The following is a 54,901-nucleotide window of genomic DNA, read 5'->3' as shown; positions in this document are numbered from 1 at the left end:
CCATCGTGAACGCTGCCAGCAGCATGGGAACAAGGCCGCGCATCACTCTGATTCCTTGTCGTCGTCGTCGTCGAGCAGCACGCGCATGGCGGCGCCGTCCAGATCCTCGAACTGGCCGGAACGCACCGACCAGAAGAACGCGGCGAGTCCGGCAAGCCCGAGCCCGAGAGCGACCGGAATGAGGACGACGAGGCCGTTCATTCCGCTGCGTTCCGAAGCCTGAGCGCATTGGCGATGACGATGACCGACGAACCCGACATGGCGAGCGCGGCGATCAGCGGCGTGACGTGGCCCGTCACAGCCAGTGGCACCGCGATGACATTGTAACCGATCGCGAGCGCGAAATTCTGCCGAACGACCGCCATCGTCCGCCGCGCGGCCCGGATCGCGGCGGCGACGGGTGCGAGGCTGTCTCCCATGAACACGGCATCGGCAGCGTTCTGGCCAACATCGCTTGCCGAGCCGGGCGCCATGGAGACGTGACCGGCGGCGAGCGCAGGGCCGTCGTTAAGGCCGTCGCCGACCATCAGGACCTTGTCGCCTTCCGCCGCCATGGCTCGGATGAGGCCGAGCTTGCCTGCGGGTGTCAGCGCCGCCACGGCACCGATCCCGATCGCCGCTGCCGTATCCGCAACAGCCTCGGTCCGGTCGCCCGAAAGGATCGAGGAATCGATGCCGAGCGTTGCGAGTTCATGGATCGTGGAGCGTGCATCGGGCCGCAATGCATCCTCGAAGCGCAGCAGCACGTTCGTGCCGGCCCCCATGGCGAAACGGCTCGCCATACCGGTGTCGCTGGACGCCGAAGGGCGAACCAGCCGGACGTCATGCCCGCGATAGCGGCCGGTGACGCCTTCGCCGGGTGTTTCGGTGACATCGGTGAGAACGGCCGGCACGAGGCCGGTTCCCTCGAAGTGTCTGCGGACGGCGTCGGCGAGCGGATGACGACTGGCCGAAGCGAGCGCCAGCAGAACGGGCGCGTCGGTTTCGCGCACGACCTCCGGGTTGACCAGAACCGGGCGGCCGAGCGTAAGCGTGCCGGTCTTGTCGAAGGCGGCGGTTGTGACTTCGGACAGGCGCTCGAGCGCGCTGCCGTCCTTCACCAGCACGCCGCGGCGCATCAGCGCGCCGGATGCCACGATCTGCGCGGCGGGCACGGCAAGGCCGAGCGCGCAGGGGCAGGTGATGATGAGCACGGCAACCGCGATGACGAGCGAATGGTGCCAGCCTGCGCCCGCGAGCATCCAGCCCGCGAACGACAGCGCGGCGAGCGTGTGGACGGCGGGGGCGTACCAGCGGGCGGCCCGGTCTGCGACGCGAACGTAGCGCGACCGGGTCTGGCCCGCGCTTTCCATCAGCCGTGCGATATCTGCGATGGCGGTGTCGGCGCCCACGGCGCTCGCGCGGACCACGACGGGTGCGCCGAGATTGAGCGTGCCCGCGAGTACAGCGTCGCCTGCTCCGCGCGCCTGCGGAGCGCTTTCGCCCGTCAGCAGCGAAAGATCGAATGCGCTGGTGCCATCTTCGATGATGCCGTCCGCGGCGAGGCGTTCGCCGGCGGCGACGTGCATCCGCATTCCAGGCGCGAGCGACCGCGCTTCGCACCAGCGATGGCGGCCATCCTCGCCGATCACGTAAGCACCGCGCGCCGTCTGCCGGAGAAGCTGCGTAACACCGCCCCGCGCGCGGTCGCGCATGACGCTGTCGAGCCAGCGGCCGGTGAGCAGGAAGAACAGCAGCATCACCGCGCCGTCGAAATAGGCGTGGGGGCCGCTGATCGCGGTTTCGAACAGGCTGAGCCCCGTGGCGAGCAGAACGCCGATCGAGATCGGCACATCCATATTGGTGCGCCCGCGCCGGAGCGCGCCGAACGCGGAGCGGAAGAAGGGGCGTCCCGAATAGGCGATCGTGGGAATCGCGATCAGCGCCGACAGCCAGTGGAACATGTCGCGGGTCGGCCCCTCGGCGCCCGACCATACCGAAACCGACAGCAGCATGATGTTCATCGCCGCGAACCCGGCGACGGCCATCGCCCGCAGCAACATGCGGCTTTCGCCATCACCGATTTCAACGAGATCGTTGGGCAGCGGCTCGGCATCGAAACCGATCTTGCCGATCACGGCCTTCAGGGCCGGTTCGTCGAACGCCGGATCATGCGTGAGCGTGACGCGCTTGGCACCGAAATTGACGCGTGCGGCAGCGATGCCCTCGACGCCCGACAGGCCTTTTTCCAGCTTCGAGATGCAACCCGCGCAGCGCATGCCCGGTACCGCAAAGACCGAGGTCTTCGTCTGCATCGCCGTTCCGGCGGCGGCAACGGGCGTTTCGTGCTTCATGAAAGGTCGGCGATCCGGCGCAGGACAGCCCCATCACGCGCGGCTTCGATGTGGATGTTCCAGCGCCCGGCGGGCAGAGGCTGCACGGCGCGAAACGTGCCGGGTGCAATTTCCGCGAAGCTCAGTGCGATATCGGGGGCGCGGCCCACGGGGTGTTTCGCGGTTGCGGTGACGACGGCGCCGGAAAGGGGGGTCTCGCCTGCGGCGGCCACGATCACCGGATGACGATCACCGCCCAGCGTCAGCCCAAGCGACCAGCCAAGCGCATCCTGATCGCGCGCTTCCTTGAGCCAGCCGTTGAACTTTTGGCTGGCGACATAGGAGTTATCGACAACAGTGCCGCCGAAGGTGCGCGTCGCGAACATCGCCATCGTGATGTTGACTGCAATCACGGTGCCGAAGAACGCGACCATCACGATCAGCATGTGTCGGCCGGTGAAGCGGCGGGTCATGGACGAGCCTCCCGATCGAAGAAGACGTTGTCACGGTCCGCGCCGCCTGTTTTGTCGAGACCGCGCACGAGGAAGAAGATTTCCTGGCGCGGTTCGCCTTCTGCGGGCGCGGCGACGAAGATGCGGGTCTTGGCGACGGCATCGGCCGGAGTCTGAATCCTCACCGTGCGGCCGCCGGTGTTGCGCGCGCCTTCGGCGGTCCACATGATCGCGTCCGGCAGGCCCTCGATGCCGATCTCCACTTCGCGCGGACGGTTTTCCATGTTGCGGACCTTCACCGTGTAGCTGTTGCGGATGTGCCCGTCGGAAAGGCGCACGAACAGCGGGTTGCGATCCTGCAGCGCGCTGATATCGATGCGCGTGCGCTGGCCGAGCACGAACAGCATTGCAAGGCCGATGCTGCCCCACAGCATGAAATAGGCGATGGTGCGCGGGCGAAGCAGCGTACGGATCACGGGCTTCGGCGGCTGGCCGGCTTTCTCCAGATCGGCGCTTTCCTCGGTGACATAATCGATGAGGCCGCGCGGACGTCCGATCTGGGTCATCACCTTGTCGCACGCATCGATGCAGAGCGCGCAGGTGATGCAGCCGATCTGCGGCCCTTCGCGAATGTCGATGCCGGTGGGGCACACGGAAACGCACTGATCGCAATCGATGCAGTCGCCCACCTTGTCGAAATCGGCGATCTCGGCGTGCGCCTTCTTTATGCCGTGCGTACGCGGCTCGCCGCGCCAGTCCTTGTAGGTGACGGTGAGCGATTTCTCGTCCATCAGCGCGGTCTGGATGCGCGGCCACGGGCACATGTAGATGCACACCTGCTCGCGCATGAAGCCGCCGAAGATGAAGGTGGTGGCGGTAAGCACGCCGACGGTTGCATAGGCGACGAACGGCGCTTCGCCGGTGAAGAGTTCACGCAGCAGCGTCGGGGCGTCAGCGAAATAGAAGATCCACGCGCCGCCGGTCGCCATCGCGATCGCCAGCCAGATCGCGTATTTCGCGGTACGCTTGCCGAGCTTGGTTGCGCCCATCGGCGCCTTCTTCAGGCGGATCTGCGCGTTGCGATCACCGTCGATGAAGCGCTCGACGTGGAGGAAAAGATCGGTCCACACGGTCTGCGGGCAGGCATAGCCGCACCATGCGCGGCCGACCGTGGAGGTGACGAGGAACAGGCCGATGCCGGCCATGATGAGCAGGCCCGCGACGTAGTAGAATTCGTGCGGCCAGATCTCGATCGAGAACATGTAGAAGCGGCGGTGCGCGAGATCGACGAGGACCGCCTGATCGGGTGCAAACGGGCCCCGGTCCCAGCGGATCCACGGCGTCACGTAGTAGATCGTGAGCGTGATCGCCATGATCGCCCATTTGAGGCGCCGGAAGGTGCCGTCCACCGCTTTCGGGTAGACGCCCTTCCGGGCCTCGTAGAGCGAGGGCTTGAGGCTCTTCAGGTCTTCAGGGTGCGACATTTTCCGCTCCGCCCGCGACCGGCGCAGGTTCCGCTGCTGCGACCACGGTCGCTTCGCCGCCGCCGAGCGAGTGCACGTAGGTGGCAAGCATCTTCACGGTTGCCGGGTCGAGACGGTTGCCCCAGCGCGGCATGACGCCCTGGCGGCTGTTGGTGACGGTCGCGATCAGCGTGTCGCGGTCGCCGCCGTAGAGCCAGATCGCGTCGGTGAGATTCGGCGCGCCCTGCGCCCGATCGCCCTTGCCCTCGGTGCCGTGGCAGCTCACGCAGTTCTCGGCAAAAATCTGTGCGCCGCTTGCGGTCGCCTTCGATGCCTTGCCTTGCCCGGAGATGAGCTGGACGTAGCTGACGACATTGCTGATCTGCGCGGGCGTGAGGATGCCATCACGGCCGAATGCGGGCATCATCGACAGGCGCGTCGCGTCGTGGTCCGGATTCCGGATGCCATGCTCGATCGTGTAGTGGATGGCGTTGATGTCGCCGCCCCAAAGCCAATCGTCGTCGTTGAGGTTCGGATAGCCCTTGCCGCCCGCCGCGCCGGAGCCGTGGCACTGCACGCAGTAGACCTTGAAGGTCGATTGCCCGCCGGCGACGGCCGCTTGCAACAGCTTGGGGTCGTTCGGGATGTTTTCGACCGGCATACGGCCGATGGCTTCGCGGATCGGCAGCAGCTTCGCGTCCGCGGCGGCGAGCTCTTTGTTAAGCTCGCCGTGGCTCGACCAGCCGAGCACGCCCGCCGTGGCGCGTTCCACCATCGGCCAGGCCGGGAACAGGATCGTGTAGATCAGCGCCCACACGATCGTGATGTAGAAGGTCCACAGCCACCAACGGGGAAGCGGTGTATCGAGCTCCTCGATGCCGTCCCATTCATGGCCGACGGTTTCGGTGCCGGTCGGCTCGTCGATGCGCTTTTTTTCAGCCATTGTGGTCGTCCTGATCGAAAATCATGTTGGCGGCGCGCTTGTGATCGTCCCGCGCCTTGGGGCGGAAGGTCCAGCCGACGAGGGCCAGGAACGTCACGCCCATGAAGACGAGGCCCCAGCTGTCGGCCAGATGACGCAGCGTGTCGTAGCTCATCGCGGCTGCTCCTGCGGCGCGGCGGCCTGGAAGTCGACGAGCGTGCCGAGCATCTGGAGATAGGCAACGAGCGCATCCATCTCGGTGATCTGCTTGGGATTGCCGTCGAAATCGCGGACCTGCGCCTTGGGGTAGCGCTTGTTGAAGGCTTCGAGATCGCCGAACTCGTCCGTCTGGAGCTTGAGGTCGTCGTTCGCGACCTTGATCGCCTCTTCGCTGTAGGGAACGCCGACACGGCTGAGCGCGGTGAGGTGCTTCGTCATGTCGCCGGCCTTCAGCGGACGCTCCTTCAGGAACGCGTAGGGCGGCATGATCGATTCCGGCACCACCGAGCGCGGGTCAGTGAGGTGCTGGACGTGCCACTCGTCCGAATAGCGGCCGCCGACGCGCGCGAGATCGGGCCCCGTGCGCTTGGAGCCCCACTGGAACGGGTGGTCGTACATGCTTTCCGCCGCCAGGCTGTAGTGGCCGTAGCGCTCCACCTCGTCGCGGAACGGGCGCACCATCTGGCTGTGGCAGTTGTAGCAGCCCTCGCGCATGTAGATGTTGCGGCCCGCAAGCTCGAGCGGCGTGTAGGGACGCACGCCCTCCACCTTCTCGATCGTGGAGTCGATCCAGAAGAGCGGTGCGATCTCCACGATGCCGCCGATGGCTACGACGACGAGCGCGGCTGCGCCGAGCAGGGTGACGTTCTTTTCGAGACGTTTGTGATCGAAGAAACGGGATGCCATTGCGCGCGTCCTTACTCTGCGGGCTGCGGCGCGAGCGGACGGTCCGCCGCGGCGTCATACGGGGTTTCGGTCATCGGCTTCTCCTCGCGGAGCTTGCCGGCGATGGTCAGCCAGACGTTCCAGACCATCACAAGGGCACCGGCGAGGTAGAGGACGCCGCCGGCGGCGCGGATCAGGTACATCGGCAGCATCGCCGCGGTGACCTCGGAGAAGGCGTACACGAGGTAGCCGTCGTCTCCGTATTCGCGCCACATCAGGCCCTGCATGATGCCGGCGACCCACATGGACGAGGCGTAGAGCACGATGCCCACCGTCGCGAGCCAGAAGTGCCAGTTCACCATGCGCAGCGAGTAGAGCCGCTGACGGTTCCACAGGCGCGGCGTCAGGTAGTAGATCGCCGCGAAGGTGATCATGCCGTTCCAGCCCAAGGCGCCCGAGTGAACGTGTCCGATGGTCCAGTCGGTGTAGTGGGACAGGCTGTTCACGGCCTTGATGGAGAGCATCGGCCCTTCGAAGGTGCTCATGCCGTAGAAGGCGAGCGCCATCACCATCATGCGGATGATCGGGTCGGTGCGGATCTTGTCCCAGGCGCCGTTCAGCGTCATCAGGCCGTTGATCATGCCGCCCCAGCTCGGCATCCACAGCATGATCGAGAAGACCATGCCCAGCGTCTGCGCCCAGTCGGGCAGCGCCGTGTAGTGCAGGTGGTGCGGACCCGCCCAGATGTAGAGGAAGATCAGCGACCAGAAGTGGATGATCGACAACCGGTAGCTGTAGACCGGACGTTCGGCCTGCTTCGGCACGAAGTAGTACATCATCGCGAGGAAGCCCGCGGTGAGGAAGAAGCCCACGGCGTTGTGGCCGTACCACCATTGGGTCAGCGCATCCTGCACGCCGGCGAAGGCGCTGTAGCTCTTGGAACCGAGCAGGCTGACCGGCATCGACAGGTTGTTGACGATGTGCAGCATCGCGATCGTCAGGATGAACGACAGATAGAACCAGTTCGCCACGTAGATATGCGGTTCGCGGCGCTTCAGGATCGTTCCGACGAAGACCGCGAGATAGGCGACCCAGACGATGGTCAGCCACAGGTCGACGTACCATTCGGGCTCGGCATATTCACGCGCCTCGGTGATGCCCAGCACGTAGCCGGTGGCGGCGAGCACGATGAAGAGCTGATAGCCCCAGAAGACGAAGCGGGCGAGGCCCGGAAGCGCAAGGCGGGCGCGGCAGGTGCGCTGTACGACGTAGAAGCTCGTCGCAATGAGCGCGTTGCCGCCGAATGCGAAGATCACCGCCGATGTGTGCAGCGGCCGCAGCCGGCCGAACGTGGTGTATTCAAAGCCCAGGTTGAGAACCGGAAAGGCCAGCTGGAGCGCGATATAGAGGCCGGCGAGGAAGCCGACCACGCCCCAGAACACCGTCGCGATCACGCCCCAGCGGACGGGATCGTCGTCATATCGGCCGGTATCGACCGGCGCCTTCAGAATGCCGCGCGCAACGGACGCATAGTCCGCGCCCGAAAGCGTCGCCGCGAGCGCAAGCAGTGCTGCCGCCGCGACGATCGCCATGTGGATCGCAAATCCCTGATCGGCTGAAAGCGCGATTGCGATAATCGCGATGAGCGCTGCGCCCAGCCAGCCGAAGGCCTTGATTGTAAGTGATTCCATAACCGGTCCCCGCCGTTTTGTCGGCATGAATGCCACAGTTCTGAGGCTGAGATGGCCTTGTTGGAGCGGCAAGACCTTGACCTGCGTCAAATAACCGGAGACGCCCCCAAAATGACGAACGCCGCAAAGCGCCTGGGCAAGAATCGATCGGCTTTCGCCGTGCTCGGCTTCCTCGCGGGCGGGCCGCGCTCGGGCTATGACATCAAGAAGGCGATCGGGCGCAGCACCAGCTATTTCTGGAACGAGAGCTTCGGCCAGATCTACCCGATCCTGCAGAAGCTGGAGGCCGAGGGGCTCGTGGTCTGTGTGGCTGCGGAGGGGCGCGGGCGCCGGCAGAGCCGCAAGTATGCGATCACCGACACCGGCCAGGAAGCCTTGAGGGATTGGCTCGCCGCGCCTGTTTCAAGCGCGGGCATACGCAACGAATATCTGCTGAAGCTGTTCTTCGGCCGTCATGTGGCGCCCGAGGTGAGTATCGCCCACCTTTCCGACTACCGGCGTCAGCTCGCGCATGAATTGGCGACGTTCGAAGCATTTCGCGCGGGCTATGACGATGCGATCCGCGCCGGGCGGACGAGCAAGACACTGATCTACCTGCTCGCACCGCTCGATTTCGGCATTCGCGGCGCCCGCACGCAGATCGAATGGTGCGACGAGACTATTCGCGCGCTTGAGACTCTGCTGGAAAGCTGAGCGCGCTCAGCGCACCATGCGGCGCAGCGTCTCGATACGGTCGGCCTCGGCTGCGGGCTTGTCTGTCCGGATGCGGTTGATGCGCGGGAAGCGCATCGCGAGGCCGGATTTGTGCCGCTTCGAGGCATGGATGGAATCGAACGCAACCTCCAGAACCAGCGTCTTTTCCACCTCGCGCACGGGCCCAAACCGGGCCACCGTGTTGTTTCGCACGAAGCGGTCGAGCATCATCAGTTCCTCGTCGGTAAAGCCGGAATAGGCCTTGCCGACCGGAAGCAGCTCTCCGTTCTCTGTCCAGCACCCGAACGTATAGTCGGAATAATAGCTCGATCGCTTTCCGTGCCCGCGCTGGGCGTACATCATCACGCAGTCCGCGACGAGCGGATCACGCTTCCATTTGTACCAGAGCCCCACACGACGGCCGGAGATATAGGGGCTGTCGCGCCGCTTCAGCATCAGGCCCTCGATCGCGGCATCGCGCGCGCCGAGGCGCAGTTCCTCAAGCGCAGAAAAATCGGGGACGTCCACCAGCGGGGAGAGGTCGAAACGGTCGCGATCCAGCCGCGACATGAAGGTTTCCAGCCGTATTCGCCGTTCCGTCCATGGCTGCGGGCGCAGGTCTTCGGGGCCGTCGAAGAGGATGTCGTAGAGCCGGACGAAGGCGGGGAAGTCGCTGAGCATCGCGGATGAGACGGTCTTGCGTCCCAGTCTTTGCTGCAGCGCGTTGAAGCTCGCTGCCTCACCGCCCTGGACGTCTCCGCGCACGAGCAGTTCGCCGTCGACCACGCCCGGCGTCTGATAGCTCTCCGCCACATCGGGGAAGCTGCGCGTGATATCGTCGCCCGCCCGGCTGTAGAGCCGCGTTTCACCGCCGACGTGCACGAGCTGTACGCGGATGCCGTCCCACTTCCATTCGGCGGCATAGTCCGTGAGGTCGACGTCCCGGTCTTCGAGCGGGTGGGCAAGCATGAACGGGCGGAACACCGGCGCGTCTTCGGGCGAAGGGCGCGGGCCGGTGCCTTCCGCCCAGGCGAACAGCGCCGTGTAGGGCGGGGCAACGGCGTGCCACACCTCTTCCACATCGTCGGCATCGAGTGCGAAGGCTTCGGCAAACGCGGTTTTGGCAAGCCGAGCCGAGACGCCCACACGCATCCCGCCGGTCGCGAGCTTTAGGAGAGCGAAGCGTGCGTTCGCATCGAGACGATCGAGCAGCCGCGTCATCACTACGGGCGCCTGTGCGCGTGTCAGAAGCTGCAGTTCGTTCACCACCTCCGAAAGCCGCGGCGGTGCAGCGTCCGGCATGTCAGCGCCCGGCCAGATGAGCGCCGCGGTTTCGGCAAGATCACCGACGTAATCGTAGCTGAGCCCGAAGAGCACCGGATCGACGCGCTGGGAAACCAGCGCACGAATGATGCTTGGCTGCACGGCGGGAAGCGAAAGATCGCCCGTGAGCGCGGCGAGCGCCCAGCCGCGATCCGGGTCCGGTGCCGCCTTGAGGTAGGCGCCGATCAGATCGAGCTTGGCGTTGCGCGACCGCGTGTAGATCAGGCTGTCGAGGAGCTGCGAGAACGCCTGCATCAGTCGTCTTCATCCTCGCGGCCGACGAGCGTGAGTTCGCGCGCCGCGATTTGGTGTTGGTGGCACCAGTGGACCAGCGCATCTTCGCGGCCGTGGGTCACCCAAACCTCCCCGGGCGCGATTTCGCGGATCGTCGCGGTCAGTTCGTCCCAGTCGGCATGGTCGGAAATCACGAGCGGCATTTCGACCCCGCGCTGCCGTGCGCGCTGGCGCACGCGCATCCAGCCGCTCGCCATGGCCGTGATGGGATCGGGCAGCCGACGCGACCAGCGGTCGTTCAGCGCAGAGGGTGGCGCAAGAACGATCTCGCCGGCAAGCGCTGCGGGCTTCAGGTCGGAAATGGGAAGAAGCTCGCCGAGCGCGACCCCGAGCTCACGGTAGAGATCGCACAGGCGCTGGAGAGCGCCGTGGATGAAAAGCGGGCGCTCGTAGCCGTGGCGCCGCAGCTCGGCGATCACGCGCTGAGCCTTGCCCAGCGCATAGGCGCCGATCAGGATCGCCCGGTCCGGTTGCGCTTGCCGCGCCGCGAGCAGCCTGCCGATTTCGTCGCCGATCGGCGGATGCCGGAAGACGGGCAAGGCGAAGGTCGCCTCGGTAACGAACACATCGCAAGGCACCGGCTCGAACGGCGCGCACGTGGGGTCGGGGCGACGCTTGTAGTCGCCGGAGACCACCACGCGTTCCCCGCGGCATTCCAGCACCGCCTGCGCGGATCCGAGCACGTGTCCGGCAGGCACGAGCCGCAGGTCGACGTCGCCGATGCGAACGGCTTCACCATAGGCAAGCGCCTGGCCCGTTTGCGGGCCATAGCGGCATTCCATGATGGCGAGCGTTTCGCGTGTCGCGAGCACGGCGCGGTGGCCGCCGCGCGCATGATCCGAATGGCCGTGGGTTATGATCGCCCGATCGACCGGGGCGGCAGGATCGATCCAGGCATCCGCCGACGGCAGATAAATGCCCGTTGGGTGGGCTTCGATCCATGAAGAGCGGAATGCCATTCCCGCTATATGGGTGAAGGCGGCGGAAAGTTCCTTCGCGCCTCAGAGTTCGTGGATGCCGCCGGGTTCCTCGCCGTGCAGGCTCATCAGCGAATCCATGAGGTCGCCTTCTGCCGCCGAACAGACACCGATGGTCAGCGCTTCCTCGCAGCCTTCGCCGACGACGTACGCATGGCCCATGCTGGAATCGAGGTAGATGGACTCGCCCGCCTCGATCACGATCGGGTCGTAATATTCGGTGTGGACGACCATGCGGCCTTCGATGACGTAGACGAATTCTTCGCCCGGATGCCGCACCAGCTCGCCGAACTCCTTCACGGATTTGGCGCGGATGCGCGTTACCAGCGGGATCATCCGCTTCCGCCGGAGCTCGGTGCACAGGTAGAAATAGTCGTAGTTGTTCGTCTTCACGCGGATCGCGCGGTCCTGGCTGCCGATGCTGCGCCGACCGGTGACGGCGGCCGCCTCCTGCGGGTCCTCTTCGGCAAACAGCTCCGACATGCGGATGTTGAGGCGCTGGCTCAGCTGCAAAAGCTTGTCGTAGGTCAGCGTCAGGCGGTCGTGCTCGACCTTGGAGAGTGTGGAGACGGGGATGCCGCTCCGCTCGCTCATCTCTTTCAGCGTCCAGTCGTTGCGAGTGCGAAGCCCGCGCAGCAGTGTACCAAGGGTTGGTTTATCCGATTTCACGCCTGTCCCCCGGGGCTCTGCGGTTGTTCCTTTTGCATCATGCTGTTTGACAATTCTCTAAATAGGATCATTATTGTCTGCATGGGACAAAACAATGTGTTCACGCGCACGGTATCTCGTCCGCGTTGAACACGCAATCCAACATGCCGCTCTGCGGCAAGATGAGTTTTGGAGGGGGAATATGCGAGGTTCACTGAAATCTCTATTTGCGGGCGCGGTCGCCCTGATCGCCCAACCGGCGCTTGCGCAGCCCGCGCCTGCACCCGTACCTGTCAATCCTGCCCCGGTAACGACCGCTGCGTCCGCCGTTCCGATCCCAGTGCCGGCAGCACCGGCACTGACCAAGGCCGATGTCGACGCTTGGCTCGACGGCTACTTGCCCTATGCCCTGGCGCGCGGCGCCGTGGCGGGGGCCGTTGTCGTGGTCGTGAAGGACGGCCAGGTGCTCACGCAGCGCGGCTATGGCTATTCGGACGTCGAGAAGCGCACGCCGGTCGATCCTGAGAAAACGATGTTCCGGCCTGGCTCAGTGTCGAAGCTGTTCACGTGGACGGCGGTGATGCAGCTTGTTCAGGAGGGCAAGCTGGACCTCGACGCCGACGTCAACACCTATATCGATTTCAAGATTCCGCCGCGCGACGGCAAGCCGGTGACGCTGCGCAACATCATGACGCACACTGCGGGTTTCGAGGAGTCGATCCGCGGGCTAATCTCTTCGAAGGAAAGCGGCGCGCCCTTGGGCGAAACCCTGAAGCGCTGGGTGCCGCACCGCATTTTCGCGCCGGGCACCACGCCCGCCTACTCCAACTACGCGACGGCGCTCGCCGGCTACATCGTGGAGCGGACGTCCGGCATGTCGTTCGATGACTACATCGACCGGAACATCTTCGCCCGTCTCGGCATGGAGCATTCCAGCTTCCGTCAGCCGCTTCCCGAAAAGCTGAAGCCGCTGATGTCGAAAGGCTATGCGACCGCCGCGGGCGATCCGAAGCCTTACGAAGTTATCGATGCCGCGCCCGCCGGAAGCCTTGCTTCGACCGGCGCGGACATGGGCAAGTTCATGATTGCGCATCTTGCGAACGGCGGGCCGCTGCTCTCGCCCGAAACCACGAACATGATGCACACGACGACGCTCTCCATCCTGCCGCCGCTCAACCGCATGGCCCTCGGTTTCTATGAACAGCGGATCAACGGCCAAACGGCGATCGGTCATGGCGGCGATACGCAGTGGTTCCATTCCGATCTGATGCTGTTCCCCAAGGAGAACGTCGGCATCTACATTTCGATGAACAGCTCGGGCAAGGAAGGCGTGACGGGCGCAATCCGCAGTACGCTGGTCGAAAGTTTCGCCGATCGGTATTTCCCGATGGAGCGCATCATCAAGGCTGGCGTCGACGAAAAGACCACGGCCGAGCACGCCAGGATGCTGGCAGGGACCTACATCAGCTCGCGGCGGCCGGAATCGAGCTTCATGAAAGCGCTCGACCTCGCGGGTGGCATGAAGATCGCGGTCGACGACAAGGGGAATCTCGTCCTGCCGTTCAAGAACACCGGCGGCGAAGATTCCAAGTGGGTGGAAACTGCACCCTTCGTCTGGGAAGAGGTCGGTGGCCACGGTCGCCTCGCCGCCAAACTCAAGGACGGCAAGGTCGACTGGGTCAGCATCGATGCCATCTCGCCGATCATGATGCTTCAGCGTCCGGTGTGGTACGCCTCGCCCGGCTGGCTGACGCCCGGCGTCATCGCCGGCCTTGTGATCCTCGGCCTTACCGCGCTGTCTTGGCCGATCGGTGCCATTGCTCGCCGCCGCTACGGCGCGCAGCTTCCCTTCGCGGGCAAAGAGCTGAAGGCGTTCCGTCTCGTTCGCGGCTTCGCGGCGGTGGTGACGCTGGTGCTCATCGGCTGGGTCGCGACGCTCGCCTCGATGATGTCGGACTTCCACCTGCTCGGCGGCGCTATGGACTGGGCCGTCTATCTGCTGCAGATCGTCGGCACGATCGCCTTCATCGGCATGGTGGCCGTCGCGGCATGGAACCTGCTCCTCGTCTGGACGGGTCGTCGCGGCTGGTTCTCCAAGTTGTGGAGCATCCTCGTTCTTGTCGCGGCGGTCGTGATCCTGTGGGCCGCGTTCGCCTTCCATCTCATCAGCTTTGGAGTTCAGTTCTAATGTCGGTTGCCGGAAAGCTCTCTCTTGAAGTTGCTGTAGAATCCTTGCCCCTGGCGAAGCCGTTCAGGATTTCGGGGCACGTCTTCACCCACTCCGATCTGGTCGTCGTCACGCTTTCCGATGGCGTCCATTCGGGGCGGGGAGAGGCTTCCGGCGTCTACTATCTGGGTGACAATGTGCCTGAGATGCTGCAGGCCATCGAAGCCGTCCGTCCGGAGATCGAGCGCGGCATCGACCGCGCCGGTCTCCAGGCGCTCATGCCCGCAGGCGGCGCGCGCAATGCGCTCGATTGCGCGTTCTGGGAACTCGAAGCCAAGCAGACCGGGCGCAGCGTGTGGGACATCGCGGGCTTCGAAACCTCGCGTCCGCTGCTCACCACCATGACGCTGGGCGCGGATACGCCCGAAGTGATGGCGGAGGGTGCCAAGGTCGGATACGCGCAGGCACGCGCCCTGAAACTGAAGCTCACCGGCGATCTGGAAGACGATATCGCCCGTGTCCGCGCCGTGCGTGCGGCGCGGCCCGATTGCTGGATCGGCGTGGATGCCAATCAGGGCTACGGCATTGCCGATCTTCCGGCGCTCGTCGAGGTGCTCGTCGAAGCCGATGTGAAGCTGCTCGAACAGCCGCTCCGCCGCGGCGCCGAAGCCGATCTCGACGGCTTCTCGTGCCCGATCCCGATCGCCGCGGATGAAAGCGTGCTGACGCTCGCCGACGTTCCCGGGCTCGTTGGGCGCTTCAACGTCGTCAACATCAAGCTCGACAAGTGCGGCGGGCTTACCGAGGGGCTGGCGATGGCGCGCAAGGCCCGCGAACTCGGGCTCGGCGTCATGGTCGGCAACATGGTGAGCACCAGCCTCGCCATGGCGCCCGCCTACGTCGTCGGCCAGCTTTGCGATGTCGTCGATCTGGACGGGCCGATCTTCCTTGCGAAGGATCGCGAACCCAGCATCGTTTACGAGGATGGATATGTGCGCTGCCCGGACAATGTCTGGGGCCGGGACGCCTGAACGAAGCCGATTTGAGGGGGAAGATCATGAAGTCTGTTCTTTGCGGGCTGCTGCTTGCAGCCGCGACGGCGCCGGCGTTGGCCGCGGCCGATAGCCCAGCCACCTACATTCAGGCCGGGCGTCTGCTTGCCGATCCCGGCAACGGGCGGGTCGAGACGGCGAAAACCATTGTCGTCAAGGATGGCCGCATCGCCGAAATCCGCGACGGCTATGTGGGCGAGGGCAAGGTCGTAGACCTGCGCGACGCCTTCGTGATGCCGGGCTTCATCGACAGCCACGTCCACATCACGGGCGAATCCAACCCCAATGAACGCAGCGAGGCGCTTAGCAAATCGGCGACGGATTCGGCGTTCGACGGCGTCGTCTTCGCCGGGCGCACGCTGCGCGCGGGCTTCACAACCGTGATCGATCTCGGTGGCGAGCCGCAAGCGATATACGGCCTCCGCGACGCCATCGCGGCGGGCAAGGTCGAAGGGCCGCGCATCATCGCGGCGGGCGGCGTCGCGGCGCACGGCGGCCACGGCGACATCCACGGTTATCGCCAGGAAATCCTCGATCTCTACCGCTCGCCGACGTTGTGCTCGGGTGCGGATGATTGCGCGCGCGCTGTGCGTCAGGCCGTGCAGAGCGGCGCCGATATCATCAAGACGGCCTCCACGGGCGGCGTGATGTCCAACACCGCTGCAGGCCTCGGCCAGCAGATGAGCGATGCGGAACTCACCTCGATCGTGGAAACCGCGCACAGGCTCGGGCGCAAGGTGGCGTCGCACGCGCACGGCACGGATGGTGTCAACGCCGCGCTGCGTGCCGGTGTGGATTCGGTCGAGCACGGCACCTACCTCGATGCCGAATCGATCAAGCTCTTCAAGGCGAAAGGCAGCTATCTCGTACCGACGCTGCTTGCCGGCGATACGGTGAAGAAACGCGCCGAAACAGCGGATTGGATGCCGGCCCCGGTGCGTGCGAAGGCGCGTCAGGTCGGACCGCTGATGATCGATGCGCTGCGCCGTGCGCACAAGGCGGGCGTGAAGATCGCGTTCGGCACCGATTCCGGTGTTTCCGCCCACGGCGACAACGCGCAGGAGTTCGCGCTGATGGTGGAAGCGGGCCTCACCCCGCTCGAAGCGATCCGCTCGGCGACGGTTTCGGCTGCGGATCATGCGGGTCTCACCAGCGAGATCGGCACGCTCGCCCCCGGCAAAGCGGCGGATATCGTCGCCGTGAAAGGCGACCCGCTCACCAACATCCGGGCGCTGGAAACCACGGCGTTCGTGATGAAGGGCGGGGCCGTCGCCAAGCCCGTTCAGTGAAGGCCGTCTGATCCCTGATTGACAATTTTCCGATCAGGACTAGTAATCCTGATCAGGATGATCATCAGGTAGGGGAGAGAGGCGATGGCTACGTTGCCCGGGGTTTCACGGCGTCAGCTGATCGGCGGCGCGGTTGCAGCAGCCGCTGTGACCGGTTTTCCGATGATCAACACGGGCATGTTCCGTGCTCACGCCGCCGCGACGAAGGCCTATTCGAAGCGCGCTGTCGACCTCGTCAAGCAATCGCTCGTCATCGATATGCTTGCTCCGCTCAAGATCGATTTTCGGTCTGAATATTACGCCAATCCGCTCAGCGAGAAGGATGCTGCCGATTTCCGCGCCAGCGGCATCACCGGCTTCCACAATTCCGTCGGCATAGGCGGTCCGGATGCCTATGCCGATACGCTGGGCTGGTTCGCCGCGTGGCAGGGCTTTGCCGGCCGCAACGCGCATGTGTTCTCGCTCGTCGGCAAGGCCGAGGATCTCGATCGCGCCAAGCGCGATGGCAAGTGCGCCGTCATCATGGGCGTCCAGAACTCCGAGCACTTCCGCAAGGTGGAAGACGTGAAGGCGTTCTACGAGATCGGCCAGCGCTGCTCGCAGCTCACCTACAACAGCCAGAACCTCCTCGGCTCGGGCAGCACCGAGCGCGTCGACGGCGGCGTCACGGATTTCGGCGCTGCGATCATCGAAGCGATGAACAAGGTCGGGATGCTCGTCGACGTGTCGCACTGCGGCGACCGCACGACGCTCGACGCCATCGCCATTTCGCCAAAGCCGATCGCGATCACGCACAGCAATTGCCGCGCGCTCGTCAACCACCCGCGCGTCAAGACCGATGAAGCGATCAAGGCGCTCGGCGCGAAGGGCGGCGTGATGGGTATCACCGGCGTGCGCATGTTCGTCAGCGAGAAGGAACCGACGACAATCGCAAACATCGTCGATCACATCGATCATGCCGTGAAGCTGATCGGCGTCGATCACGTCGGCATCGGTTCGGATGCCGATCTCAACGGCTATGATGATATGCCTGCCGATCAGTACAAGATGCTGAAGGCCGGCTACAAATCGAGCTACGCATTCCGAGACAAGATCGATACGGATGGTTTCGATCATCCGATGAAGACTTACGACCTCGTTGAGGAACTTATTCGCCGCAAATATTCGAACGAGAACATCACGGCCATCCTGGGAGGGAATTTCAGGCGGCTGTTGGGTGCGACCTGGGCATAAAGCTCAGGCGATAAAACGGGGGGCAGGTTCGAAATGGTGGCAACTCATATTCACGGCGTACCGCAGGCGGTCGCACGCAATCTTTCATTCTAGCTAAGAGAACAGACTGGTCCCCATGCATATGTCGTCTTTCCCCGGTAATGCCCAGCTTCGGCTTCCGACCCCGTATTTGCTGTTTCTGGGGGACATTGTAGAAAGCGGTTACGCGAAAACGGCGTTTGGTCTTCGCGACTGGGCGGGCGACAAGTGCGTGGGGGAGTACCGGCTTGCGGCGGGAACGGTGACGGCGGGTTTGGCTGAGCTGACGCCTGCGGAAGGTTATGCGCGGGGTGCGCGATCGATGGTGATCGGCGTTGCACCTGGCGGCGGCGTGATTGCGCCGTCGTGGGTGCCTGCGCTCGTGGAAGCGCTTGAGGCCGGCCTTGATCTCATCAGCGGTATGCACGTTCGTCTCGGGGATGTGCCCGAGCTTGCCGAAGCGGCTGCGAAGCATGACCGGCGGCTTATTGACGTGCGCGTCCCGCCGACGGGTCTGCCCGTGGGGACCGGCCGCAAGCGGACCGGCAAGCGCCTGCTGACGGTGGGAACGGACTGCGCGCTCGGCAAGAAATACACGGCGCTTTCGCTGGCAAACGCCTTTGCAGAGCGCGGTGTCGACGCCGATTTCCGCGCCACGGGGCAGACCGGTATCATGATCGCGGGCGGCGGTATCCCGATGGATGCCGTAGTATCCGATTTCGAGGCCGGCGCCGCCGAGGTGCTGAGCCCCGATGCGGCACCCGACCATTGGGATGTGATCGAGGGGCAGGGTTCGCTGTTCCACCCGGCCTACGCAGCCGTATCTCTGGGCCTTCTGCACGGCAGTCAGCCCGATGTGATCGTGGTGTGCCATCAGCCCGGACGCACGGAGATCATCGGTGCGCCGGGGTATGCGATTCCGAGCCTTGAAGAGACGATCGAACTCAACCTTCTGCTCGGCCGCCGCACCAATCCGGCGATCCGCTGCGCGGGTGTCGCCTTCAACACCAGCGGCATGGATGCCGCCGAAGCGGACGCGCTCATGGAAGCCGAAAGCAAACGTCTTGGCCTCCCGGTTGCGGATCCGATCCGCGGCGGTGCGGCTTTCCAGAAACTCGTCGACAACTGCCTGGGATAATATTGATGACAGCCACGACAACCACACGATCGTCGTGGTTCCAGCGCTTCCTGTTACCGGGTCTCATCTTCAAGGGCGTCGTGATCGGCGGCGGCTATGCAACGGGCCGCGAGCTTGCCGAATTCTTTCTCGGCAGCGGGCCGTTCGGCGGGCTCATGGGCATCCTGCTCGCCATGCTCGTCTGGAGCGCGGTGTGCGCGGTGACATTCCTGTTTTCGTATCGATTTTCGCTCTACAACTACCGCGACTTCTTCAAGGGCTTGCTCGGGCCGGGCTGGGTGGTGTTCGAAATCGCCTACCTGGCATTGCTGGTGCTCATTCTGGCGGTCGTTGCGGCGGCCGCGGGCACGATCGGCGCGGAGGTGTTCGGCCTGCCGCAGATTGTCGGCACGCTCTTCCTCGTATTCGCGATCGCCGCGACGGCAAGTTTCGGCAATGCGGGCGTGGAGCACGTCTTCAAATATGCCTCGAGCTTCATCTATCTGACCTATGCGGTGTTCCTCGTGCTCGCGCTGTCGACGTTCGGAGACAGGATCGCGCCGTCTCTGGCGCTCGATGTTCCCACGACAGGCTGGGTCATGGGCGGCCTGACGTACGCCAGCTACAACGTGGTCGGCGCGATTGCCGTGCTTTCGTTCGTGACGAACTTCACACGGCCGCGCGATGCGGTGATCGCGGGGGTCGTCGCCGGTCCGCTCGCGATGATTCCGGCGATCGCCTTCTTCCTCTGCATGGTCGCGTTCTATCCGGAAATCGCGAATGTCGCGTTGCCGTCCGATTTCCTGCTGCGCCGGATGGAAGCGCCATGGCTTCAGATCGTTTTTCAGCTGATGATCTTCTGCGCGCTGCTTGAAACGGGCGTGGGCATCATCACCTCGCTCAACGAGCGCATTGCCGGTGTCGTGGAAACGCGCGGCAAGCGCTTTACGCCGCCTGCCCGTCTTGGGGTTTCGGCGGCGGTTCTGCTCGTCTGCGGCTTCGTCGCCGCACGGGTCGGCCTTATCGATCTCATCGCATCGGGCTACGGCGCATTCGGTTACATCATGCTCGCGGTGTTCGTCGTGCCGCTGCTCACGCTCGGCGTTGCAAAGGTTCTGAGGAGTCGAGCGGACGCCGCATAAATGCCATACTCAATCGCGATCGCCGAGAGCGATACCCGTCGCTGTCCCAGGGCCTCGGGGTTCGAAGTTCGGTGAGCGTGCGCCGGTCGATCCGGGACGATGTTCTCGGATCGACCGGCAAGCCGTTCGCGGTGACGAAAAAGGGAGATTTGAAATGAAGCGTGTTCTTGCCTCCGTCCTCCTTGCCGCCGCCTTTCCGGCTTCCGCAGAAACGCTGCACCAGCGCACGCTGACACTCGATACGCACCTCGATACGCCGATGCATTTCGCGCGTCAGGGCTGGAGCTTCGGCGACAAGCACAGCTACGACACCGATCTCGTTCAGGTCGACATGGGCCGCATGGACGAAGGCGATCTCGATGGCGGCTTCTTCGTGATTTACACGGAGCAGGGGCCGGTGACGCCCGAGGGCTTTGCGAAGGCGAAGGCGTTTGCGCTCGGTCGCGCCGATCTCATCCGCACGACGCTGGCGAAGTTCCCGGACCGCATCGCGCTCATCTCGACCGCGGCGGATGCAAAGCGCATGGACGCAGAGGGGAAGCGCTTCGGATGGCTCAGCATCGAAAATTCCTACCCGCTCGGTGAAGACCTTTCGCTCTTGAAGACCTTCTACGATCTCGGCGTGCGGCTGGCGGGGCCGGTGCACGGCAAGAACAACCAGTTCGCCGATTCCGCGACCGACACGCCGAAGTGGAACGGCCTCAGCCCGCTCGGGCGGCAGTGGGTCGCCGAGATGAACCGGCTTGGCATGGTGATCGACGGCAGCCACTCTTCTGACGCGGCGTTCGATCAGATGCTGGCGCTCTCGAAGACACCGCTGATCCTCTCGCACTCGGGTTCGAAGACGATCTCGGATCAGCCCCGGAATCTCGATGACGCGCGCATCCGCAAACTTGCCGAAGCAGGCGGCGTGATCTGCGTTACCACCGTGTTCCTCGCCCCGATGAACTTCACACCCGAACGCAACGCACTCTTCGCGCAGCTCGAAAACATCGGCACGATGACGCCCGAGGAACAGGCGAAGTTGACGCGTGAAACGCGCGCGCTCGATGCTGTTCTGCCGATCCAGAACACCGATTTCGAAGCCTTCATGAAAAGCCTGCTGCACATCATCAAGGTGGCGGGCGTTGATCATGTCGGCATCGGCGCGGACTGGGACGGTGGCGGCGGCGTCAAGGGCCTCGAGGATATCGGGGGCCTCCCCAAGGTCACGGAGCGCCTGCACGCCGAGGGCTTTTCGGACGCAGACATCGAGAAGATCTGGAGCGGCAACGTGCTTCGCGTCCTGCGCCTCGCCGAGGAAAACGCCGCGCAGCATTGATCCGCTTTTCTGTTATCAGTGAGCGATGTCGAACACGTCGCCACGCCGCTTTGCCCCTGCAACCGCCCGTAATCGGGATCCGATCCTGGGCGTTTTGGGGCCATTGCTCCCCGAATCGGGGGTCGTGCTCGAAATCGCGAGCGGAACCGGCGAGCATGTCGTGCACTTCGCGCGTGCGCGGCCTGACATCGTCTGGCAGCCGAGCGACCCGTCCTCCGACGCGCGCGAATCAATCGCGGCGTGGGTGGCGACCGAGGGCTTGTCGAATGTGCGGCCGCCGCTTGCGCTCGACGCGGCAGCGGAAGACTGGCCGGTGGCCCATGTCGATGCCGCGGTCTGCATCAACATGCTGCATATCAGTCCGTGGGCTGCCACGGAGGGCCTGATGAAGGGGGTCGGTCAGCGCCTTGCCCCCGGCGGCCTCCTCTACATCTACGGGCCGTTCCGACGCGCCGATACGCCAACGGCGCCAAGCAACGATGCGTTCGATGCCGATCTCAAAAGCCGCGACGCCCGCTGGGGGCTCAGGATGCTGGAGGACGTAAGCGCCGAAGCGGAGGTGAACGGCCTCGGCTTCGAAGGTTTCGTGGAAATGCCCGCGAACAACCTGTCGCTCATCTTCCGGAAGCGCTAACCCCCAAAATGGAAACGGCGCAGGTTGCCCCGCGCCGTTCCTTTTCATCACGAAACCTGATGTCAGGCGTTCGCTTCGCCTTCGGCCTCTTCGGCCTCGGCCTCAGCGGCGAATTCGCCCGGCTCAAGGTTGGGGTCGCGTTCTTCGGTGAAGCCGCTCACGTCCTTTTCGAACATGTCGGCCAGAACGTCGACGCCCTGTGCCTGCAGATCGGCTTCGTCAGCCGAGCGGGCGACGTTCGCCTCGATCTCGATGCTGACTTCCGGGTGGAGCGCCACACGAACCTTGTGCAGGCCCAGCGCCTTGATCGGCGTGTTCAGCACCACCTGGTTCTTGTGGACGGCGATGCCGTTCGCCTCGGTCAGCGCCTCGGCGATGTCGCGCGCGGCGACCGAGCCGTAGAGGTGGCCGGCATCCGAAGCAGCACGGATCAGCACGATCTTCGCGCCATTCAGCTTCTTGGAGTCGACTTCAGCACCGGAGCGCTTCTCGGCGTTTTCCTTCTCGATGCGCTCGCGATTCGCTTCGAACTTCGCCTTGTTGGCTTCGTTCGCGCGAAGCGCCTTGCCGCGCGGCAGCAGGAAGTTGCGGGCGTAGCCCGGCTTCACCGAAACCACGTCGCCGATGCCGCCGAGGTTCTCGACGCGCTCAAGCAGGATGATGTCCATAGCCATGGGTCTTATCCTTCCTTAGCGAACGAGGAACGGCAGCAGGCCGAGGTGGCGGGCGCGCTTGATCGCCTTGGCCAGCTCACGCTGCTTCTTGGCCGACACCGCGGTGATGCGGCTCGGCACGATCTTGCCGCGCTCGGAGACGAAGCCCTGCAGAAGGCGCACGTCCTTGTAATCGATCTTCGGCGCATCGGCCCGGCTGAACGGGCAGGTCTTGCGGCGGCGGAAAAACGGGCGTGCCATCGTTATTCTCCTTCACGCTCGCGGCGCGGGCCGCGGTCACGATCGCCACCGCGATCTCCGCGGTCGCCGCGCGGTCCGCGCGAATCGCGGTCGCCGCGATCGCTCTTGCGCATCATCGCCGAGGGCTCTTTTTCAAGCTCGTCGACGCGAATGGTCTGGTAGCGGATCACATCTTCGTTGATCGCAATGTTGCGCTCCAGCTCGTGCACTGCTGGGGCCGGAGCCTCGATGTTGAGCAGCACGTAGTGCGCCTTGCGATTCTTCTTGATGCGGTAGGCGAGGCTCTTCAGGCCCCAATATTCGGTCTTTGCAACCTTGCCTGCGCCGTCCTCGATGATCTTCGTGAACGTTTCGGCAAGGCTATCCACCTGCGCGGTGGACAGATCCTGGCGCGCCAGGAAAACATGCTCGTAAGAGGGCATGGTCCTATCTTCTCCTCAAATACCGATCGCTGACGACGGGCAATCCGCCGCCCCTCCGGCTGGCTACGGGATACAAAAACAAGCGGCGGGAAGGCTGGCTCCCCGCCGCTGGTGACGGCCCTATGGCGCAAAAGCGCCGGAAAGGCAAGCGCGGTTAGGCTGCGCTGGTCGAGGTGTAGAGCGCCCAGAGACCGGCGACGCCACTGTAGCCGCTTTTCTCCGGAATGCTCTTGAACGTGGTCGATGCGGCCGAGCGGTTGCCCGCGCGAAGCTGGCTGATACCCGCCAGGATCTTGGCCTGATCCGCCGAGGCGCCGCCCGCCTTGGCGGCTGCGCCGTAAAGCGCGGCAGCCTTGGCATAGTCGCCCGCGCCGAAGGCCACGTGACCGGCCTGCAGTTGGCCCGCACCGTCCTTCGGAAGCTTCGAAACGCCGGCGGAAGCCGCTGAAGCGCGCTTCGTGGCGGCTTCGAGAAGGCGGGCGTTCATCGCATCGCTCGCCGGAATGGTGCCGGCCTTCATGCCGCTTTCCAGCGTCCGCTTTGCGATCGCAGGCTGGTTCGCGACGATCGCGAGCTTGGCATATTCCTGATAGTCCTCGGGCTTCGTGATGTTGCCCGTCTGCTCCATCAGCTCGAAGAGCGCGAGCTTCGCTTCACGCGGCATCTGCCCGTTCTTCATGTCGATGAGCAGAGCACGCCAGCGCGCAGGCGACGGGTCGATCTTGATGAGCCGCTCGGTCGTGGCGAGGTAGCCCTTCTTGTCGTCCATCTTGAACTGGGCGTTGGCAAGGCTCTGCAGCCAGCCCTCGCGCGCGCCATGCTGCTTGATAAGGCTCTGGTAAACGTCTGCGGCGCCCTTGAAGTTGCCCTGACGGAAATAGGACTGCGCGACGATCGTCTGGCCCTGCACGCCGCCCGTCTTCTTGCCGAGCGTGATCGCCTTGTCGAGCTGACCGGCGCGGTAATAGAGCGGTGCGAGCTGCGAGGCGGGCGCCCCGATGCCCTCGAGCTCCTGCGCGGCAGCGGCCCAGCGGCCACCCTTGGTGTGCACGAAGGCAGCCATTTCGGCGACCTTGCGGCGTTCAGTTGCGGTGCTCGCTGCGCTGCGGGCGGCGTTTACACGCGCCGTTGCGGCGGCAAGGTTGCCGGCTTTCGCGAGGCTCGAGGCTTCCTGCAGCGGTTTACCGACGCTCGGCGAGAGCGCCTGTGCCACGGCGGGCGTCGAAAGGGCTGCGGGAACCGCGAGCGCCAACGCGGCAGCCATCGTCAAGCGGGAAACAAACGTCATCGTAATCCTTCCACTCCCAGTTTTGGGTCCAGTGTGCCGAACTCCCGGCACATAAACGCTCGAAGAGGCCCTCCGCTCCAAGCCTTTGACCATGCTTTATTACACGGCAATGATGGCCCGCAACTGAACGAGCCGTTCATCACGGCGAATGAAAACCGCGCGAACCTTAACGATTCGGAGCCGAATCGCAACATTCCTCTGTCGCTTGCGCGTGCGCACGGACATCACTAATCGCCTGCCGCAGGCATCATAATCAACGAAGAAGGGGCCGCCCTTATGGCACGCGCATTCATTTTCCCGGGGCAGGGCAGCCAGTCGGTCGGCATGGGGCAGGCCCTGAGCCAGGCGAGCGCAGCCGCGCGCGAGGTGTTTCAGGAGGTCGACGAGGCGCTCGGGCAGAACCTTTCGAAGCTGATGTTCGAAGGGCCGGAGGCCGATCTCACGCTCACGGAGAACGCTCAGCCCGCGATCATGGCGAACGCCATCGCGGCGCTCCGCGTGCTTGAAAAGGAAGGCGGATTGCTGCTCGCCGACAAGGCCGCCTACGTGGCGGGCCATAGCCTCGGTGAATACACGGCGCTGTGCGCGGCCGGCAGCCTTGGCCTTGCCGAGACGGCGCGGCTCCTGAAGCTGCGTGGGCAGGCGATGCAGGCGGCGGTGCCGGTGGGCGAAGGCGCGATGGCCGCGCTGCTCGGCCTTGATTTCGAAGCCGCCGTGAAGGCCGCGGCGGAAGGCGCGCAGGGTGAAGTCTGCCAGGCCGCCAACGACAACGCGCCGGGGCAGGTCGTCATTTCGGGCCACAAAGCCGCCGTCGAGCGCGCCATCGAGATCGCCAAGGGGCTCGGCGCGAAGCGCGGCATGTTGCTGCCGGTGTCCGCGCCCTTCCACTGTTCGCTGATGGCACCTGCCGCCGAAAAAATGGCCGAAGCGCTCGCGGGCGCAAATATTGCCGCGCCGTTCGTGCCGGTGGTCGCCAATGTCACCGCCGCGCCTGTCGCCGATCCGGTTGAAATCCGCCGGCTTCTCGTCGAACAGGTCACCGGCACCGTGCGCTGGCGCGAAAGCGTCCTTGCAATGGCCGGTCTCGGGGTCGACAGCTTCGTCGAGTTCGGCGGCAAGGTGCTCGGACCCATGATCAAGCGCATCGCGCCCGATGCGACAACGCTCAGCCTTGTTTCGATGGACGACATCGAAGCGGCGGCGAAGACACTTTAAGGGAGGGGCAAGGCATGTTCGATCTCACCGGGATGAAGGCGCTCGTCACGGGCGCCAGCGGCGGCATCGGTTCGGCGATCGCGAAAGCGCTTGCGGCGCAGGGCGCGACCGTTGCGCTGTCCGGCACCCGCGAGGACGCCCTGAAGGCTGTGGCGGCCGAAATCGGCGGCACCACGCACATCCTCCCCTGCAACCTTTCGGACAGCGCGGCGGTCGACGCGCTCGTCGGGCAGGCGGTCGAGGCGATGGGTGGCATAGACATCCTCGTCAACAATGCGGGCGTCACGCGCGACAACCTCGCGATGCGCATGAAGGATGATGAGTGGTCGGATGTGATCCGCATCAACCTCGAAGCTGCCTTCCGCCTGTCGCGCGCGGCGCTGAAGCCCATGATGAAGGCGCGTTTCGGGCGTATCATTTCGGTCACGTCGGTCGTCGGCGCCACCGGCAACCCCGGTCAGATGAACTACGCGGCCTCGAAAGCCGGCCTCGTCGGCATGTCGAAGGCGCTGGCGCAGGAAGTCGCCAGCCGCAACATCACCGTGAACTGCGTGGCGCCCGGCTTCATCGTCTCGGCGATGACGGATGCGCTGCCCGAAGCGCAAAAAGAGGCGCTTACGGGGCGGATTCCGGCCGGTCGCCTCGGTGAAGGGGGCGATGTGGCGGGGGCCGTCGTCTATCTCGCCAGCCGCGAGGCCGCATACGTCACCGGGCAGACTCTGCACGTAAATGGCGGAATGGCGATGATCTGAGCTACACGAGGACTTGCAAGGCTTCGGCCACACGGCTACTGCCAAATCAAACGTAATCCTGTTCTTCTGAGGGGACCATTATATGAGCGATGTCGCAGAACGTGTGAAGAAGATCGTCGTCGAACACCTCGGCGTCGAGCCGGACAAGGTGACCGAGGACGCGAGCTTCATCGACGATCTCGGCGCGGACAGCCTCGACACCGTCGAGCTGGTGATGGCGTTCGAGGAAGAGTTCGGGGTCGAAATCCCTGATGATGCTGCCGAGAAGATCCTCACCGTCAAGGACGCGATCGGCTACATCGAGGAAAACAGCGCCGCCTGACACGGGGACGCTTGCCGGATTTAACGGCACGGAATCGCGAGCGGCTCCCCGGAAAAGCCGGAGGGCCGCTCGCTTGTTATCAGGACACGGGAGAACCGAATGCGCCGCGTCGTCGTCACCGGACTGGGTCTTGTCACACCGCTTGGCGGAGACGTTGAATCCAGCTGGCGCAATATCCTTGCCTCGAAGTCGGGCGCTGCGCGCATCACCCGGTTCGATCCTTCGGATCAGGCGTGCACGATCGCGTGCGAAGTGAAGATGGATGGCCGCGCGGACGGCTGGGACGTCTCGAAGCGCGTCGATCACAAGGTTCAGCGCCAGGTCGATCTTTTCATTCAGTTCGGCATCGATGCTGCCGGTCAGGCGATCGAGGACGCGGGCCTCGCGAACCTCACCGACGAGCAGAAGCTGCGCGCGGGCTGCTCGATCGGCTCGGGTATCGGCGGCCTGCCGGGCATCGAATCCGAATCGATCGTGCTCCACGAAAAGGGCCCGCGCCGCGTCAGCCCGCACTTCGTGCACGGCCGCCTCATCAACCTCGTGTCGGGTCAGGTCTCGATCAAGTACGGCCTGATGGGCCCGAACCACGCCGTCGTCACCGCCTGCTCCACGGGCGCGCACTCGATCGGCGATGCGGCTCGCATGATCGCGCTCGATGATGCGGACATCATGCTCGCGGGCGGTGCGGAAAGCGCGATCTGCCCGCTCGGCATTGCCGGTTTCGCGCAGGCACGCGCGCTTTCCACCGCGTTCAACGACCAGCCGGAACGCGCCAGCCGCCCCTACGACAAGGACCGCGACGGTTTCGTCATGGGCGAAGGCGCGGGTGTCGTCGTGCTCGAAGAGTATGAGCACGCGAAGAAGCGCGGCGCAAAGATTTACGGCGAAGTCGTCGGCTACGGCCTCACGGGCGATGCCTACCACGTCACGGCGCCGCATCCGGAGGGCTTCGGCGGTTTCCGCTCGATGCAGATGGCGCTGAAGAAGGCGGGCCTCAATCCGGCCGACATCGATTACATCAACGCACACGGCACCTCGACGCCGCTTGGCGACGAGATCGAGCTCGGTGCGGTCCGCCGCCTGTTCGGCAGCGCGATGGAAACGGTGTCGATGTCGTCGACGAAGAGCGCGATCGGGCACCTTCTTGGCGGCGCGGGCGCGGTGGAGACGATCTTCTGCCTGCTCGCCATCCGCGATCAGATCGCCCCGCCGACGATCAACCTCGAAAACCCGAGCGACGGCTGCGCCGGTGTCGACCTCGTTCCGCTCGTCGCGCGCGAGCGGAAGATCAAGGCTGCACTCAACAACAGCTTCGGCTTCGGCGGCACCAACGCCTCGCTGATCGTCAAGGCGCTCTGACTCTATGAAAAAGCTGCTGGTCGCCATCGTCATCGCGGCGCTGGCGGCTGCTGCCGTGCTTGGCTTCCAGTGGACCGCCACCGGTCCGCTCACGAAGGACGCCGACATCATCGTGCCGCGCGGCGCGTCGCTCGCCGCCACCGCTGTTCAGCTTGAAGACGCGGGCGCGATCCGCTCGTCGGACGCGTTCCGATTGATGGCGCGGGTGCTCGGCACCGGCGCGCCGATCAAGGCCGGCGAGTTCCGCATCCCGGCGGGGAGCAGCGCGGCGGCAATCCTGCGCATCCTCCAGTACGGCGAGCCGCTCCAGCGGCTCATCGTCGTACCCGAGGGGCTGCCCTCGATTCTCGTCCATGAAAAGCTGATGGCCGAGGACCTGCTGACCGGCGAGGTCGATGTGCCCGCGGAAGGCTCGGTGCTGCCTGGAGGCTACAGCTTCGAACGCGGCGAGCCGCGAGCCGCCGTGCTCACGCGGATGCAGGAGGCGATGACGAAGACGCTCGCCGAACTCTGGGCCGCACGCAAACCCTCTTCGGTCGTCAAGACGCCCGAGGAGGCGGTGAACCTCGCCGCCATCGTCGAAAAGGAAACCGCGAAGGCGGAGGAACGACGGACGATCGCGGGCGTCTATTCGAACCGTCTGCGCATCGGCATGATGCTGCAGGCCGATCCCACGGTCATCTACCCGATCACCAAGGGCAAGCCGCTCGGCCGCCGCATCCGGCAGTCGGAGCTTCGTGCCGATAACGGCTACAACACCTATGCGAAGGCGGGACTTCCGACCGGTCCGATCGCCAATCCGGGGCGTGCTTCTATCGAAGCCGTTCTCGATCCGGAAACCACCGATGCGCTGTATTTCGTCGCGGACGGCACCGGCGGCCACGTGTTCGCGCGCACGCTCGACGAGCACAACGCCAATGTCGTGAAGTGGCGGGCGATCCGCCGCGAACGCGGCGAGCTATAGGCGGCGAACTGCCGTCACAGGCGCATCGTACTGCGGCAGCAGGCGGCCCACCACGTCGTCGAGCGGCTCGATCACCGTCGACATGAAGAAGGCGTTGGCGTGGAGCAGCCGCGTCTCGTCGAACATGAAGCCGACATGGCCGGGGAAGAACACGAGGTCGCCGCGCCGGTAGCGCCGGTCTTCAACCTCCTGCCCAAGCGCGGCCTGCATGTCGCTGTCGCGAGGACAATCGACGCCGCAGGCACCGAGCGCGATCTGCACGAGCCCCGAGCAGTCGAGCCCGCCGCGCGTGCGGCCACCCCACTTGTAGGGCGTGCCAAGGAACATCTCGGCGATCACGACCGGATCGGCGGCGTATTCATCGATCGCGGCGATGTGGCGCCTGTGAACATAGCCCCCGGCGGCCGCCACGAATTTCTCGTCATGTGCCGCAGCGGTGGTCAGCGCCCCCATGGGCAGCGCGCCGATAACGGTGGATTTGATGTCCGCCTTCGCGAAAACGAGCGCGGTGGGCGCGGAAATGCGGTGTGTCTGCGTGTCCACCGTCTCCGCCAGCAGCGCGGCATCGACATAGCCGACATAACGGTCGTGAACGCTGTAGCCCCAGGCAACGCCGCCTGACACGTCGAGCACATCGAAGGCTTCGCCCGAAAGCAGCTCGCTAACGGCGACAGCGTCCGCCTCCGGCGCCTTGCGGATAGGGGCCTGCGGCGCGCTCAGCCGATAGCGGACGGGACGTGCGAAGCGCGATGCGTCCACAACCCCTTCAAGCGCGGTATCGGCAAGGTCGTCCCGCCACGCGTTTATGCGCGGGTCGGGGCGTTCGGGGCTAGAGGTAAGCCCGATCTTCGCGGTTTTGGTTGCGGTCGGCATGGCCCTGCGTTGTCTCGATCATTCCTGCGAAGGTTTCGAGGAATTCGTGGCCCTGCGCCGTCCGCTCGACGAAGATGTTGCGCAGGTCACTCTCGTCCTTCTGGCGGCGGATATAGCCGAAGGCGCCGAGCGTGTTGAGTGCCCGCGTGATGACCGGTTTCGAAACCCTGAGCTTGGCAGCGAGGCCCCGCACCGTGTGCGGCCCTTGTGTCAGGTACACGACGAGCAGCAGCGCCATCTGCCGGTTGGTAAGATCCGGGCGGTTCGATTGCACATAGGCAATGACCGTCTGCATCCAGGGGCTGAGGAGCGCATCGATCCGGTCGTCTAGGCCTGAAAGGGACATGGCTGTTTTCACCCGTTATCTCATTTCGGGTCACCATATTTTAACGGGAGTTAATGATGTGTTGATATTTTAGGTTAACCCGTTGAACCGTTCATTCGGCACGATGGTTGCCGTAACGCTTCTCGATATACGCCCAAAAGGCCCTGAGACCTAGCGCTTCGCCGCCTTTCGGGCGCCCGGGTTTCGCTGTCGGCGTCCACGCGAACGTATCAAGATGAGCCCAAGGTGTTTTCGGATCGACAAATTTTTCGAGATAGAGCGCTGCCGTGATTGCTCCGGCAAATCCACCCGAAGCGTTGTTGTTGATGTCCGCCACGTCGGACTTCAGCATCTCCGCATAGGGCTTCCACAGCGGCATTCGCCACACCGGGTCGGCGGTCGTCTCGGCACCTTCCAGGAGCCCCTCGGCAAGCGAATCGTCGTTGGCGAAGAGCGCGGGGAGATCGGGGCCGAGCGCCACGCGCGCCGCGCCGGTCAATGTGGCGAAGTCGAGGATCATTTCGGGGCTGTCTTCGCCCGCGAGCGCAAGCGCATCGCACAGCACGAGCCGCCCTTCCGCGTCGGTGTTGCCGATTTCGACGGAAAGCCCCTTGCGTGTCCTGATGATGTCGCCGGGGCGGAATGCGCCCCCGTCGATCGCGTTCTCGACCGCCGGGATGAGGACGCGCAGCCGCACGCGCAGCTTCGCGCCCATCACGAGACCCGCGAGCGCAAGCGCGTGCGCCGCGCCGCCCATGTCCTTCTTCATCAGCAGCATGTTGCCCGCGGTCTTGATGTCGAGCCCGCCCGAATCGAAGCACACGCCCTTGCCGATCAGCGTCAGTTTCGGATCGCCCTTGCGGCCCCAGCCCATGTCGATCAGCCGGGGTTCGCGGCCGGGGCCGGCGGCGCGGCCCACGGCGTGGATCGTCGGGAAATTTTCTGCAAGCAGATCGTCGCCGACGGTGACCTTCACCTCGGCGCCGTGGTGGCGTGCAACGTCGCGCACGGCCGCCTCCAGTGCTTCCGGCCCCATGTCTTCGGCGGGCGTGTTCACGAGATCGCGCACCAGCACCTGCGCGTCCGCAAGCCGGCGGAGCGCCGCGATATCGACCGATTTCGGCACCAGCAGCGCGCGCGGTTCAACAGGCTTGGGGTCGGAGAGGTAACGGTTGAACGTGTAATGCGCCAGGATCCAGCCGAGCGCTGCCGCGCCCGGTTCACGGCCCGCGATCCTGTATCGCCCGGCTGGCAGGGCTTTCACGGCACCGGCAAGATCCCAGGGGCCGAGCGCGGCAGGCGCGCCGAACGCGGCGCTCCAGCTTTCGGCCTCGCTCCCCGGAAGGATCACCCGCGTGCCCGCCGCGCCCTTGAACTGCGCGGCTTCCACAGCGGCCCGCGCCCGCGCGGGCAGCGCGTCGCGCCACGCTTCGAAGCCGGCGGGATCGACAAGTGCGATCTCGCGGGCGTCCTGTCCGGTGTCGTGTTCGATAAGGCTGCCAGATTCCATCGTGTTCGCGCTTTTCCGTTCCTGCTCTTCGCTTGCCGCGAAGCGGCAGACCGCCTAAACGATCGGCCAATTTTCAACTCCGCACCTGCGCCTGAAGGAACACAATGGCCACCAATCCGCAAGCCGCCCAGTTGCCGCCGCTTTACAACGCGCTCGCACCGCTCTCCTCGTCTGTGCATCAGACGCTCGGCCTGAAGTCGCGTACTGGCGCGCCGTTCGCGCGCGGCCTGCACGCGATCCCGATCACCGTCGACGAGTTCCACCTTGTGCAGCGCCACTACCCGATCGTCTTTGCGGCGGGCCAGACGCCGGTGCCGCTCGCGCTCACCTCGCTCAGCGAAGGTCAGAACCTGTTCGTGGACGAAGATGGGAACTGGCGTGCCGGCACGTATGTGCCTGCCTATGTGCGCCGCTACCCATTCCTCCTCGCGCGCATCAACCCGCAGTCCGAGGAGCTGACGCTCTGCTTCGACGAGACCTCCGAGGATCTCGGCGCGGACGAAGGCGAACCGCTCTTCAAGGAAGGCGAAGCGACCGACGTCGTGAAGAACGTTCTCGAGTTCTGTGAGCAGTTCGAAAACTCGATGCGCAAGACGCAGGCGTTCGTGCAGGAGCTCGAAAAGGGCGAGTTCCTGATGGACGGCGAGGTTTCCATCCAGATGGACGGCATGGAGCAGCCCGCGATCTACCGCGGTTTCAAGATGATCTCGCAGGACAAGATCCGCGACCTGCGCGGTGATCAGGCGCGCAAGCTCATCCAGAACGGCATGTTGCCGCTGATGTACGCGCACCTCTTCTCGCTGTCCTACGTCACCGACCTGTTCTCGCAGGGCGCGGCGAAGGCCACGGCAGAAAAAGCAGACGCCTGACACCCCGTCCCGGCTCGTCTTGCCTTGCGGGGGATTCCGCATAGACTTCGCGACCTTGCGGAGCATGGGCAGGAGGGGCTCTTATGGCGGTGGGACGCAGCAGCTATTCGAAAACGGCGATCACGCTTCACTGGCTGATCGCCGTTCTCGTTCTCGGCAATATCGTGGGCGCGGTCTATGCCGAGGGGCTCCCGGATGCCGAGCGCGGGGCCATCATGGGCATCCACAAGTCGGTCGGCATCACTGTGCTTGCCCTCACGCTATGGCGTCTCGTGCTGCGTCTGAAAGCAGGCTTCCTCGTGCTGCCTACGCATATGAAAGGGTGGGAGATCGTGCTCGCCCGCGCCACCCACATCGGCTTTTATGTGCTGCTGCTGGCGATACCGCTGAGCGGTTGGGCGTTCGCCGCCAGCCCCGAGCGGCCGCTGATCTGGTTCGATCTCGTCCCGCTTCCCGATTCGCCGCTTGGGAAGGCAGGTCGCGGTTTCTTCCATGCGGTGCATGGTCCTGCGGCGTTCTTGGCGCTTGTACTTGTAATTCTGCACATTTTGGGCGCTTTGAAGCATCATTTTCTCGATCGCGACGATGTTCTGGCGAGAATGTTGCCTTTTTTGCGAAAAAATCGGGCAGACGCTTGAAAACTTAACAATTCCGGCCCATCTTGATTTCAGGCGGCGCTGCGTTCCCCCCCTTTTGCGCGGCACGCCCGCGTAGCATCATCTGACGAGGATGATGCCACGTCCTCCCTGAACCCTGGTCACTTCGACATTGTCGAAGTGACCTTTTTTCTTTCAGGCTGCTTTATTCGGCCGCGATGGCCTGCGGTTTTCCGAAGGTTTGCGGAAGCCAGCCCAGAAGCTCGGCCACCAGGTTTTTCAGTATTTCCGCGACATCATGGAAGCCGGCGTGCCGTTCCAGCGTATCCGGGTTCATGTAGAGCGTGCGGTCGATCTCGATCTGGATCGCGAATCGTCCGCGCGCGGGCGCGGCGTGGAAGCGCGTCGTATACCCGCCCGCGTAGGGCGTGTTGCGCGCGACGCGTAGGCCTGCCCGGCGGAAGTGGGCCTCCACATAACGCACGACTGATTCGGGGGCCGAGATGCCGCCCGCATCGCCGATCACGATCTCCGGCCGCTGCCGCGCGGGCAGCGAAAGCGGCGGCATCGAATGGCCATCGATCAGCAGCGCATAGCCGTGACACGCGGCGGCGTCTTCGATCAGCGAGGCGAGCCGCTGATGATAGGGGGCGTGCACCGCCGCGATTCGCTGCAGCACCGCCGCGCTGGTGATCCGATCGCGATAGATGTGAAGCCCCGGCCCGGTGAGCCGCGGCAGCACGCCGAGCCCGGACCGGACGCGTTCGGTGGTTTTCACCGGTCCCAGCGCCGCTGGATCGCTCAACATCGAAAGGTCGATCTCCAGCGGATCGCGGTTGAGATCGACGTAGGCACGCGCCCAGCGCGCGGTAATCAGCGGCGCTCCCGATTCGGCAGCGGGCGCCAACAGCTCATCGACATAGGCATCCTCGGCGCGGCGCAACCCATCCATGTCGAGCGCGGCGGCGGAGAGGAATCCCGGCGGCAGAGCGCGGCCGCTGTGCGGCGAGGCGATCACCAGCGGCGCGGGGGTGCCGCGCGGGCCGGAAACGAAGTGCCCGGGTGTCAGTGCGGAGACGGAGGGCTCGGCGCTCAACGGCGGGGATTATCCGAGTGTGGCATGGGACTAGCCTAGCGCGGGCGGAACGAAAGCAAAAGAGCGCCCTGTCCGGTTTCGGGCTGGCAAGCCCACGACAGGAAATGTTAAGTCCTCCGCCGTAAGAAGCGGCGGACAAGACCATGACGACACAACCCGAAGGCCGCATCACCGGCCGCATCCTGCTCGCCGAAGACGACGACTCGATGCGTCTTTTCCTGGAACGCGCGATTACGCGCGCGGGCTACGAAGTCGTCGCTGTCGATCGGGGCACGGCGGCGCTGCCGCACATCGCCACGGGAAGCTTCGGGCTGCTGCTCACCGATATCGTCATGCCGGAAATGGACGGCATCGAGCTTGCCCAGCGCGCCGCGCAGCTTGCGCCCACGATGCGCGTCATGTTCATCACCGGCTTCGCCGCGGTGGCGCTCAGCCGCGGCTCGGGCGCGCCGAGCGACGCGAAGGTACTCTCCAAGCCGTTCCACCTGCGCGATCTCGTCGCCGAAATCGACCGGATCTTCGAAGGCGAATAAGCCGCTTGCGCCGCGCCCGGCGCTCGCCTAGAAGGCACGCCGCGTGGGCGCGTAGCTCAGTGGTAGAGCACTGTGTTGACATCGCAGGGGTCGCAAGTTCAATCCTTGCCGCGCCCACCATCAAACCCCTCGATATCCCCTACTTCTCCTGCGTCTTCAGCAGAAACGCGCCGAGCTCAGGCTGCGTGAGGTAGCGGCCATAGCCGAATTTGCGGCCCTGCTTGTCGGTGTATTCGTCGATCTGATTGGCTTCGGCCTTCAGCTGTTCCGCGCCCTTGCCGCGCGCGAAGAAGGGGACGAGCTGGTTGGAGTGCGAGTTCGACGCCCATGAATAGCCCGGCAGCTTGCCCGCGCCGTTGTTGGTTACGCGCTGAAACGGCACGTCGAGATTCGGGCCATAGAGCAGATGGTCGTGGTCGGCGGTGACGATGAGCAGCGTATCGTCCCAGCTTGCGGCGCTTTCCGGGCTGTCGACCCACGCGACCACCGCGCGCACGGCATCGTCGAAGGCCATGTATTCTTCGATCATGCGCGGGAAATCGTTGGCGTGCATCGCCCAGTCGACCGCGCCGCCCTCGATCATCATGAAGAAACCGTCGGGGTCGGTGCCGACATGCTTCAGCGCAGCGATCGCCATTTCGTCGAGCTTCGCCATGCCGGGCGTGAGCGGCACCACGCCCGGGTCCGCGGTGCCGCGCGCGACGTTTGCCGGATAGCTACGCTGCGCCTGCAAGGTCGGGTTCACCGCCACGATCATCGCGAGGGGTTTCGCAGACGTTGTCTTGCCCTCGGCGAGATCGCGAATATCGCCGGCCGTCTCGACAAGGTTCCAGCGTGAATTCCCGCCTTTCAGTTTGGCCCAGAGTTCGGGCGGCATCCACTTGAAGCGGATTTCGGCGTGCTCGTCGGTGATCGGCTTGCCGTCCTGGTCGTAATCCGGGTTGCCGCCGCCGCCGATCACGTCGAGCGGGCCGGAAAGCAGCTCACGCGCGATGCCGGGATAGTCGTCGCGGTCCGGGTTGTGCGCGCCGCCGCCCGCTGCGGGGGTGGCGTGATTGAACGGCACGCTCGTGATGCTGCCGGTCATCTTGCCCGCGGCCTTCGCGGCCTCGGCGACAGACTGCACGGGCTTCTCCGCGCCGTCCACGTCGATGGCGCCGTCGAAGGTACGCACGCCCGTCATCATCGCGGACATGGTGTTGGCGCTGTCAGGCGCGACCCGGCGGTGCCACTGGTAGCCGGCGAACAGCGCGGGATACTTGCTGCCTTTTTCCGCCATGCCCTTCACGGGCCGCGTGTCCCAAGCCTTCGCGGGATCATAGACGGCGTCTGCGTCCTGCGCGTAGGGATCGCCGCCTTCCGGCACCTTGCGCTCCAGCCGCAGGCCGTAGGTCGCCATGGAGGCGCGCACCCACGGGCCCGTGTCCATGGTGAGCGGCCGCCCGGTCCAGAAACGCGTTGCCGCGAGTGTATTGTGGCCGGAGCCGTCGGCGATCATCACGATCACGTTTTTCGGCATGTCCGCAGCGATCGCGGGCGTGGCGGTGGCAAGCAACAAAGCGGTAATGAACGCGCGCATGGTATCCCCTCAAGATGTCGCGGGAACCATTGTCCCGCATATGTGACAGGGGAAAGTCAAGCAGCGCGATACGTCAGAACTGGCGGCGGGCGCGAACCATCCAGACGCGCGGCGTATTCAGCCACGAGAGGTTGCCGAGTGACGCATCCACGGTCGTTTCATTCAGGCAATTCTCGCACTCGAGGCTCACCCGCCAGAAATTGTCGTCGGTGCGCAGCGCGATCCCCGCATTCACGAGAAGCTGCGATTTGGATCGCGATCCGCTGAGGAAGCCGCCACCATAAAGGTTGGCGGGGTAGACCGTGGTGCTGAGGCCCGTCACGCTGCCGGTGTAAAGCGAGGCATTCGCGCCGCCCGTCTCCATCGCCGAACGGTAGGTCACGTCCACCGACGGCGTAACGATCGAACCCGAAACCGGCGGCAACCAGATGTCCCACGCCGCGCCCGCCGAGAAGGTCCATTTAGGCGCGCGGACCGGGTCGGCGATGTCTCCGGCGGCGGTGACGATGCCGGTGCCGCACGAAGGCGCGTTGTCCGCACCCGATGCGCCGGCGATCAACCCTGCCGTAAGTTCCGCACCGCAAGCCGCTTGCTGCGCACGAACCGCGCTGCCCGCCCTGTATTTCGCGTCCTGCCAGCCGGCGGCGGCGCGAACCGTGACATTGGTGAGCGGCACGGCCGCGATTTCCAGCTCGACGCCCTTGTTGCGGAAGCCTGCGGTGCCGACATAATCGAAACCGCCATCCACGATCTGCGCGTCGCTGCCGTCCGCGTAAAAGCCGGTGAGGTCGATGGCGAGGCGGCGCTCGAACCACGTGGATTTCAGGCCTGCCTCATAGCTCCAGATCGTTTCCGCAGCGTAGGGACGGACCGTGGCGGCGGTCGTCGCGCGATCGTTCCAGCCTGCCGAACGGTAGCCGCGCGTCGCGGACACGAAGAGCGTGGCGTTTTCGTTCGGCTTGAAGCTGGCGGCGAAGCGCGGCGACCAGAAGCTGTCGCTCGTCTTCGCTGGCACACCCGCCGTGACGAGCGCGTCGTCCAGACAGCCGCCAGGAAGCGCGGCACAACCGGCGCGATTGTCGGTCAGGCCGAATCGCAGATCCTCGTCGCTGTAGCGCAGCCCGCCGGTCAGCGTCAGCGCGTCGGTGACGTTCACGTCCACCTGCGCGTAGGCGGATTTCGATTTGGTTTCGGTCGTCACGCGCCGGTCGGCGAGCAGGCTTGCGATGCCGGTCGCCGGCGTCAGAATATCGGCAAGGTCGCTGTCGCCGTCTTCTTCCGCATAGGAAACGCCCGCGACGTAGTTCACGAAGCCGCCCGCGAGCGTGCCGCCGAGGCGCAGTTCCTGCGAGAATTGCTTGAAGTGCGTGTCGCCAAGCGTCGTGTAACCCCCGTACACATCGCCGCGCGCGGCAGGCACGGGGGCTGCGATCGTCGGCGCATCACGTCCGTCGCGCAGGTCGATGCCGTACTGCCGCTTGGTGTCGACATAGCCGGTGATCGCTTCAAAGGTGACGGCCTCGCTCGGCGCCCACGCGATGCGTGAGGTTGCGAGATAGGTTTTTGCGGAATTGCTGAAGCCGAAGCTCGCCTTGCGTCCGTTCACGCCAAGCGCGCCGAAATGGTTCGGGCCGACGGTTTCGGCATAGCCGGTCGAAGCGAAGCGGCCCTTGCAGTCGGCGAGTGCCGCGGGATCACATTCGAAATCGGGTGCGTAAAGCGCGTTGCTTTCCATGCGCGCGATGGAACCCGTCCACGTCAGCGTGTCGGAAAGCTTCGCGTGCGCGGCGGCGCGCAGGCCCCAGCCGTCGTCTTCGTTCAGCCGGTCGCCGGTGGTCGTGTTTCGCACATAGCCGTTCGATTTGCGCCAATAGCCGGAGAGGCCGAGCGAGAAACGCTCGCCGATCGGCACGTCGAGCCCGGCACGGAACTGGTAGGTGCCGAACCGCCCGTAGGCGCCGTCGAGATAGCCGCTCGTCCGGTCGCCCGGCGTGCGGTTCACGATGTGGAGCACGCCGCCGCTGGTGTCGCGACCGTAAAGCGGCCCCTGCGGTCCGCGCAGCAGCTCGATGCGATCGATATCGAAGAAGCCGTAGTTGGTCGCCGCGCCGCGCCCCACGTAAACGCCGTCGATCACCGTGGCGACGCCGCTGCGTCCACGGATTACATAGTCGTTGTCGCTGCCGAAGCCGGGCACGTGCGCCGCGATCGTATTCGGGATGCCGCGAAGGGCATCGAGCGGCTCGTCGATGCCGCGCGCCTCGATCTCGCCGGAAAGCAGCGCGGTAAGCGCGACGGGCACCGTTTCGATGGGCTGCGGGCGAAGCTGCGCGCTGACGATGATCTCTGGAAGCGCAGGGTTTACCGCCTCATCCTGGGCCATCGCAGGCAGGGCCGCCACGGCGATTGCGGCAACGGCACAGCTTCCGTGCAACAGCGAACGTGCGGACATACGCGACCTTTCCTGAAAACAAGCGCTTGCCTCTTGCCTTCCCGCGCGGCGGTTCGCAAGCGATGTGCGATGGGGTTTCGACGCTAGTCGATGATATCGACCGCCCGCAGGACTGTCTTGGCGGTGCCGACAAGGTCGATGCCCTTGGTGCAGCCGGTGAAGCCGCCCGGCCCCACGGTCGAGCAGCTCATGATGCCGCCGGCATCGACAGCGCGCCCGCGCAGCTTTTCCCGCTCGGCCGGAACGTTCGCGGCGCGTTCGGCGCGGCTGCCGGGTTCGGGCGCGCGAAACGGCAGGCGATAGACACTGCCGCGCCGCGCGCACACGATGATTTCGCCGCGCGCGGCGGCTTCGCGGCAGGGGCGGTCCACGCGTGTCGCGTCACGGTAAGCCGCCATCGCATCCGGCGTCTCCGCGGCGGCGGCGAGGAAGATGAGGGCCGCCAGCATCAGCGTTCGGGCCGATCGTCGGTAAGCAGTTCGGCTGTGCGCTTCTGGAAGACACCGGCGATCTTCTGACCGAACATGCCGAGCAGACCGGGGAGCGCGAGTTCGATGCTCACCTTGTCTTCGGCCACGTCGAGGTTCGCGGTCGTCACCTGTCCGAGCGCCGTCACTTCGATCACCAGCCGGTCGCCCTGCCAAGTCTTGCCGATGCGCGAGGCGAACGGCATCGCGCGGTCGAGATCGCCGAGGCCCTTGTCCATGCGGCGGCGGGCCTCGTCCCGGCCAAGGCGGTGCGGAATGTCGAAGCGAACGGGCTGTGCCATGGCGGAAGTCTAACGCACTGTCTTGATCGCGCAAGACAGTCAGGTGGTGCGGCGAATTCGGTAGACGCTTGCGGGCGGCAGATTACGCCACACGCGGCCCGCCGGTTCGGCGACAAGGCCGAGCGCGGCGAGGCTGCCACGGCCCAGCGGTGCCCGGGGACCGTAAGTGAACTGGTAAAGCGCGCCGTCCTCCACCAGCCGGGCGAAGATCGCTTCGAGAATGCGCCGCCTCAGCGCGGGTGGGAAATTCAGGAGCGGCAGGCCGCTCACGGCATCGGCATAGCGCCGCTCGGCAAGCAGACCGCCGTCGCCAAGCACATCCTCCGCGCGCCCCTCCACGATCTCGACCTCGGGAAACCGCGCCCGCAGCAATGCGGCGAATACCGGATCGGCCTCGACCGCGGTGAGCGCTTCAGGGGCCACCCCGCGCGCCAGCAGCGCAGCGGTGAAGACCCCGGTTCCCGCGCCGACCTCCAGCACCGCGCCGCGTGCCGGGTCGATGCCCGAAACGATGCGCCGCGCGAGCGCGGGTCCGCTCGGCGCGACTGCGCCCACCATGCGGGCATTGCGCAGGCGGCCGAGGAAACGCAGCGCGTCTTCCGAATCGTTCTGTATCCGGCGCCGGGACCGGCGGATGCGTTCGACGACCGAAGGTTCGGACTCCATCAGACGCCGCCGCCGACTTCGATCAGTTCGATCAGTTCGCCCGCAGCGCCGCGCGTGCAGGCGGTGCGGCGCCCGGCATAGAGCGGTCCGTGCAGCGTCTCCGGGGGCGCGATCAGCGGCGCGCGGATCGCGGCGAGCGAACGCACGGCGAAGCTCACCATGGCGTTTCCGGGCGGCAGATAGCCGAGCAGTTGTTTGCGCTCGGTCGTTCCCGGCGGGAACTGGTCGATCTCGCACACGGGCATCCGGCCAACGCTGATCACGGTCGCCTCGCTCTCCGTCTCGGGTGGAAGCCCGAAAGCGGTGTTGATGATCGGATAGGGTAGCCGGAACGTGCCGCTTTCCGAAAACCCCAATGCGTCGACATGAAAGCGTACCGCGGCGGCGCGGTCGGCGGCAGCGAGCATGGCGACCATGATGCGGTCGACATCGGCGACCGCACGCGGGAATTCAAGGTCGCGCAGCGTGTCGGTCACGGCGTTGAAGAACAACACCTCGCCCGCGCGTCCGGTCGCCTCGATCGGCGTCCAACCCGTGCCGTCCGGCGTGCGTTCGGGCGCCGTCAGGATGCGGATGTTGCTGCCGCGCAGCCGGTCGTGGAGCGAAGGCACGTCGCGCACGGTAAGTTCATAGCCTACCCAGCCGTAGGTCCGCATCGGAAGGTAGGCGAGCACGGCAGGCTGCTCGATCAGCCGGACGAATCCGGTGTCGCCGCCGCCGGGCGGGGCCAGCAGCGCTGTACGCGCGCCAAGCGTCTTGATTGCGCCCCAGCCGTTCGCCAACTCGATGGGCACCTTGCCCGTTTCGACACATTCATAGCCCAGAAGATTCGTCCAGTCCGTGAGCGAGCCCTGGAAATCAGGCACAGAAATCGTGCCGCATTTGATGCGACCGTGCGTGTCGAACATGGCACCCCGACGTTCGCCGGCCTGTTGCCGGCTTTTTTTCTGCTTTTGACCCCTGCACGTTCCCGTGCAAGCTTTGTTTTTACAACCATCTGGCTTGATTCGCGCGCGGCATGAACGCTTGCCCCCAATATGGATTTTTTCGCGATCCCATTCGCGGCCCGCTGGTCGCCGTATTCGCCCTGTTGTGGGGCTGGCTCGCCGTCGCGCCGAGCTACCGGGAGGATTGGCTGCTCGAAAACCTGCTGGTCGTCGCGGGCGTGCCGATCTTCGTGTGGCTCGACCGCCGTGTGGGCTTTTCGCGCCTCTCGACGCTGGCAGTCGTCCTGTTCCTCGCCGCGCATGTCTACGGCGCGCACTACACCTATTCCGAAGCGCCCTTCGGCTTCTGGTTGAAGGAGGTCGGCGGCACCGTCCGCAATCCTTATGACCGGCTCGTGCATTTCCTGTTCGGGCTGCTCCTCGCGCTGCCGATGCGCGAAACGCTGGCGCACTATGCGAAAGCGGGTCGGGGGTGGACGCACGTCTCCGCGTGGATCTGGATCGCGGCGCTTTCGACGTTCTACGAACTGCTCGAATGGGGAGCGATGCTCGTCGTCGCGCCGGATCTCGGCATCGCCTATCTCGGCACGCAGGGCGATATCTTCGATGCGCACAAGGACAGCGCGCTCGCCGTCGCGGGCGCCGCCGTCACGCTCACCGCGCACTTTCTTTTCGGGAGACGGACATGAGAAGGTTTGCAGCCCTGCTGCTTCTCGCCGCTACGCCGGCGTTTGCAGGTGTGGAGGGCGTCTACCGGCTCGAAGGCGTTCGCGAGGCCGCATCGGGCCTTGAACTCACCGCGGACGGGCATTTCCGCTACGGCCTCACCTATGGCGCGCTTGATGAGGTGGGCGAGGGGCGCTGGGTCCGAGACGGCAACCGCATCCTGCTCACCACCGAGCCAGCATGGACCGCGCCGGTGTTCGAGGCGGTTTCGGCGGCGCGCAGCGCGGAGTTTCCGCTGCGCGTGCAGGTGACGGGCCCGGATGGTTCACCGATGAGCTGGCCCGTGGACGTGATCCTGACGCTCGCGGAAGGCCACGAGGTTCAGGGCTACACGCAGTCCTACGGCTACAGGCCGAGCCTCGGCAAAGATATTCGCGTCACGTCGCTCCGGCTCGGGCTCGGTGTTTTCGATTTCCTGTCGGAGCCCTTCCCGGTCGATCTCGCGCGCGCCAACGATCTCACCTTCCGCCTCGTCCCGAACAGCCTCGGCCAGCCGCCGTTCAAGGGTCAGCCGCTCCTCATTGAAGGCGATGATCTCGTGATGCTGCGCGGCGGCGACCGCCTCACATACCGCAAACAGTCCGAATAGCGGCCTATTCGCTGTCCATGATGGCCTTGAGCGCGGCCGGCTTCAGGATGCGCAGGCCGCGGCGGCCTTCGGTGGCGATCACGCCTGCGTCCTTCAGCTTGCCGAGTTCGCGGCTCACCGTCTCGATGGTGAGGCCGAGCACGTCCGCCATCTCCGTGCGGGTCAGCGGCAGCTGGATGAGCTGGCCGACGCCGAGGTCCGCGCCGCAGCCCGTCTGCGCCATGCGCCTGTCGATATCGATCAGCAGCCCCGCGAGCCGCGCGCTCGCGCTCTTGCGGCCCAGGAACAGCAGCCAGCGGCGGCTGCGTTCCAGCTCGCTCAGCGTGCGTTCGAGCAGCTGACGCTCGAGCTGTATGTTCTCAGCCATCATGCGCTCGAACGGCGCGCGCGCGAAAATGCACACCTCGGCTTCGGTCAGCGCGGTGATGTCGTGGTCCACCGTGTCGGCATAAGGCCGTCCGATGAAGTCCGCCGGGTAGAGCAGCCCCACGGTCTGCGCGTCGCCCGAAGGGGTGAGCGAACTGAGCTTCAGCACGCCGCCCAGCACGTTCGCGCAGAGGATATTGTCGTCCCCCTCGAACTGCAGCGACTCGCCGGCGGCGAGCTTGCGCCTGCGCCCCAGGCGGGACATTTCGGTCAGTGCGTCATCGTCCAGCGTGCCGCAAAGCGACCTGTCGCGAACAACGCAATCTTCGCAAACTTTGGTCAACCGGCGCTCCATTTGACGGACTTGATTCTGGTCAAGGTCCGCTTCCGATTACATCTTTAGCATTATTTGCTCGCAGACTTCCACACTTGCGGATCGCCTGCGACCGATTGACCGAACGGACATGTTATTCTCGTAGGGCTCGCTCAGGGCCGGGCGCGTGCCCGCTGCGGGACGCGCACATTGCAGATATCGATGAATCCCGCCTCGTGCAGGAACCAGCCGTCACGCGTGCGGTGCGCGCGGGCGTCCACATAGTCGCGGAACGATGCGCTGTCGGTGCGCATGATCTCGATAGGCAGGCGCTGGTCCACAGGAACGTCGCTGCCCAGGCGGATGCGGGTGATCGGCACGCGCTCGGCTGCCGTTTCATAGAAGCCGAGCGTCCCGGTACCGCGTTTCAGGCTTGAAAGCGTCTCGGTGCCCGAAATCACACGGCCCGCGATCGTGACGTTGCGGTCGAGGTGGCGCGGTGCGTGGCCGATCACCACGTAAAGCTCGCTGCCGTTGCCGCTGTCCGCATCCTCCGCGCGCCCGACGCCGAGCGCGCCGTAGCAGTGCGTCGCCCACACCGCACCGTCTTTGCGCGTCGCTGCGAAGCCGTTCACGAATCCTGGCTCTCCGAACCCGTCCGGGCCGGGAATCGGCGTGAAGGCTGTGCCTGCCGCCGGGATGCCGAATTCAGGTGCAAGCGTGGCAGGGACACCTTGTTTGCGCATCTTCGCGGGGTCTTCCGCATCCGGGTCACCCCACTGCACGACGTAGTTGTCCTGCACGCGGTTGATGCTGAGCCCGTCGAAGAAGCCCTCGCGTACCAGCGTGCGGATGTTGCGGACGGTGTTCGGCGCCAGCGCGGGCGCCAGCTCGAACACCACCGTGCTCTCGCCCACATCCATGTAGAGCGTATTTTCCGGGAGGAGCGGCCGCCATGCCTCCGGCGGCGCCGCATCGATCACCCCCTGCGAGGAGAGCGGTGCGAAACCCGCGAGCAGGCAGGCGAGGGGGATGAGAGCCTTCACGTTCGTCCTTCCGGGTGCAGGGCGAGCAGCGCGAAGCTGCACAGCCAGTGGGATCCCATATAGTCGTCCTCAATGTGCGGCAGGCTCACGGCGAGGTGCCGCGCCGCCGCGTCGGCATCGCCGAGTTCGCGCCAGCCCCACGCGCGGGTGAAGTTGAAGCCGTCGAGGTGGACGAGCTTTCCGTCGCTGCGGTCGAGCACGGCGGCGGGGCGGCGCAGCGTCGCCGGTTCGCCCTTGCCGAGGCGCGGCAGGAAAGCCGCGAGCCAGCGTTCAAACGCGTCGCCGGGGAGCACGCGCTTCATGCACATCACCTCCACCATCGTCGAAGAGAGGAACTCGTCTCCGCCTGGCTCCCACGCCGGGCAATCGCGGTCCGCCCCGAAATAGGTCTCCGCCCGCTCACGGATCAGCGCCGCCATCGCCGCGTCGTGCGTATCCGCCCAGTCCAGCGAAAGGATGAAAGCGAACGCCGTGTTCGCGTGCGCGCCGCTGCGGATGGGATAGAGCTGCTTCGGGAAATAGCTCTTGAAACGTGATGCGAACGCCTCGGCGAGCGGCGCCAGCGCCGCGCCCCAGCGCCTGTCCGCATGGCGCGCGGCCTCGCCGTGCAGCGCGAACAGCCACGCCCAGCCGTACGGCCGCTCGAAGCCCGCCGACGACGGCCGCGCAAGATACGCGATCTCACCCGCGACGTTCGCCCCCGTTAGCACCGCGTCCGCGCGCGCGGCGATCTCGCGGCTCTCCGGCAGATCGGGGAACAGCCGCCGGATCGTCAGCAGCAGCCACCAGCTGTGCACGCAGCTATGCCAGTCGTAGCTGCCGTAGAAGATCGGGTGCAGCGCGCGCGGCCCCAGCGCGTCGGCAGGGCCATCCAGCACATGGTCCATCTTGTTCGGATATTCCTGCCCGACATGGCCGAGCGCGATGCGCGCGAAGCGGGCGGCGAGAGGAGGGTCAAGATTCATCGGAACGCGAACACATAGATGATGACGAGGTTCACTGCGAGCAGCGGCAGTGCCGTCGCGATCTGCGCGCGGATCACGCCGTTCCGGTTCTTGAGCTCCAGAAGCGCGGCGGGGACGATGTTGAAGTTCGCCGCCATCGGCGTCATCAGCGTGCCGCAGAACCCCGCGAGCATCCCCACCGCGCCGATCACCGCGGGGTTGCCGCCCATGCCGTGGATCAGCACCGGCACGCCGATCGCCGCCGCCATCACGGGGAAGGCGGCGAAGGCATTGCCCATGATCATCGTGAAGCCCGCCATGCCGAGCGTGAACACCGCGATCGCTGCAAACCGGCTGCCGTCCGGGATCAGCGCGCCCGCGATATCGCCCACCACCTCGCCGACGCCCGCGAGCGCGAATACCGCGCCGAGCGACGCGAGCATCTGCGGCAGCACCGCTGCCCAGCCGACCGAATCGATCAGGCGCCGTCCTTCCTCCAGCGGTGCGCGCGCAGGTGGCCGCAGCCACAGCATCGACACGGCAAGTGCAAGCACGACGCCGATGCCGAGCGATAGCAGCGTCACCTGCTTCGGGTCGAACAGCGGCGTGCCGCCGACGCTGATCGCCTTGAACGCCGCACTGCCGACAAGCGCGGTCACCGGAATGATAAGCGCGGGCAGGAACAGCCGGTTGCCGAGCCTTGCCGAAAGCTCGGTCCGCTCTTCCGGGCTCGTCGTCTTCGCCGAACCGCTGCCGAGCGCACCCGCGCCCGCCAGCGCGACGAGGCACAGCACCAATACGCCGTTGCCGAGATCGCCAAGCTGGTCCCCCGCAAGGAAGCTGAGCGCGAGCAGCCCCCAGAACGCGGCATTGCCCAGCCGCTTTGCATTGCTGCGGTCGCGGAGGCTGCCGATGGCGAAGGCGGCGAACACCAGCCCGGCAAACGTGTAGAGCGCGGGAAGCCCGATCATGTCCGCTCTCCCAGCCGCCGGTCGAGCAGCATCAGCCGCGCGCCGTGGATGAGCAGCGCCGCGATCGCGGTCGGGATTGCCCACACCGAAAGTTCGAGCGGCGCAAGGATGATGCCATAGGTTTCGAACGTGCCCTTGATGAGCAGGATCGAGGCGATCGCGATGAAGATGTCCTCGCCGAAGAAGAGCCCGACATTGTCGGTCGCCGCCGCCATCGCTTTTACCTCTTCGCGCGTCTCTTCATCGCCCCCGCCCTGCGCTTCGGCCGCCGCCTCTGCCATCGGCGCGACGAGCGGCCGCACGGTCTGCGCGTGCCCGGCGATCGAGGTGAGGCCGAGCGCGGCGGCGATCTGGCGAATGATCAGATAGATGATCAGCAGGCGGCCCACGGTCGCGCCCTTCAGGCCCGCGATCAGTGTCCGCGCGCGCTGTTGCAGTCCGTAGCGCTCGAGCAGCCCGATCACCGGCAGCACGATCCACACGACGCTCACATAGCGATTGTCGTTGAATGCCTTGCCGAACGCGGAAACCACCGCGACCGGATCGAGCCCGGCGGCGATGCCCGTCGCGAGCGCCGCGATCGTCACGACGAGCAGCGGATTGAGCCGGGCCATGAAGCCGAGCACGATGATGGCGATTCCAGACAGAACGAGCACGACGCAAGACCCCCACTCAAAGCGTCTTTACATCGTGCCTTGCGAGTCTAGCATCGGAAAAAACGACTGTGGGAAAGAGCTTAATGACGCTTCAGCTCGCGATCGTCGGTTCGGGTCCGGCGGGTTACTACACAGCGGAAGCCGCCCAGAAGCTGAACGGCGGCGATGTGCGCATCGACATCATCGACCGGCTGCCCACACCCTTCGGCCTCATCCGGGCGGGCGTCGCGCCCGATCACCAGTCGATCAAGGCGGTGTCGCGCCGTTACGAGAAGACGGCGCTGTCCGACAATGTCCGCTTCGTCGGCAATGTGCCGGTGGGCGATGGCGGCATCTCCGTCGATGAACTCCTCGGGCTCTACGATGCTGTGGTGCTGGCGACCGGCGCGCCCACCGATCGCCCGCTCGGCATCCCGGGCGAGGATCTGCCGGGCGTGCTCGGCTCAGCCGCATTCGTCGGCTGGTACAACGGGCACCCCGATTTCGTCGATCTCGCGCCGCCGCTCGGAAGCGATGCGGTCGTCGTCATCGGCAACGGCAATGTCGCGATCGATTGCGCGCGCATCCTCGCGAAGCTGCCGGAGGAATTTGAAGGCGCGGACATCGTCCAGCACGCCGTCGATGCGCTCGGCACGTCGCAGGTCAAGCTGATCCGCATCGTCGGCCGCCGCGGCCCGCATCAGGTGAGCTTCACGCCCAAGGAGGTCGGCGAGATGGGCGAGCTTGCCCGCGCCTCCCCGGTCGTCGATCCGGCAGCATTCCCGCCCGTCGAGGAAGACGAAGCGCTGGAACCCGGTCTCCGCAAAGTAGTCGCTACCCTGCGCGCCTTCGCCGCCACCGCCCCGGACCCGGACAAGCCCGTCCGCGTCTACTTCGACTACTTCCTCCGTCCGGTCGAGGTGCTGGGCGAGGGCAGGGTGGAAGCGCTCCGCCTCGAACGCACCCGCCTTGTCGAAGGCCGCGCCGAAGGCACCGGAGAGATGATCGACATCCCCTGCGGCATGGTGGTCAGCTGCATCGGCTACCGCACGTTGCCAATCTCGGGCGTGCCCTATGATGATCGCGGGGGCCGCTTCGTGAACCAGGATGGACGCATCGCACCGGGCTTATATTGTGTCGGGTGGGCGCGGCGCGGTCCCACGGGCACCATCGGCACGAACCGGCCGGATGGCTTCGCAATCGCCGATCTGATCGCCTCCGACATTACGCCGTCGGACAAGGCAGGCCGCACTGGTCTCGATGCGCTCGCCGCCGAAAAGGGCATCGATATCGTCACGTTCCGCGAGTGGCAGAAGATCGACGCCGCCGAGGTCGCAAGGGCGCGCGGCGGCGCCCCGCGCGAGAAGTTCGTGGTCGTTGACGATATGATGACGGCGGCGCGAAGCTGAGGCTTGCGGGGGCAGGGCCCCCTCGCTATAAGCCGCCGTCCGCTGTCCCGAGGGCTCCCGCCCACAGCGGCAAATCCTGCGCGTCGGGGAGTAGCTCAGCCTGGTAGAGCACTGTCTTCGGGAGGCAGGGGCCGGAGGTTCGAATCCTCTCTCCCCGACCAACGCGCAGTTCCTCGGATCAGACGATGGGTTGCCCGGTTGCAATCCTTGGAGCAGCCGGTAGCGTCCGCGCGCCGCTCGTGGCGCGGCGCGCTGGGAGAGTACGCATGGCCGATATCCGCATCACCGTCGGCGACCTTGTCTTCCTCGCCGTTCTCGAACACGAACGGGCGCCGGAGACATGTCGGTATTTCCTCTCCCTGCTGCCGTACAAAACGCAGTTCGTACATGTCCGCTGGAGCGGCGAAGGCTGCTGGGTGCCGCTCGGGGAGGCATCGGTTCCGTTCACCTTCGAGAACGCGACCAGCTATCCGGCGCCCGGTCAGATGATCTTTTACCCGGGCGGTTATAGCGAAACGGAAATCCTGCTGGCCTATGGCGCGGTGTGCTTCGCGAGCAAGCTCGGCCAGCTCGCGGGCAATCATTTCCTCACCATCGTCGAAGGGCTGGAACAACTGCCCGCACTCGGCAAGCGCGCGCTCTGGCACGGCGCGCAGGATGTTCTGATCGAGAGCTTTGCCTGAACGCTCAGGTGCCGCGCAGCGCCTTTGAAATGCCGTTCAGCCCGGCTTCCAGCTCCGGGCGCGTCGTCCAGCCATAGCCGAGGCGGAAGTGCGTGTCGGGCATCTCGAACCAGTGGCCCGGCCCCACGTAGGTTCCGTGTGCTTCAAGCAGGCGCTTGTAGAAGCCGTCCGTGCCGCTGTGCGGCACGTCGCGCATCCGGGGGAAGCACACGACGCCGCCTGAGGGCTTCACCCATTCCAGAAGCGGCTCCCCCGCCATCCAGTCGCTGACGAGGTCGAGTCGCGCCCGCATCTCGTCCAACGTCGGCGTCAGCAGCGCGGCGCGGCGGCTCAGCACCTGCTCGGCAATCCACTCGTCGACAACGCTTCCACAGATGCTGATCTGCTCCTTCGCAGCGAGGAACAGCTCCTGCAGTGCCGGGTCCGTGGTGATCAGCCAGCCGATGCGGATGCCGGGCACGCCGAAAGCCTTCGACAGCGACGACACGCTGATCACGTGCACGCCAAGCGATGCCGCGAGCGGCAGCATCCCGCCGTAGGAAAGCTCGCGGTACGTCTCGTCGACAAGCAGCTTGCAGCCGTTCTCGCGCGCAAGGTCCACGAGTTGGCGGAGTTCGGCCTCGCTCAGCATCGTGCCCGTCGGATTGTGCGGGCAGGTGACGCTGATGATCTTCGTGCGCGGCGTGATCGCGGCGGCGATGCGCCCTATGTCGATGCGGAAGCCATCTTCGAACTTCAGATCGATGAGGCTGATCGCGCAGCCGATCGCGCGCGGTGTTTCAAGGTTCGTCGCATAGTTGGGCCGGATCACGACGAGATGGTCGCCAGGCCCGAGCAGTGCGGTCGCTATGATGAACAGCGCCGTTGCCGCGCCGCCGCAGACGAGGACGTCGTCGGGTTTCAGGCTCGGCGCATCCGCCGCGATCAGCGTGCGCAGCCGTTCGCCGCCGCGATGTTCCCCGTAAAGCAGCGTCAGATCGGGGACGGAAAGGCCGAGGCTCGACAGCGTCTGGTCGGTGATCGAGCTTTCGGAAAGATTGTATCGGATGTTGCCGTAGCCGTACTCCTCAGGGGATTCGACCTCGATCGGCATTCTGACATAGCGCATGGAAACGACCTCGATGCTGCTGGGTTTAGTCGTCAGTGCTCCGTCGTGCCGTGCGGCAGCAATCCCTCCGAGGAGGGGGCTGCGCGCGCCCAGTGCCGTGCAATCAGTTCCGCGAACGAGCCGACGCCGAGCTTGCGGAAAATATGTTTGCGGTGGTCCTTCACCGTATGACGGCTGATGCCGAGCCGAAGCGCGACCGCCTCCGTCGAACAGCCGCGGACGATGAGGTCGTACACGTCGCGTTCGCGGGCGCTGAGCGCTGCCGGGCGGAATGCGCAAAGTGCTGCATGGCGCACGAACGCCGCTGCAAGCGGTTTGCTGATCATGCCCAGGCTGGCGAGCTGCCCATCGGATGCGCCCGTGCGCCCGCGCTCCCGGTAAAGGCTCAGCTCCAGGGTGCCGCCGCTTGCCGGAACGTAGAGACCGATCTCCTCTTGCCGCTCCGGCCAGCCTGGGGTGCGGAAGCCGAGCTCCTCGGTGTCCGTCCAGATCAGCGTTTCGGCGCTTGGCAGGCCCGCCGCATCGTGCACGGCAAAGTCGCGGGCACGGACTGCGCCTTCCGGCAACGCCTGCAGCATCGGGTTCGCCATATGGGTGACGGCGGCATAGGCTGCCATGCCGTGGGTGCAGCCGATGCGGTCAAAATCGTGGAAAAGCGGTTCTGCGTGTCCGCCCCGGTGGAAGATCAGCGCAGAGAGGTCGAAGCCGAGCGCATGGCAGACCGTCTGCGCTGCAACACCGTGGAAATAGGGCTCGCCGATGGCGCTGATGACACGGGGGAGGGCATCGTAGGTCATGGCCGGAGTCTAAGCGGAAGCACCTGACAGGACCATGACCTTGTCGCCCGGTAATCCGCAACGCGCGAAAAAAAGGGCGGCCCCTCGAGGAGCCGCCCGATGTTTTCGCCTGCTCGCCAAGGGTCAGCGGCGGCGGCGAAGTGCGCCCATGCCGACGAGGCCGAGGCCGAGCAGCCCGAGCATGCCCGGTTCCGGAACGGAGGTGTCCTCAAGCAGGATCGTCGTGTCGACCCGGAAGTTCGATTCAGTCGTGTGGCGCTCCGCGAAGAACAGCTTGAAAGCATAGTCTTCGCCTACCGTCAGGCCGAGCGAGTCGAGGCTGCACGAGCCGGACACCGCGCCGTGCACGCCACCAAGGTCCATGCAGAGCTGACCGTCGATGTAGACCCACAGGTCGTCGTCGCCCGTAAAGTTGAACACTTCGCCGCCCTGGTAGGTGAAGCTCGTCTCGAGCTCGAGCGTGAAGTGGTAGTTGTGAGGACGGCCTTCGGTGTCCGTCGCAACGCCGTCGATCGGGAAGAAGGCGGAGTTGGCGTAGCTGAAGATGCCCGAGCCCGGCGCAATTTCATTCAGCGTCAGGTTGATCGTGTAGGCCGTGTTCGTGCCCGGCACGTCTTTGTACCACTGGTCGAACGACGCTGCGCTCGAAATGGCGCCGGCACCGGGCGCGCCGATGAAGTCGGGATTGCCTTCAGCGTTCAGCGTGCTGCTGACGAGGCCCGGAACAAGGCCGCTGATACCGTCCTCGAAGTCCGGATGCGCGGCCGAGAAATCGCGCACCGTCGCCGAAAGCGAGATCGATGCGGCGTCTGCGGGCATGCTCGCGAGAAGTGCGACGGCCGTTGCGGCGCTGCCCAGAATGCGAATGTTCATGTCATCCTCCACTGTCCGGGCGCTTTTTCATCTTTCGGCGCCCCCCCGTAGAGGCTCCTTAAGCAACGCCTGTGCCAGTCGAGAGGAATCCACGGGAATCCGAGCGAGTCTCTCTGGAGTTTTCGAAAGCAAGTTTTCAGAATGTAAATTATACCGGCACCAGAACGATGCCGGGGCTCAGCCTTGCGGGAACTGTGTTTCCACCATCGACGAACGCGAAGCCCATTCGTCGTGGAGCTTGGTAAGCTCGGGCCGGGTCCGCTTCCAGTCAAGCACGGGGTGCCGGAAATCGATATACTCGAGCGCGATCACCGAAAGCATTTCGGCGTAGCGGCGATAGCTGGGGGCGGCATCCAGCATGGCGGGGAGCGCGTCGAGCGCGCGCTCGATCTTCCCGCGCCAGCGGCCCTGCCAGAAGATGGAGCGCTCGCCCGGCTGCCGCTGGGTTTCCATGCGCCACGCGACGGCGGCGTCGAGGATGGCGTCGATATGCGCGGCAAGCGTCATCGCGGCCCAGCGCTTCGGATCGCCCGGTGCCGGGTAAAGATCTCCCGGATCCTTGAGGCTCGCGAGATAGGCGAGGATGACGCGGCTGTCGTGCACCGACGTTCCGTCGTCGGTGATCAGCGCCGGTATCTTCGACACGGGGTTTACGGAGACCAGCTCGTCCGGATCCTCCAGCGGATTCACGGGCACCTCGTCGACGGCGTCCTCAAGGTCGAGCTCGCGAACGAACACACGCACCTTGCGCGCATAGGGCGAGGTGTAGGACATGTAGAGCTTCATGCATGATTCCCTGAAAAATTTCGCGCACGCTAGCGGTGCCGCGCCGGCAAGGAAAGTCGAACCATTGCGGGGTGCGCCATGAGTCGCGCCGATGATCTCGCCTTCGCGCACCGGCTCGCTGACGCTGCGGGCGAAGCGATCCGGCCTTGGTTCCGTGCCCGGGTGGAAGTGGAGACGAAGGGCGACGCCTCACCCGTTACCGTCGCCGATCGCGCGGCCGAAACCGCCATGCGCGCCCTTATCGATGCGGAGCGTCCCGCGGAGGGCATCGTCGGCGAGGAGTTCGGAATTTCAAATCCCGGTGCCTCGCGCGTCTGGGTCCTCGATCCCATCGACGGCACGCGCAGCTTCATCGCCGGGCGTCCCATTTTCGGCACGCTCATCGCGCTCCTCGAAGAGGGCCGCCCCGTGCTCGGCATCATCGATCAGCCGATTGGACGAGACCGCTGGACGGGAGCCGAGGGCGAGCCCACGACATTGAACGGTCGGATCGTCACCACGCGCCGCTGCCCTGCGCTCTCGATGGCGCTTATCGCCTCTACCGGCCCGCAGTATTTCCACGCGCCCGAACGCACGCGGTTCGAAGCGCTCGCCGCCGCGGCGGGCCAGCTTGTCTACGGCGGGGATTGCTACAACTACGGCCTCGTCGCGGCGGGCCACATCGACATCGTCGTCGAGGCGAACCTCAAGCTCCACGATTTCGCCGCGCTCGCCCCCATCGTCATCGGTGCGGGCGGTTCGATGACGGATTGGGAAGGCGGCCCCCTCGATCAGAACAGCAATGGCAGCGTCATCGCGCTCGGCGATGCCTCGCTGCTCCCCGAAGTCTCTCGGCGTCTGCTCGTTTAGCCGTCCGACCTCTTCTTTTCGGCGGCCTTGTCCGCCGCCCGCACCGCCGCGCCATTCGCCCCGGCGAGCACCGGCGCGCAGTTGGTGTCCTCTTCATCGCCGAGATCGATAAAGGCGACCAGCGCGGCAAGCGGCGAGATCAGCGCGCCCAGCACGCCGCCCGCAGCCGCACGACCGATCAACTCGCCGGAGATCGGATTCACAGTGGGCGCCGCGAACCATCCGCCGATGCCGATCGGCGACTGGCCGGAAAACAGGCTGGGGTTCTTCGCGTCCGCCTCCACGGCAAGATCGAGGCTCTCATCCTTGAAGCTGATGGTGCCGCCGCCCCGGATCACGTTCTTGCGGGTATCGATGAAGATGGGGTCCGCGCGACCTACGCCGTTCTTCACGGTAAAGGCGATCAGACCGCACCGGATGCGTGCGGGTTCCTTCAGCTTTTTGCCGAGCGCGGCTTCCACGAAATCGCCGATGTCGAGTTCCAGAAGCTCGGCATTGCGGAGCCAGAAATCGCCTTGGGGCAGGATCACGGCAATGCGCCCGTTCGCCGAGCCCAGCGACTCGCGCACGTCGTTGCCGTAGCCGGTGAGCGTCAAACGGCCTTTCAGAACGCCCTTGGTTCCGGTGCCGTCTATATCGAAGCCCCTTAACAGTTCAGAGATGCGGACCGGGCTCAGGTTCACATCATAGCGTGTCACCACTGGCGACCGGCGGGCGTTGAGATCGATGTTTCCGGTCAGCGTGCCACCCGCGAAGTCGAAGCGGACAGGCTTCAGCGTCAGCAGCCGGTTATCGAGCCCCAGCGTTAGCTGCAGGTTCTGAAGTGGGATCGTGCCGGTGCGAACCGCAGCGGCGCGGTAGGCGATCCGCGCATCGAACCGGCTCAGTCCGTCAGCGTTCAGCGGCGCGTTAGGCAGCACGCGCGGCCGCCCGCCTTCGCTGGTGATCGCGCCTTTGCCGCCCATGCGGTCCAGCCGTTCAGGCGGTATGCCGATCCAAGGCCCGGCATCCAGAATATCGAGCGCGCGACTGGCGAGGTCCGCCGCGATGAACAGGCGCTCGCCGCCGGTTCGCACGGTCATGCTGCCGGAAAGATCGCTGTCGCCGAACGTTCCGGCGATCTTGGTCATACGCCATTCGTTGCCCACCGGTCGGAGTTCGCCGCCGAGGTCGAAGCGCCGGGTTTCGGGTACGGCGACGCCCAGCAGCAGAAAGGGTGTCGCCAGATTACCGCCCTCGGCATGAAGATTGAGCAGCGCACCTTCGAGTTCGGTGACGCCGGGCAGGGTGCCGGCGACATCGATGCGACTGTCGCCGACCTCGATTCGGGCCGTCATATCGTTTCTGCCCCCGGCGGCGGTGGCGTTCGGGCTTTCCAGGCGGCCACTCACGCGGAAGGGCTCGCGCATGGATGTGCCGCGCCCTTGAAAGCCAATCGACTGGCCGAAGCGGTTGGAGCGCGCGGAAATCGGCGCGAAGCTGAGATCGGCGAAAAGCTGGCGCGGTGGATCGCGGTAGGCGAGCGAGGTTCCCGCGATCGCTGCCTCGCGGATTTTCGGCAGGCGGAAAGGCTCGCCGCCTGTCTCGCCGAAAGTCCAGCTGTTGCGAACGCCGGCCTCGTCCCACTCAAGGGCGAAATGCGTGTCTTTCAGCGTCGCGCGCCGGAACAGAACATCTCCGAAGATCAGGCGCAGAATGTCGATCCGAAGATCGATCAGCTCC

At 65.3% G+C, this 54,901-nt stretch carries 58 protein-coding genes and 2 tRNA genes (2 of these 60 running past the window's edge); 24 read left to right on the top strand and 36 right to left on the bottom strand.

Annotation, left to right across the window (positions count from 1 at the left end; genetic code table 11):
• The 9 genes in view from DFR51_RS10590 to ccoN are tightly spaced (at most 11 nt apart) and all read right to left on the bottom strand, a layout consistent with a single transcriptional unit that may run on beyond the window.
• Positions 1-43 carry the 5' portion of a hypothetical protein gene (locus DFR51_RS10590; RefSeq protein WP_121050888.1) on the bottom strand. It extends 173 nt beyond the left edge of the window, so 43 of the gene's 216 nt are visible here — the first part of the coding sequence; its start codon is at positions 41-43; its stop codon lies off the left edge, out of view.
• On the bottom strand, positions 43-201 hold the full coding sequence (gene ccoS / locus DFR51_RS10585; protein WP_121050885.1) for a cbb3-type cytochrome oxidase assembly protein CcoS: 159 nt from the start codon (positions 199-201) through the stop codon (positions 43-45). The genes DFR51_RS10590 and ccoS overlap by 1 nt, the downstream gene beginning before the upstream one ends.
• Positions 198-2,333, bottom strand: a complete 2,136-nt coding sequence (locus DFR51_RS10580; RefSeq protein WP_121050882.1) for a heavy metal translocating P-type ATPase — start codon at positions 2,331-2,333, stop codon at positions 198-200. The genes ccoS and DFR51_RS10580 overlap by 4 nt, the downstream gene beginning before the upstream one ends.
• Positions 2,330-2,785 (bottom strand): FixH family protein, encoded by a 456-nt coding sequence (locus tag DFR51_RS10575; protein ID WP_121050879.1) that lies wholly within the window; start codon positions 2,783-2,785, stop codon positions 2,330-2,332. The genes DFR51_RS10580 and DFR51_RS10575 overlap by 4 nt, the downstream gene beginning before the upstream one ends.
• Positions 2,782-4,248, bottom strand: a complete 1,467-nt coding sequence (gene ccoG / locus DFR51_RS10570; RefSeq protein WP_121050876.1) for a cytochrome c oxidase accessory protein CcoG — start codon at positions 4,246-4,248, stop codon at positions 2,782-2,784. Before ccoG ends, DFR51_RS10575 begins: the two co-directional genes overlap by 4 nt.
• Positions 4,235-5,170, bottom strand: coding sequence for a cytochrome-c oxidase, cbb3-type subunit III (gene ccoP, locus DFR51_RS10565; RefSeq protein ID WP_121050873.1), 936 nt, complete (start codon positions 5,168-5,170; stop codon positions 4,235-4,237). Before ccoP ends, ccoG begins: the two co-directional genes overlap by 14 nt.
• The gene (locus tag DFR51_RS10560) at positions 5,163-5,324 is read right to left on the bottom strand and encodes a cbb3-type cytochrome c oxidase subunit 3 (RefSeq protein WP_121050870.1); all 162 of its coding nucleotides are present in this window, start codon (positions 5,322-5,324) and stop codon (positions 5,163-5,165) included. The genes ccoP and DFR51_RS10560 overlap by 8 nt, the downstream gene beginning before the upstream one ends.
• Entirely contained in the window at positions 5,321-6,055 is a 735-nt protein-coding gene (gene ccoO / locus DFR51_RS10555) for a cytochrome-c oxidase, cbb3-type subunit II (protein ID WP_121050867.1), read from the bottom strand. Before ccoO ends, DFR51_RS10560 begins: the two co-directional genes overlap by 4 nt.
• Before the next feature lie 11 nt (positions 6,056-6,066).
• A complete protein-coding gene (gene ccoN, locus DFR51_RS10550; RefSeq protein WP_121050864.1) occupies positions 6,067-7,725 on the bottom strand; it encodes a cytochrome-c oxidase, cbb3-type subunit I in 1,659 nt (552 codons plus the stop codon).
• Positions 7,726-7,836: 111 nt separating this feature from the next.
• On the opposite strand from ccoN, the gene DFR51_RS10545 reads away from it, so the two are divergent.
• Positions 7,837-8,418, top strand: coding sequence for a PadR family transcriptional regulator (locus tag DFR51_RS10545; protein WP_160119046.1), 582 nt, complete (start codon positions 7,837-7,839; stop codon positions 8,416-8,418).
• 6 nt (positions 8,419-8,424) lie between these two features.
• Here DFR51_RS10545 and DFR51_RS10540 read toward each other — a convergent pair whose 3' ends face one another.
• From DFR51_RS10540 to DFR51_RS10530, 3 genes are read right to left on the bottom strand one after another with little or no spacing between them, the layout of a single operon-like run.
• Positions 8,425-9,996 (bottom strand): cisplatin damage response ATP-dependent DNA ligase, encoded by a 1,572-nt coding sequence (locus DFR51_RS10540; RefSeq protein ID WP_121050858.1) that lies wholly within the window; start codon positions 9,994-9,996, stop codon positions 8,425-8,427.
• Positions 9,996-10,994 (bottom strand): ligase-associated DNA damage response exonuclease, encoded by a 999-nt coding sequence (locus tag DFR51_RS10535; protein WP_121050855.1) that lies wholly within the window; start codon positions 10,992-10,994, stop codon positions 9,996-9,998. Before DFR51_RS10535 ends, DFR51_RS10540 begins: the two co-directional genes overlap by 1 nt.
• Positions 10,995-11,036: 42 nt before the next feature.
• Positions 11,037-11,681: a helix-turn-helix domain-containing protein gene (locus DFR51_RS10530; protein WP_121050852.1), complete on the bottom strand. Its 645-nt coding sequence runs from the start codon at positions 11,679-11,681 to the stop codon at positions 11,037-11,039.
• Between the two features lie 181 nt (positions 11,682-11,862).
• Between DFR51_RS10530 and DFR51_RS10525 the strand changes: the two genes are divergently transcribed.
• From DFR51_RS10525 to DFR51_RS10490, 8 genes are all read left to right on the top strand, one after another.
• Positions 11,863-13,848 carry a serine hydrolase domain-containing protein gene (locus tag DFR51_RS10525; protein WP_121050849.1) on the top strand — a complete coding sequence of 662 codons (1,986 nt, stop codon included), beginning with the start codon at positions 11,863-11,865 and terminating at the stop codon, positions 13,846-13,848.
• A complete protein-coding gene (locus tag DFR51_RS10520; protein ID WP_121050846.1) occupies positions 13,848-14,858 on the top strand; it encodes a dipeptide epimerase in 1,011 nt (336 codons plus the stop codon). The genes DFR51_RS10525 and DFR51_RS10520 overlap by 1 nt, the downstream gene beginning before the upstream one ends.
• Before the next feature lie 26 nt (positions 14,859-14,884).
• Complete coding sequence (locus DFR51_RS10515) at positions 14,885-16,168, top strand: metal-dependent hydrolase family protein (protein WP_121050844.1); 1,284 nt, start codon at positions 14,885-14,887, stop codon at positions 16,166-16,168.
• A gap of 84 nt (positions 16,169-16,252) precedes the next feature.
• A complete protein-coding gene (locus tag DFR51_RS10510) occupies positions 16,253-17,401 on the top strand; it encodes a dipeptidase (protein ID WP_121050841.1) in 1,149 nt (382 codons plus the stop codon).
• A gap of 121 nt (positions 17,402-17,522) precedes the next feature.
• The gene (locus DFR51_RS10505; RefSeq protein WP_420853249.1) at positions 17,523-18,557 is read left to right on the top strand and encodes an N-acetyltransferase DgcN family protein; all 1,035 of its coding nucleotides are present in this window, start codon (positions 17,523-17,525) and stop codon (positions 18,555-18,557) included.
• A 5-nt stretch (positions 18,558-18,562) separates the two neighbouring features.
• A complete protein-coding gene (locus tag DFR51_RS10500; RefSeq protein WP_121051543.1) occupies positions 18,563-19,678 on the top strand; it encodes a YkvI family membrane protein in 1,116 nt (371 codons plus the stop codon).
• A gap of 154 nt (positions 19,679-19,832) precedes the next feature.
• Positions 19,833-20,999, top strand: a complete 1,167-nt coding sequence (locus DFR51_RS10495) for a dipeptidase (protein WP_121050835.1) — start codon at positions 19,833-19,835, stop codon at positions 20,997-20,999.
• Between the two features lie 25 nt (positions 21,000-21,024).
• Positions 21,025-21,633: a DUF938 domain-containing protein gene (locus DFR51_RS10490; protein WP_121050832.1), complete on the top strand. Its 609-nt coding sequence runs from the start codon at positions 21,025-21,027 to the stop codon at positions 21,631-21,633.
• A gap of 62 nt (positions 21,634-21,695) precedes the next feature.
• Here the strand turns inward: DFR51_RS10490 and rplI are convergent, their stop codons facing one another.
• From rplI to DFR51_RS10470, 4 genes are all read right to left on the bottom strand, one after another.
• Positions 21,696-22,301, bottom strand: coding sequence for a 50S ribosomal protein L9 (gene rplI / locus DFR51_RS10485; protein ID WP_121050829.1), 606 nt, complete (start codon positions 22,299-22,301; stop codon positions 21,696-21,698).
• Between the two features lie 21 nt (positions 22,302-22,322).
• A complete protein-coding gene (gene rpsR / locus DFR51_RS10480; protein ID WP_121050826.1) occupies positions 22,323-22,547 on the bottom strand; it encodes a 30S ribosomal protein S18 in 225 nt (74 codons plus the stop codon).
• A 2-nt stretch (positions 22,548-22,549) separates the two neighbouring features.
• Entirely contained in the window at positions 22,550-22,969 is a 420-nt protein-coding gene (rpsF, locus tag DFR51_RS10475) for a 30S ribosomal protein S6 (protein ID WP_121050823.1), read from the bottom strand.
• Between the two features lie 154 nt (positions 22,970-23,123).
• Positions 23,124-24,257: a tetratricopeptide repeat protein gene (locus DFR51_RS10470; RefSeq protein ID WP_126494469.1), complete on the bottom strand. Its 1,134-nt coding sequence runs from the start codon at positions 24,255-24,257 to the stop codon at positions 23,124-23,126.
• A gap of 276 nt (positions 24,258-24,533) precedes the next feature.
• On the opposite strand from DFR51_RS10470, the gene fabD reads away from it, so the two are divergent.
• The 5 genes from fabD to mltG all read left to right on the top strand — a co-directional run bounded on the left by fabD (position 24,534) and on the right by mltG (position 28,869).
• Positions 24,534-25,472: an ACP S-malonyltransferase gene (gene fabD / locus DFR51_RS10465; RefSeq protein WP_121050818.1), complete on the top strand. Its 939-nt coding sequence runs from the start codon at positions 24,534-24,536 to the stop codon at positions 25,470-25,472.
• A 14-nt stretch (positions 25,473-25,486) separates the two neighbouring features.
• Positions 25,487-26,224 (top strand): 3-oxoacyl-[acyl-carrier-protein] reductase, encoded by a 738-nt coding sequence (gene fabG / locus DFR51_RS10460; RefSeq protein ID WP_121050815.1) that lies wholly within the window; start codon positions 25,487-25,489, stop codon positions 26,222-26,224.
• An 82-nt stretch (positions 26,225-26,306) separates the two neighbouring features.
• Positions 26,307-26,546 carry an acyl carrier protein gene (locus tag DFR51_RS10455; protein ID WP_121050812.1) on the top strand — a complete coding sequence of 80 codons (240 nt, stop codon included), beginning with the start codon at positions 26,307-26,309 and terminating at the stop codon, positions 26,544-26,546.
• Between the two features lie 99 nt (positions 26,547-26,645).
• A complete protein-coding gene (fabF, locus tag DFR51_RS10450; RefSeq protein ID WP_121050809.1) occupies positions 26,646-27,905 on the top strand; it encodes a beta-ketoacyl-ACP synthase II in 1,260 nt (419 codons plus the stop codon).
• Between the two features lie 4 nt (positions 27,906-27,909).
• On the top strand, positions 27,910-28,869 hold the full coding sequence (gene mltG / locus DFR51_RS10445; protein WP_121050806.1) for an endolytic transglycosylase MltG: 960 nt from the start codon (positions 27,910-27,912) through the stop codon (positions 28,867-28,869).
• On the opposite strand, the gene DFR51_RS10440 is transcribed toward mltG, so the two are convergent.
• The 3 genes from DFR51_RS10440 to DFR51_RS10430 form a co-directional block, all read right to left on the bottom strand.
• Positions 28,864-29,742 (bottom strand): C40 family peptidase, encoded by an 879-nt coding sequence (locus DFR51_RS10440; RefSeq protein WP_121050802.1) that lies wholly within the window; start codon positions 29,740-29,742, stop codon positions 28,864-28,866. The genes mltG and DFR51_RS10440 overlap by 6 nt on opposite strands.
• On the bottom strand, positions 29,699-30,088 hold the full coding sequence (locus DFR51_RS10435; RefSeq protein ID WP_243445497.1) for a MarR family transcriptional regulator: 390 nt from the start codon (positions 30,086-30,088) through the stop codon (positions 29,699-29,701). The genes DFR51_RS10440 and DFR51_RS10435 overlap by 44 nt, the downstream gene beginning before the upstream one ends.
• Before the next feature lie 91 nt (positions 30,089-30,179).
• Complete coding sequence (locus DFR51_RS10430) at positions 30,180-31,577, bottom strand: leucyl aminopeptidase family protein (RefSeq protein ID WP_121050799.1); 1,398 nt, start codon at positions 31,575-31,577, stop codon at positions 30,180-30,182.
• A gap of 104 nt (positions 31,578-31,681) precedes the next feature.
• Here DFR51_RS10430 and DFR51_RS10425 point away from each other — a divergent pair, with 104 nt between their 5' ends.
• On the top strand, positions 31,682-32,446 hold the full coding sequence (locus DFR51_RS10425) for a SapC family protein (protein ID WP_121050796.1): 765 nt from the start codon (positions 31,682-31,684) through the stop codon (positions 32,444-32,446).
• An 83-nt stretch (positions 32,447-32,529) separates the two neighbouring features.
• Positions 32,530-33,084: a cytochrome b gene (locus DFR51_RS10420; protein WP_121050792.1), complete on the top strand. Its 555-nt coding sequence runs from the start codon at positions 32,530-32,532 to the stop codon at positions 33,082-33,084.
• 163 nt (positions 33,085-33,247) lie between these two features.
• Here DFR51_RS10420 and DFR51_RS10415 read toward each other — a convergent pair whose 3' ends face one another.
• The gene (locus DFR51_RS10415) at positions 33,248-34,138 is read right to left on the bottom strand and encodes an N-formylglutamate amidohydrolase (protein ID WP_121050789.1); all 891 of its coding nucleotides are present in this window, start codon (positions 34,136-34,138) and stop codon (positions 33,248-33,250) included.
• A gap of 143 nt (positions 34,139-34,281) precedes the next feature.
• On the opposite strand from DFR51_RS10415, the gene cpdR reads away from it, so the two are divergent.
• The gene (cpdR, locus tag DFR51_RS10410; protein ID WP_121050786.1) at positions 34,282-34,671 is read left to right on the top strand and encodes a cell cycle two-component system response regulator CpdR; all 390 of its coding nucleotides are present in this window, start codon (positions 34,282-34,284) and stop codon (positions 34,669-34,671) included.
• A gap of 45 nt (positions 34,672-34,716) precedes the next feature.
• Positions 34,717-34,791, top strand: a tRNA-Val gene (locus tag DFR51_RS10405).
• 19 nt (positions 34,792-34,810) lie between these two features.
• On the opposite strand, the gene DFR51_RS10400 is transcribed toward DFR51_RS10405, so the two are convergent.
• The 6 genes from DFR51_RS10400 to DFR51_RS10385 form a co-directional block, all read right to left on the bottom strand.
• On the bottom strand, positions 34,811-36,250 hold the full coding sequence (locus tag DFR51_RS10400) for an alkaline phosphatase (RefSeq protein ID WP_121050781.1): 1,440 nt from the start codon (positions 36,248-36,250) through the stop codon (positions 34,811-34,813).
• 73 nt (positions 36,251-36,323) lie between these two features.
• Positions 36,324-38,702 (bottom strand): TonB-dependent receptor, encoded by a 2,379-nt coding sequence (locus DFR51_RS10395; RefSeq protein ID WP_121050778.1) that lies wholly within the window; start codon positions 38,700-38,702, stop codon positions 36,324-36,326.
• An 83-nt stretch (positions 38,703-38,785) separates the two neighbouring features.
• Positions 38,786-39,151, bottom strand: coding sequence for a hypothetical protein (locus tag DFR51_RS19170; protein WP_197723675.1), 366 nt, complete (start codon positions 39,149-39,151; stop codon positions 38,786-38,788).
• A complete protein-coding gene (locus DFR51_RS19165; protein WP_197723674.1) occupies positions 39,151-39,471 on the bottom strand; it encodes a polyhydroxyalkanoic acid system family protein in 321 nt (106 codons plus the stop codon). Before DFR51_RS19165 ends, DFR51_RS19170 begins: the two co-directional genes overlap by 1 nt.
• A gap of 39 nt (positions 39,472-39,510) precedes the next feature.
• Positions 39,511-40,137, bottom strand: a complete 627-nt coding sequence (locus tag DFR51_RS19160; protein ID WP_197723673.1) for a class I SAM-dependent methyltransferase — start codon at positions 40,135-40,137, stop codon at positions 39,511-39,513.
• Entirely contained in the window at positions 40,137-41,045 is a 909-nt protein-coding gene (locus tag DFR51_RS10385) for a hypothetical protein (RefSeq protein WP_121050775.1), read from the bottom strand. Before DFR51_RS10385 ends, DFR51_RS19160 begins: the two co-directional genes overlap by 1 nt.
• A 110-nt stretch (positions 41,046-41,155) precedes the next feature.
• Here DFR51_RS10385 and DFR51_RS10380 point away from each other — a divergent pair, with 110 nt between their 5' ends.
• On the top strand, positions 41,156-41,773 hold the full coding sequence (locus tag DFR51_RS10380; RefSeq protein ID WP_121050772.1) for a DUF2238 domain-containing protein: 618 nt from the start codon (positions 41,156-41,158) through the stop codon (positions 41,771-41,773).
• Positions 41,770-42,399, top strand: a complete 630-nt coding sequence (locus DFR51_RS10375; RefSeq protein ID WP_121050768.1) for a hypothetical protein — start codon at positions 41,770-41,772, stop codon at positions 42,397-42,399. Before DFR51_RS10380 ends, DFR51_RS10375 begins: the two co-directional genes overlap by 4 nt.
• Positions 42,400-42,403: 4 nt before the next feature.
• Here DFR51_RS10375 and DFR51_RS10370 read toward each other — a convergent pair whose 3' ends face one another.
• From DFR51_RS10370 to DFR51_RS10350, 5 genes are all read right to left on the bottom strand, one after another.
• Complete coding sequence (locus DFR51_RS10370) at positions 42,404-43,108, bottom strand: Crp/Fnr family transcriptional regulator (protein WP_160119045.1); 705 nt, start codon at positions 43,106-43,108, stop codon at positions 42,404-42,406.
• Positions 43,109-43,251: 143 nt separating this feature from the next.
• Positions 43,252-44,124, bottom strand: coding sequence for a peptidylprolyl isomerase (locus DFR51_RS10365; protein ID WP_197723672.1), 873 nt, complete (start codon positions 44,122-44,124; stop codon positions 43,252-43,254).
• Positions 44,121-45,089 (bottom strand): DUF2891 domain-containing protein, encoded by a 969-nt coding sequence (locus DFR51_RS10360; protein WP_121050762.1) that lies wholly within the window; start codon positions 45,087-45,089, stop codon positions 44,121-44,123. The genes DFR51_RS10365 and DFR51_RS10360 overlap by 4 nt, the downstream gene beginning before the upstream one ends.
• Positions 45,086-46,039 (bottom strand): DUF979 domain-containing protein, encoded by a 954-nt coding sequence (locus DFR51_RS10355; RefSeq protein ID WP_121050758.1) that lies wholly within the window; start codon positions 46,037-46,039, stop codon positions 45,086-45,088. The genes DFR51_RS10360 and DFR51_RS10355 overlap by 4 nt, the downstream gene beginning before the upstream one ends.
• Positions 46,036-46,695, bottom strand: coding sequence for a DUF969 domain-containing protein (locus DFR51_RS10350; RefSeq protein WP_121050755.1), 660 nt, complete (start codon positions 46,693-46,695; stop codon positions 46,036-46,038). The genes DFR51_RS10355 and DFR51_RS10350 overlap by 4 nt, the downstream gene beginning before the upstream one ends.
• An 83-nt stretch (positions 46,696-46,778) precedes the next feature.
• Here DFR51_RS10350 and DFR51_RS10345 point away from each other — a divergent pair, with 83 nt between their 5' ends.
• From DFR51_RS10345 to DFR51_RS10335, 3 genes are all read left to right on the top strand, one after another.
• Positions 46,779-48,083 carry an FAD-dependent oxidoreductase gene (locus DFR51_RS10345; protein ID WP_121050752.1) on the top strand — a complete coding sequence of 435 codons (1,305 nt, stop codon included), beginning with the start codon at positions 46,779-46,781 and terminating at the stop codon, positions 48,081-48,083.
• Positions 48,084-48,167: 84 nt separating this feature from the next.
• Positions 48,168-48,244 (top strand) — tRNA-Pro (locus DFR51_RS10340).
• A 105-nt stretch (positions 48,245-48,349) separates the two neighbouring features.
• Entirely contained in the window at positions 48,350-48,766 is a 417-nt protein-coding gene (locus tag DFR51_RS10335) for a DUF3830 family protein (protein ID WP_121050749.1), read from the top strand.
• A 4-nt stretch (positions 48,767-48,770) separates the two neighbouring features.
• Here DFR51_RS10335 and DFR51_RS10330 read toward each other — a convergent pair whose 3' ends face one another.
• The 4 genes from DFR51_RS10330 to DFR51_RS10315 form a co-directional block, all read right to left on the bottom strand.
• On the bottom strand, positions 48,771-49,874 hold the full coding sequence (locus DFR51_RS10330; RefSeq protein WP_121050746.1) for a pyridoxal phosphate-dependent aminotransferase: 1,104 nt from the start codon (positions 49,872-49,874) through the stop codon (positions 48,771-48,773).
• A 32-nt stretch (positions 49,875-49,906) separates the two neighbouring features.
• Positions 49,907-50,671 carry a helix-turn-helix transcriptional regulator gene (locus DFR51_RS10325; RefSeq protein WP_121050742.1) on the bottom strand — a complete coding sequence of 255 codons (765 nt, stop codon included), beginning with the start codon at positions 50,669-50,671 and terminating at the stop codon, positions 49,907-49,909.
• 123 nt (positions 50,672-50,794) lie between these two features.
• Positions 50,795-51,544: a fibro-slime domain-containing protein gene (locus tag DFR51_RS10320; RefSeq protein ID WP_121050739.1), complete on the bottom strand. Its 750-nt coding sequence runs from the start codon at positions 51,542-51,544 to the stop codon at positions 50,795-50,797.
• Between the two features lie 177 nt (positions 51,545-51,721).
• Positions 51,722-52,330 carry a glutathione S-transferase N-terminal domain-containing protein gene (locus DFR51_RS10315; RefSeq protein ID WP_121050736.1) on the bottom strand — a complete coding sequence of 203 codons (609 nt, stop codon included), beginning with the start codon at positions 52,328-52,330 and terminating at the stop codon, positions 51,722-51,724.
• Between the two features lie 78 nt (positions 52,331-52,408).
• Between DFR51_RS10315 and hisN the strand changes: the two genes are divergently transcribed.
• Positions 52,409-53,179 (top strand): histidinol-phosphatase, encoded by a 771-nt coding sequence (gene hisN, locus DFR51_RS10310; protein ID WP_121050733.1) that lies wholly within the window; start codon positions 52,409-52,411, stop codon positions 53,177-53,179.
• On the opposite strand, the gene DFR51_RS10305 is transcribed toward hisN, so the two are convergent.
• Positions 53,176-54,901 carry the 3' portion of an AsmA family protein gene (locus tag DFR51_RS10305; protein WP_121050730.1) on the bottom strand. It continues 329 nt past the right edge of the window, so the window shows 1,726 of its 2,055 coding nt (coding positions 330-2,055); the start codon falls outside the window, past its right edge; its stop codon occupies positions 53,176-53,178. The two genes, hisN and DFR51_RS10305, sit on opposite strands and share 4 nt — an antisense overlap.

It is taken from the genome of Sphingosinicella microcystinivorans (genome assembly GCF_003634215.1).
Taxonomy (GTDB): domain Bacteria; phylum Pseudomonadota; class Alphaproteobacteria; order Sphingomonadales; family Sphingomonadaceae; genus Sphingosinicella; species Sphingosinicella microcystinivorans.
Note: the sequence above shows the minus strand (reverse complement) of the source record. Positions and strands in the feature narration are given on the sequence as shown.

Coding starts and splice junctions, on each gene's coding strand:
- DFR51_RS10500 (WP_121051543.1), top strand. CDS start 18,563: ATGACAGCCACGACAACCACACGATCGTCGTGGTTCCAGCGCTTCCTG.
- DFR51_RS10360 (WP_121050762.1), bottom strand. CDS start 45,089: ATGAATCTTGACCCTCCTCTCGCCGCCCGCTTCGCGCGCATCGCGCTC.
- DFR51_RS10345 (WP_121050752.1), top strand. CDS start 46,779: ATGACGCTTCAGCTCGCGATCGTCGGTTCGGGTCCGGCGGGTTACTAC.
- DFR51_RS10560 (WP_121050870.1), bottom strand. CDS start 5,324: ATGAGCTACGACACGCTGCGTCATCTGGCCGACAGCTGGGGCCTCGTC.
- DFR51_RS10330 (WP_121050746.1), bottom strand. CDS start 49,874: ATGCGCTATGTCAGAATGCCGATCGAGGTCGAATCCCCTGAGGAGTAC.
- DFR51_RS10515 (WP_121050844.1), top strand. CDS start 14,885: ATGAAGTCTGTTCTTTGCGGGCTGCTGCTTGCAGCCGCGACGGCGCCG.
- DFR51_RS10325 (WP_121050742.1), bottom strand. CDS start 50,671: ATGACCTACGATGCCCTCCCCCGTGTCATCAGCGCCATCGGCGAGCCC.
- DFR51_RS10440 (WP_121050802.1), bottom strand. CDS start 29,742: ATGCCGACCGCAACCAAAACCGCGAAGATCGGGCTTACCTCTAGCCCC.
- DFR51_RS10455 (WP_121050812.1), top strand. CDS start 26,307: ATGAGCGATGTCGCAGAACGTGTGAAGAAGATCGTCGTCGAACACCTC.
- DFR51_RS10490 (WP_121050832.1), top strand. CDS start 21,025: ATGTCGAACACGTCGCCACGCCGCTTTGCCCCTGCAACCGCCCGTAAT.
- DFR51_RS10510 (WP_121050841.1), top strand. CDS start 16,253: ATGGCTACGTTGCCCGGGGTTTCACGGCGTCAGCTGATCGGCGGCGCG.
- hisN (WP_121050733.1), top strand. CDS start 52,409: ATGAGTCGCGCCGATGATCTCGCCTTCGCGCACCGGCTCGCTGACGCT.
- DFR51_RS10420 (WP_121050792.1), top strand. CDS start 32,530: ATGGCGGTGGGACGCAGCAGCTATTCGAAAACGGCGATCACGCTTCAC.
- DFR51_RS10395 (WP_121050778.1), bottom strand. CDS start 38,702: ATGTCCGCACGTTCGCTGTTGCACGGAAGCTGTGCCGTTGCCGCAATC.
- cpdR (WP_121050786.1), top strand. CDS start 34,282: ATGACGACACAACCCGAAGGCCGCATCACCGGCCGCATCCTGCTCGCC.
- DFR51_RS10315 (WP_121050736.1), bottom strand. CDS start 52,330: ATGAAGCTCTACATGTCCTACACCTCGCCCTATGCGCGCAAGGTGCGT.
- DFR51_RS10520 (WP_121050846.1), top strand. CDS start 13,848: ATGTCGGTTGCCGGAAAGCTCTCTCTTGAAGTTGCTGTAGAATCCTTG.
- DFR51_RS10545 (WP_160119046.1), top strand. CDS start 7,837: ATGACGAACGCCGCAAAGCGCCTGGGCAAGAATCGATCGGCTTTCGCC.
- DFR51_RS10535 (WP_121050855.1), bottom strand. CDS start 10,994: ATGGCATTCCGCTCTTCATGGATCGAAGCCCACCCAACGGGCATTTAT.
- DFR51_RS10580 (WP_121050882.1), bottom strand. CDS start 2,333: ATGAAGCACGAAACGCCCGTTGCCGCCGCCGGAACGGCGATGCAGACG.
- DFR51_RS10505 (WP_420853249.1), top strand. CDS start 17,523: ATGTCGTCTTTCCCCGGTAATGCCCAGCTTCGGCTTCCGACCCCGTAT.
- DFR51_RS10400 (WP_121050781.1), bottom strand. CDS start 36,250: ATGCGCGCGTTCATTACCGCTTTGTTGCTTGCCACCGCCACGCCCGCG.
- DFR51_RS10320 (WP_121050739.1), bottom strand. CDS start 51,544: ATGAACATTCGCATTCTGGGCAGCGCCGCAACGGCCGTCGCACTTCTC.
- DFR51_RS10470 (WP_126494469.1), bottom strand. CDS start 24,257: ATGACGTTTGTTTCCCGCTTGACGATGGCTGCCGCGTTGGCGCTCGCG.
- DFR51_RS10425 (WP_121050796.1), top strand. CDS start 31,682: ATGGCCACCAATCCGCAAGCCGCCCAGTTGCCGCCGCTTTACAACGCG.
- ccoO (WP_121050867.1), bottom strand. CDS start 6,055: ATGGCATCCCGTTTCTTCGATCACAAACGTCTCGAAAAGAACGTCACC.
- DFR51_RS10525 (WP_121050849.1), top strand. CDS start 11,863: ATGCGAGGTTCACTGAAATCTCTATTTGCGGGCGCGGTCGCCCTGATC.
- DFR51_RS10430 (WP_121050799.1), bottom strand. CDS start 31,577: ATGGAATCTGGCAGCCTTATCGAACACGACACCGGACAGGACGCCCGC.
- DFR51_RS10355 (WP_121050758.1), bottom strand. CDS start 46,039: ATGATCGGGCTTCCCGCGCTCTACACGTTTGCCGGGCTGGTGTTCGCC.
- DFR51_RS10435 (WP_243445497.1), bottom strand. CDS start 30,088: ATGTCCCTTTCAGGCCTAGACGACCGGATCGATGCGCTCCTCAGCCCC.
- ccoN (WP_121050864.1), bottom strand. CDS start 7,725: ATGGAATCACTTACAATCAAGGCCTTCGGCTGGCTGGGCGCAGCGCTC.
- fabF (WP_121050809.1), top strand. CDS start 26,646: ATGCGCCGCGTCGTCGTCACCGGACTGGGTCTTGTCACACCGCTTGGC.
- DFR51_RS10575 (WP_121050879.1), bottom strand. CDS start 2,785: ATGACCCGCCGCTTCACCGGCCGACACATGCTGATCGTGATGGTCGCG.
- DFR51_RS10380 (WP_121050772.1), top strand. CDS start 41,156: ATGAACGCTTGCCCCCAATATGGATTTTTTCGCGATCCCATTCGCGGC.
- DFR51_RS19165 (WP_197723674.1), bottom strand. CDS start 39,471: ATGGCACAGCCCGTTCGCTTCGACATTCCGCACCGCCTTGGCCGGGAC.
- DFR51_RS10335 (WP_121050749.1), top strand. CDS start 48,350: ATGGCCGATATCCGCATCACCGTCGGCGACCTTGTCTTCCTCGCCGTT.
- DFR51_RS10540 (WP_121050858.1), bottom strand. CDS start 9,996: ATGCAGGCGTTCTCGCAGCTCCTCGACAGCCTGATCTACACGCGGTCG.
- ccoG (WP_121050876.1), bottom strand. CDS start 4,248: ATGTCGCACCCTGAAGACCTGAAGAGCCTCAAGCCCTCGCTCTACGAG.
- mltG (WP_121050806.1), top strand. CDS start 27,910: ATGAAAAAGCTGCTGGTCGCCATCGTCATCGCGGCGCTGGCGGCTGCT.
- rpsF (WP_121050823.1), bottom strand. CDS start 22,969: ATGCCCTCTTACGAGCATGTTTTCCTGGCGCGCCAGGATCTGTCCACC.
- fabG (WP_121050815.1), top strand. CDS start 25,487: ATGTTCGATCTCACCGGGATGAAGGCGCTCGTCACGGGCGCCAGCGGC.
- ccoP (WP_121050873.1), bottom strand. CDS start 5,170: ATGGCTGAAAAAAAGCGCATCGACGAGCCGACCGGCACCGAAACCGTC.
- rplI (WP_121050829.1), bottom strand. CDS start 22,301: ATGGACATCATCCTGCTTGAGCGCGTCGAGAACCTCGGCGGCATCGGC.
- DFR51_RS19170 (WP_197723675.1), bottom strand. CDS start 39,151: ATGCTGGCGGCCCTCATCTTCCTCGCCGCCGCCGCGGAGACGCCGGAT.
- ccoS (WP_121050885.1), bottom strand. CDS start 201: ATGAACGGCCTCGTCGTCCTCATTCCGGTCGCTCTCGGGCTCGGGCTT.
- DFR51_RS19160 (WP_197723673.1), bottom strand. CDS start 40,137: ATGGAGTCCGAACCTTCGGTCGTCGAACGCATCCGCCGGTCCCGGCGC.
- fabD (WP_121050818.1), top strand. CDS start 24,534: ATGGCACGCGCATTCATTTTCCCGGGGCAGGGCAGCCAGTCGGTCGGC.
- DFR51_RS10495 (WP_121050835.1), top strand. CDS start 19,833: ATGAAGCGTGTTCTTGCCTCCGTCCTCCTTGCCGCCGCCTTTCCGGCT.
- DFR51_RS10385 (WP_121050775.1), bottom strand. CDS start 41,045: ATGTTCGACACGCACGGTCGCATCAAATGCGGCACGATTTCTGTGCCT.
- rpsR (WP_121050826.1), bottom strand. CDS start 22,547: ATGGCACGCCCGTTTTTCCGCCGCCGCAAGACCTGCCCGTTCAGCCGG.
- DFR51_RS10375 (WP_121050768.1), top strand. CDS start 41,770: ATGAGAAGGTTTGCAGCCCTGCTGCTTCTCGCCGCTACGCCGGCGTTT.